Source organism: Pseudoalteromonas luteoviolacea H33-S (genome assembly GCF_001625695.1).
Lineage (GTDB): Bacteria > Pseudomonadota > Gammaproteobacteria > Enterobacterales > Alteromonadaceae > Pseudoalteromonas > Pseudoalteromonas luteoviolacea_B.
This window is the reverse complement of sequence record NZ_AUXY01000071.1, coordinates 57672-115342: the sequence shown is the minus strand read 5'-3', so window position 1 is coordinate 115342 and position 57671 is coordinate 57672. Positions and strand designations below refer to the sequence as shown.

The window sequence follows — 57671 nt, the reverse complement described above, 5'->3', positions numbered from 1 at the left end:
TGCAACGTTTTGCAGTGTCAAAGGCACGCAAGCAACCAAAGTAATTAGCGAGCAAAAAAACAATCACTTTAGTGCACAAAAACTCACCGAACTACGTAATAACAATCACGTGGTGTTGGTGAATATGACCGCAGATTGGTGCATTACTTGTAAAGTAAACGAGCAAGTGGCTTTGAACAATGCTGACCTACAAGCCTTATTTAAAGACAGCAAAGTCGACTATTTAGTGGGTGATTGGACCAACAAAAACCAAGCAATTTACGAGTATCTAGAACAATATCAACGCTCTGGTGTGCCTTTATACGTTGTGTATGCAGGTAACCACAGTAAGCAAGTTTTACCTCAGGTTTTGACACCTGACATTGTAATTAATGCTATTCAACAAGCAAAGAAGGAGATTAATCATGCAACGTCTAACTAAATGGCTCATGCTGTCTATGCTATTTGCACCATTGCTCAGTATCGCTGCAGCGAAAGTAGACACAAGCGCCCCTGATTTTAAGCTACAGGACTCATTTGGCAAAACCGTTAGCCTGTCTGACTTTAAGGGCAAGTATGTGGTACTTGAATGGACAAATCACCTGTGCCCATATGTCGTGAAACACTATGGTAGTAACAACATGCAATCTTTGCAGCGTCAATACACACAAAAGGACGTCGTGTGGCTTTCCATTATTTCCTCAGCAGAGGGAAAGCAAGGGCATGTTAGCGCACAAAAAGCCAATGAACTAACCCAAAAGCGCAGTGCAGCGCCGTCACACGTATTGTTTGATGAAGATGGACAAGTCGGGCGATTATATAAAGCAAAAACCACCCCACATATGTACATCATAAACCCACAAGGTAAGTTAAGTTACGCTGGTGCAATCGACAGTATTAAATCAGCCAACCCCGCTGATATCGCAAAAGCAACCAATTATGTCACAGCAGGCTTGAACAACTTGCTGGCGGGTAAGCCTGTTACACAAAAACTAACAAAACCTTATGGCTGCTCGATAAAATACAAAAGCTAACTCAATATAGAATGTCGAGTTGAGTGCCCAACGTATGCGCTAGCTCATTCGAAGCAATCACTCGACTTCTATCTCACCCAAGTTACAAATATACTCATCATCTCCCCACTCCATCACTTGATGCTCATCTAACCCCAATGCGCCTTGGTTTTGCAACGCAATGACTTTAGAGGCAACCAGTTCAAGTTCGTTCACGTCGCAGGGCGCAAACAATTCAGGATGTGCCTCAGCTATTTTTTTCGCATTTTTGGGACAAACCGTATGTAATGGGTGCTCAAATGGTACATAAGGGCCCAGCAACACTTCGACCACCATAGGCTCGTCTTCAGCACCCCAAAAGCAATGTGGCGTAGCATGAGGGAATAAAATCACATCTCCCGGACCTACTTCTTTTTTCGCCATTTTTCCTTTGCATGTTTTCACAATAGCAGTACCAAAACCTTCCAAAACAGATATCAACCGACTACTTAAAGGATGTACATGCACATCACCTTTGGCCGCTGATTTTGGCGGAAACATATCAAATCCAAATGACAAACCATCTGCTTTTTGCATGACAATTTTAGTCAACATGCAATCTATTTTTTCCCATGCAACTGACTCAAACTCATTGTGGTTAGGCAAAACATGTGTGGGCACACGCAAAAAGTGATTGCCCTGCTGCCACTGCGATAGAACAAACTTATCAAGCTCAGCTCTCGTTAAGTCACCTCTATTGGCAAGCAAATCGGTTAAGTTAGCAGGCATATTCATATTCCTTTTTGACACTGTTCAAATTCCAGTTATCCGATAGCTGTGTGGCTGTAGCTGACAACCAAGACAACCTATTTATGGATGGCACTGACCGTAAAAAACTCAAAACGTGTGCAAAGTACACATATTTTTCGCTTTCCGACTGTTCAAATACAATTTAAAGTTAAAAAAATGTAACCAAAACATATGTAATGGTCAAATAAATACCCACAAAAGATATTAAGATTAAATTATACGAGCCCCATATCGCGCCCTCAAAACTGCGTATCAGTTCATGTAAAAGCACTCAACTTGTTAATATTAATAACTTAAATAGCAGATTGGCTTCATCAGATAAGTCGATTCAAGGTGCACAGCTTCTTAGCGTTTATCAATTTTTTAGACACTTGATGACTGTGCTACTTGCACGACACGCAGGCCTCACACCATACTGTATATATAAACAGTATAGGTAACGTATGAAAGTAATCCCCATCAAAGCCCAAGCAGGTATCACTGGGTTTGAATCACCAGCGGCAGAATATAAAGAACTTGGTTTATCGTTAGATCAACTCTTAGTCAATCATCCCAACGCCACGTTTATCGGGCTCGCATCTGGCGACTCTATGCAAGGTGTTGGGATCTTTGATGGTGATTTGTTATTGGTTGATCGCGCTGTTTCTCCTCAGCAAAATGATGTCATTGTTGCAAATTTTAATAATGAATTTGTCTGCAAGCTGCTCGACTTACAAAATAGAGTGCTGCGATCAGCATCCACCCTTTATGCGCCAGTCAAGATCAGTGAATGTGATCAATTCCAACTAGAGGGCGTGGTCACAGGTTCAATACGTATGCATCGCACAAACCCGGGCTTGACCAGATGTATGCGCTAGTCGATGCCACCTCATTTTATGCCTCTGCGGAGAAAGTCTTTGATCCGAGTATTCGCAATAAGCCTGTTGTGGTGTTATCAAATAACGATGGCTGTATTGTGGCAGCTTCGCCTGAGGCTAAGCGTTTAAATATTCCCAAGTTTCAGCCCTACTTTAAACTGAAGTCGGTTTTGGCTGAGCACAATGTCATTATTCGCTCTTCCAATTATGAGCTGTATGCAGATCTGTCAGACAAGATGATGAAGGTGATTAATCAATTCAGTGATAATCATCATATCTATTCTATCGATGAGTCATTTTTAAAATTCGAGGGGTTTGGCGACCTTGTTGACTCTTGGGAACAATACGGACATGTTATCAGGCGCAGTGTGTGGCGCTCCACCAAGCTGCCGGTTGGCGTGGGGTTTGGCCCAACTCCAACACTTGCAAAAGCGGCAAATCACGCCGCTAAAAAATTTAAAAATGCGACGGGGGTTGCGGTAATAGATAATCAACAAAGCCGCAGGAAAATACTGGCGAATTTAAACGTGGAGGATGTCTGGGGCATTGGCAAACGCCTGACCAAACAGCTCAATCAACAAGGCATCTATAGCGCCTTAGACTTAGCCAATCAAAACCCGCGTTTGATGCGAAAACAGTTTAGTGTGGTTTTAGAACGCACAATATCTGAGCTCAATGGCGAAGCTTGCCTGTCTTGGCATGAGATCACACAAAGAAAAAAAGAGATATACAGCACGCGCAGCTTTGGCGAGCGCATCACAGATCCAAAAGCACTCAAAGCCGCACTAGCAACCCACTGTGCCATTGTCAGTAAAAAACTCAGAAAGCAAAATTCATTGGCAAAAAATATTGTGATTTTTGCACATAGCTCACCGTTTGAAGACAGCTATTACAAAAAGTCTTTTATCCAAAAACTCCCGGTCGCTTCGAGTGATGTTAGGGTATTTACCAATGCTGTTAGCGACATTTTTCATCAACTATTCAAATCTGGCGTCAAATATTACAAAGCAGGAGTTGGTGCGATTGAGCTTGAAGACGATACATTTTTACAAACTGACTTATTCAGTCAATCTCAAGATAGCCCAGCTCTGATGAAGTGCCTAGATGAAATCAATACCAGATTTGGCAATCACACAGCACGCACTGGTGCGCAATTGCAATCTAACGCATGGCACATGCGCCGCGCGTTTTTATCACCTTATTACACCACGCGCTGGTCTGATATTCCCTTGATAAAATGCCAATAACACCAATTTACGCACAGTGATCCAATTGAGTCACCTTCCTTTAGGAGAACTTAGCGAAAAAAACATCGCACCAAAACAGCATTTTCTATCCACAGTTTTTGTTAATAGGCTGTGGTTAACTTTTTTTGCTTCTCAAAATTAATCAAAATATATTACGGTGTAATGCAGTGTTCTATGCAACGCTAAGTAAATAAAACAATACCGCTTCCTAATATATAAAATCAATATAACTAAATGAAAAATATAAAGTTTAGCTTTATCACTCACAGACCTACTATCATTATTTATCACAGCCAAGCAATCAAAAATAAAAATAATGGTGAAAATATAGGCTGACACATCACATGTTCCTCCATATTTATGAGCTAAACTTGCATAGATATTAACTGATTGTTTTTTGTTCCAAATTAAATGAGAAAGTATCTTTTTTTAATATTGTTCAGTTGTTGGCATGTCTGTGCAGATAACAATATAAACATTGCGACTGGAGAATACCCACCATTTACTGGTAGCCAATTGGTTGATGATGGCTTCGTCAATCATATCATCCGTCTTGCCTTTGCAACGCAAGGAATGCAAGTGTCTTTCGTTTATTTGCCATGGAAACGTAGCTTTCATGCCGCAAAACTTGGCCAATTTGATATGGCGTCATACTGGGTATGCGAAAGTGAATATCAAACGCACTTTTACTGTAGTGACGAGATATATCAAGGTGAGCTAAAAATGTACTTTAGAAAAGAGACGCCTTTACCAAACTGGGAAACCCTCAAGGACCTACAACCCTACCGGATAGGCGCAACACTGGGTTATGAATATGTTCCTGAGTTCCACAAGGCCATTAAAAATGATGAGTTGGATGTACTCATGGTAAGTAACGATCAGCTCAACCTCAATATGCTCTTAAATAACAGAGTAGATTTAATTTTACTCAATGAAACAGTTATGGAGACACTGTTAAAAGAGCAGTTTTCGACCGAGTACCAGAAACTACTCAAAGCACATCCAAAGCCCTTCCTTAAATATCGTGCGCAAGTTTTATTTCCAAAAGTACTAGAGGGGAGCCCAAAACTGAGACAAACTTTTAATTTAGGGTTACAACAGCTCAAAGAGTCTGGAGAGCTTAGCAAGCAATGGCAACGCATGATCTGAGGTGATTTCTCCAACCTTAACAATAAAAAGAAACAAAAACCCACAAAACAGGGAATAAAATATTCACAAAGAAACGATTAAGTGATAAGTTTCAGTCTCAGCAAATTGGCTGACATTCATAAAGGAGTAATATGATGAAAAACATGAAATTGAAAAAGACCCAACTAAAATCTTTGTCACTTAAAAATAAAGCGCTTTCACACAAAAATACCCCAGCCGTGGGCGGTGGTGCATCAGGCACTATGTGTATTACGCTTTCAGTAGATGACTGCTGTACGATTCCCCCAACAAAAAATTTTTGTTAATAAGTAAGTGAAAATAAAAGAAGTGACAGAGATGTCACTTCTATTGAACAACATTATATAAGCAACAAATTTATCCCTTCAACAGCGGCTCCGTTGTAACTTACTTCTTACCTCATTGAGCTTCGCTTGAGTAAATTCATAAGCTTGCTGTGCTGTTTGATAGGCATCTGGATATTGATTGGGCGTATCCACTTCAGGCACCCAAAACTTACGTCGGGTCAAACGAAGACCCTGATCAAATGCACCCACCGCATTAAAAATCTCCACCGCAATGGGACCATCAAATCGCGACAAAATAGGCGTAAATATGCCTTCCCATGGTAACCAACAATGCACTAAATCCCCCCTATCTGGCGGTGACGCTTGTGCGTAGTGCAAACGGTTTTGATCAGCAAGGTAATTAATTTGCTGTGCAAACACCTCAGGCCCATCACCATCTAATGTCTCTTGTGCACTGTCGAGTACCACCCCCACAGTTGGATCTTCTATGCCATCTAAAAACGTGATCAACTGCGCCAGTTTATTCGGCCCAGGCGTCTCCCAATGGCTAATTGGCTCAATCGCCAGTTTAACGCCTTTAGAAGAGGCATAAGCGCCAAGTTCAACAAAACTTGGCTGTGCAGTTTGATACCGTAGCGCAAGTTCATCTTGTAACTTGTCACTCCATACGGCTTGACCATTTGGCGCATCAAATACAAAACCACCATAGGGGATCACCAAGGGTCCCATCATGATTTCACCACCTAATGCAGCGGTAATATCAATGCGAGATTTTAAGTAAGCAATCCCTGCATCGCGAACAGATTTAATCGCAGAGCTTGGGTCACACGATGTTGTTGCACCGACATTGGTCGCGACTTTGATATGCCCGAACCCCTCATCATCCATACGCTGACGAAATGCCTTATAGGCATTTAGTTCATCCTCGTAAGTGGCAAATGCATAGGCTGTGGTGTCCTCTCTACCGGGATGCAACTCAAAACCGGCGTAACCCATTTCAACCAAACGTCGAATGTGGGTCATCGCTTGGTCCAAAAATACATCATCCTCTATTGAGAAGTTTGACCCAAACATAAAAAAACTAAAATACATCTCCGTATTATGCTGCATGCGATAACTCCTTTATCACTTAAAGGCCTGTGACTTCTTGAAGATACTTACGCGCCATTTGCGCATACAGAAGTGGGGTTGCATTGGCAGGATTTTGTTCAGCCTCTACAATCAACCATCCGGCAAAATTTTTATCTGCCAGCGCCTGTAATATCTCTTTGAAATCTAAGCAGCCAGCAGGATCTCCCGGCACAGTAAACACCCCTTTTAAAATGGCCTCTTTAAATGACAAGTCATTGGCCAAACTGTAATCCATAATGTCTTTGCGGATATTTTTCAGATGAACATGTCTGATCCGCTCACCATAAAGTCGAATAAACTCTAAATTGTCGCCACCTGCAAAAAAGAGGTGCCCCGTGTCCAAACAAAAGTGCACGCAATCAGGATCAGTTAACTCCGCAAATCGCGCGATTTCGTCCATCGTCATCACACCTGTGCCCATATGATGGTGATAACACATTTTCACCCCGTGGCAATTGGCTTTATGGCCAAGCTCATTTAAGCCATCAGCCAGTCTACGAAACTGCTCATCTGTAAACTTAGGTGCATTAGGCACTAAGGCAATCGGTTGCTGATGAGATGAACCGCCAAGTTCAGCCAGTACTAAGTCCCCACTTTGCATCTCTTTCAAAAACTGGATTTCTTGCTCAAAACTTTGAAACGTTTGCTCTTTCATATCGTTTATAGTGAAGTAAGTACTAACCCACGGCTCAGAAATCACTAGCCCGCGCATATCTAACTCACGTTTTAATACCGCTGGATCAGATGGGTATTTATGCCCACGGCTACAGCCTTCAAAGCCAGCCAGAGCCATCTCACTGACAATTTGCTCAAATGGGATCCCGATATCAATATCTAAAAAGTCATCATTGACCCATCCAGTTGGGGTAATACCAAACTTTACAGCGCCTTGTGGAAACATTGTTTGTCTGCTCATGATAAACATCCTGTTGGTGACATAAGTGAAAGTAAATACTTACATTTATTTTGATTGAACACTTTGCTGCTTTACAAACTGCCAGCTATTGTCGAAATGAATTCTAGGTGGCTCGCTCCAAGAACCATAACCCGGACCTTTTGCGCCTGATGGGTTAGCATCAATCGCTTGCCAAAGTAAGCCCTCGGTATACGAAGCAGAACTTACAAAAAACGTTTTATCCTGCCCGCTCTTGCCATAAGCCTCTCGCCAAGTACGTGGTAATTGATACCAAGTGCCGGTGTACCAGAGCTTGATGATATTTCTGGCAACAGGCCCCAGCTTCACATCCCCCATGATCTGTTGTCGTATACCAGTTAAAAACATTTGCTCGTCACAGGCACATTCATATACGGTTTGAAACACGCAAAGTAACTGTTCAACCGTGTCACGGCCAACAATGTCACTAAGTGTTTTATAGTAATGTTCAACTTGGCCTGTACCATGTAGTGCAAACGCATTGAAATCCGTGAGTGCACCTGATAACTCAATAAATTGCTGCTGTTGATTTTGCTGAGTATTCATTACGCCCGCTCCTTATGTACACAAGTCTGCCCTACTTTATCGTTCAATGAATCACGGCTACTGGCGTCAATTTCGAATGTGGGGCCTGCGTGAATATTAGGCTCAATCGAAATTGGGTTACGGATCAGTTGGCTGGCGAACTCTTTCAACCGGAACATGTCGCACACAGCACCCAACAAAAGGTTTTGATGACCACTGAACGCATCATTGATGATGCCTAAAAACTCATGGTAACTATGGTTAAAATCTTTCGCGGCTTTTAATAAAGTTGGGTTTTCTGCAAAATCCGACAGCTTGGGGTTTGTCTTGATCGGATATACCTTACTAAAATCGACTTCGAACTTTGCGCCAGTGGGGTTACTTGGCCTATCACCTTTTTGATAATAACGGCCAAACTGTAACTGCTTGAATCGATAGTAATGAGAGAGCTCCCCCTCACTATCAAACTCTTGGTTCTCTGTATCTTCGCCCAGTTCAGCCTTCCCTTCACCTTGCTCTTTGATCAAATTCAACGCGGCAATGGCCGATTTTTCATCCGTTACTTCTATGACTTCGCCACCGCCGGAGTAATAGTACTTATTGGAAACCTGATATTTAAGATCGCCGATAAAAATGGTTTCTCCACACTCTCTGGCCTGTGCCTCTAAAAATTTAATGCCCTCTATAATGGCATCGTAAAAATCTCCAATACTGTAAAAACTATATGTTGGCGATTTTAGCGGTTTTATCGCATCCAAATGAAAGCGCGCATGATTTGCACGCGCTATACAGCCATTAGGACAAGTACTTGAAGTATTTTTTGGAGGCTTTGAAGGCCGCTCAATATTCAAAAATGTCTCAAGGGTCTCTGGTGTAAAAGCGGCGATCGAGACTTGGAAGTCTCTCTCACCATCCGGCAAATAAGTTGGAAATGAAGGCATAAAGCCTTCACTCAATACATTGGGATGTCGACCCAATGCATTGAGCACATTCGCAGACAACGTCATATGAAGCATCTCTTCAACCAAAACCGCTCTAATAACCGCCGTGGCCTCTAAATTGGTTTCAGGATGGATACTATATAATGCCGTTAAATACGGCGGAATTGTCGCATGCTCCAGCTGAATCGCGGCATCTAACATCTGATATAAATCATCAATGGTATTGATAATACGTTCGTTCATTAGCGCGCTCCTTTAGCCAGTTTAAAGGCATCATCAGCTACGACATTCACGGGATAACTGCTCAAATGTGCCAAAATATGCTCAGTGGTTTTAAAGCAAAGCGCTGCAAGTGTCAGAGTAGTATTAGACGTACCAATGCTTGGCATACTGCCAGAGCCAATCAGGTATAAATTACTGTGATCCCATGATTGCTGATATTCATTCACCACAGAGTTTTTGGCAGAGGTACCCATAACATGCGTGCCGGAAAAGTGATTGCCACCACGGAAGTAATAACTCTCACCTTGGTAATTGAACGAGCCATAATCAAGCAACGAATAACTTGAAAAGTCCTGTGCACCAAGGCGCTGAAAGAATACCTTTGACGTTTCACGTGCGTAAGCAATGCCCGCTTTGGAGTAATCAGACAAGTTATAATTGACGATTGGGCGCATGTTACCGAGCGCATCTGTATATTCGGGGTCAACCGTAATGCGGTTGCTCTCATCTGCTGGCTGCTCGACCATATAAGCAAACAGCAATTGATTTGATATTCTCTCAACGGTACTTTGGCGAAGTGCCTTACCAAATTTGTTTTCAGTGTCGACTAACTCTTCGATATCAGAAAAAGGCGAGCCCGTTGCCCAGCCCCAACCATCATTATGAATGTCTACACCGAAAGGCGCTTGCTTAGCTCTGCTTTGTCCATATCTAAAGTCCGCAATGCCAGAGGTGCATTTTGTCCCTCTCATTGTGCCTGCTGCTTCTGGCAACAAACCCCAAGCGAGCAAATAAGTATGGTCCATTAAATTTTTACCCATTAACCCGCTCGAGCTGGGTAAATCAGACGCGAGCATGAGTCGGGCGTTTTCTACCGCGTTGGTCGCCAAAATAAAGGTTTTTGCTGTGATATTGCCTGTCGTATGCTCAGGCGAAGAGGGCTTGGTATAGTGCTTAAATTCAATATGGCTGACTTGATCAGTACATCCATCGACAAAGACTTTGCTGGCAACAGTTTGTGGTAAAAAATCAAGATTGCCTGTTTGCGCTGCGCTGTATAAAGTTTTACGTGCGTCATATTTGGCTTGTACAGGACATATTGGCACACAGTTGTTATTACCTTGGCAGCGCCCGCCTTGCTCACTCTGCACTGCGCCCACAGCTCCGACAGGATTAAACCCCGCACCGTTTTGATAATCCGCATTAGGAATGCCATTTCGACCTTGTGGAAACGGGCGCACTTTTACCGTGTGTACTTCGCCTGCAAGCTCAAACTCTGCCCCGTCAATGCCTTTGCCCACCACTTGATCAAGATAAGAGGCCGGCAACCCATGCATTGGATATACGTAACCAGGTTCGTACTTAAGCCCGTAAAAGCCTTGCTCCTCAACATTAGCAGATACGCCAATTTCACGTTCAGCCATGCGGTAAAAGGGCATCAAGTCATCATAACTGATGGGCCAATCTAACCCAACGCCATAGTGGGTTTTGATTTTAAAATCATCTGGTAACATGCGCAGAATTTTGGCTTCCCAGTGCATCGTTGTGCCACCCGTTACCCGCGTGTAGGTGCTATCTAGTGCCAAAGGCCCATTTTGTACCATGTACCCTTGGGTATCCATTTGACCCAAGCATAGCTTGCGAACATCAGTCGACCTAGGCATAGGTGCATTAGGGTTATCAGGATATGGCGCGTTATTATCTTTTGACGCGTTGACATAATAATTAGATACATACTCCTTGAAGCCGTCATAACTTAAGCTTTTTGCGGGCGCAGCTTCAAGCACGAGTACTTGATACCCTCTAGAAGTGAGTTCTTTCGCGGCAATCGCACCGCTAATCCCTGAGCCAACGATCACTGCATCATATTTACCGTCATTCGAATTTTGAATTGCTTGCTCAGGTGTTACTTGCTCTATTGTTGAATTTGATTCACTCATTCAAGTGTCCCCATCTTATTCCATTAACAACAGCATTAACATTCAAGCTAAAAATCAGTGTAGCAGATATTACAAAATGGCAATTATAAAATAAGTACCCGAAAAAACTCCGGCATGGATATAACAGAATTAGGTTCCTAAATTCGATGTTTATGTAGACAAAATAAGAAAATAAGTATAAAAACTCAAAATCAACCATCTTGAAACTAGCCTTTCATAGCTACGTTTTAGTTTCCCCAACCAAATTAATGACTTGTTAAATAAATCGAAATATTTAAGCGTGTGGCTGTTTTTTGTGTATATACTTTCTGATGCACTCAGTGCGACTACAACGGATTGCTAATGTGAGACAGTTAGTGAATGAACTTGGTTGTATGTTTGATTTCTCACACCGACATTCCGAGACAATTGACACCTTTACTCTTGGAACACTTATGACAACTCAAACGAACACGGTACTCAAATCAGAGCAAGAATATCCAGCGGATATTGATGCACAACCACTTGAAAAGTGGGCAAAAGTGGCAAGGCAGCATGTGCTAGATAGAATGATTGCGAATATTTCACCCGACGATGGAGAGCGTGGAGCTGTACTTGCCTCTCCCTCACGAACCAACCCAAACTATTACTACCACTGGGTAAGAGATGCGGCACGAACAATGAGCGAAATTGCCAAGCTCAATGGCCTTGATCATAGAAATTTTAAAGATAACTACTACGACATGATGATTGACTATGTCGAGTTCACCAAAATAAACCAAACAACACCAACTGTCAGTAATAGCTTGGGCGAACCCAAGTTTTACGTCACAGGGCAAGCGTTCAACGGACCCTGGGGCAGACCACAAAATGACGGCCCAGCGCAACGTGCGCTCACCATCACTCGCTGGGCAAATACCTTGTTAAAGAATGGCGAAAAAGGCTATGTCACAGGCACTTTATACGACTCAAAAGAGCCTTCATTTAGCATCATCAAAGCGGATTTAGATTTTGTTGCGAACCACTGGCAGGACCCTTGCTTTGATCTGTGGGAAGAAGTCGATGGCACCCATTTTTATACTCGACTGCTACAACGCACGGCGCTGCGCGAAGGCGCTGATTTAGCGAATAAGCTTAATGACCCAGGTGCGGCTGATTACTATAACCAGCAGGCGGCTTTAATTGAAAGTTCAATAGATGATTTTTGGAGTGAGGAACAGGGCTATTTTCTAACTACACTAAACCGTGTTGGCGGGCTAGATTACAAGTCGTCAAATCTTGATGTTGCGACAACTTTAGGTATTTGCCAAGCACTGTCAGACACCCACCCTTTCCTAAACCCACATGAAGATAAAGTACTGGCAACCGCCTATGCACTCCACCAAGCTTTTGACCTACTTTATCTGATCAATGCCATAGAGCACACCACATCTGGCGACCCTGTCGCACCAGGGATAGGACGCTATCCAGAGGATAAATACGCAGGCAGTGGGCCACTTGGGCAAGGTAACCCTTGGTTCTTGTGTACCGCCTCTTTGAGCAGTATTTGCTACAAAGCAGCAGCCCTATTTGCTGAGCAAAAAAATATTGAAATCAACAAATATAACCTCGGCCAATTGAATTTGGCTGTGAAACTGGTCGACCCCAAATGCCAGCTTGAGGTGGGCGAATGCTTCAGTAACAGAACCAAAACATTCAAGTCCATTATCTCTGGCTTAAAAGCGCTTGGAGACGCGTATCTTCGCCGCATACAGATCCACGCAGGAGAGCATACGTCATTGTCGGAGCAATTTAGTCGCTACGACGGCTACATGACCAGTGCTGAGCACCTAACTTGGAGCTATGTATCCGTAGCCATCGCCATTGATTTACGCAATGCGTTAAAGATTTGAAATCACCGACGACCGCAAGCACTAAGGTTACGGTCGTTATTAGAGTTTATTAAACCGTACTTGGCCAAAAGCAAATAATAGTGCTTTTAGGATGTGGCACACAGTAACAGCGGATGTTGATATGGTAAAAACACAACAACCTTACCCACACTATGCGCAGCGAAAGTTGCGCATAGTATCTGTGTTTACTGTCACATCACCTTATAAACAAGCCTTTTTCAATCGTCTTACCTGCTATCTTTGGCCAGTCCTTCTACCGTCTCTTTATCTATTTAGCTGTTACAAAGCACGCCGTGCATGTGCTTTGTCTCCTTTATCTATCACAGCGAGTAAATGCTATGAATATACCTATTACCAACCCAATTAAAATTGTTGTTAAACACACAGGCAATGTGAAAATTCACACCTTCATCTCTTCATACGAAGGAGATAATATTGCCAATGCAACACACATTATTGAAAGTGAAAATGTCCTAGTACTGATTGATGGCCAGTTTTTAAGTCCCTATGCGAAAAAGTTTCGTGAATACGCCGACAGTTTAAAAAAGCCCATCGAGCGTTTGTATTTATCACATCGTCATCCTGACCATTGGTTTGGCCTTGGAGATGCATTTGCAGATATTGAAATATATACGCTGCCGGAAACCATCGATTTTTTAAAAGTACATGGTGAAGAGTCTCGTGAAGATCATATGGGTAAATTAGGTGATCTCGCGCCAGAAAAAGTCGTTATCCCACAACATGCGGTTAGCCCCGGTATTGAGGTCATCGATGGAGTCAAATACGTCATCGAGCGTATCGTCGATACGGAAATTGACTATGGGATCACCTTAAAACTTCCAGACCTTGGCATATTTATCGCCCAAGACTTGCTTTACAGCGGCACGCACCTTTATCTCACTAAATATCTCGATCATTGGATGGAACAACATGAAGATATGCTGACATCTGACTATGACTTGTTCTTACCCGGGCACGGCGCACCTGCAGATAAAAATGAAGTACTGGAAAACCTCAAGTATCTGATTGCTGCTAAGCAAGCCATTGCTGACGGCCTGAAAAATCAGGAATTTAAAGCGTTTATGCTCAACAAATTTCCGACTAGGCAATGTCCAGCCATTTTCGACATTTACCTACCCCGACTCTTTGACGGCGCTAGCGAATATTAATCAACACTAACCAAATTGATAGGTGGATCAGCATGGATACACAATACACAGTAGGACAGTACCTCACTCAAAGACTTGAAGAGCTTGGCCTAGGTCACTTATTTTCAATCGCAGGGGACTACACCATTGAATGGATCAACAAACATATTGAGCCAAGCAGTATCGAGCTAATTGAAGAGGTCAACGAACTTAACGCAGGTTATGCGGCCGATGGCTATGCCAGATTAAAAGGCATTGGCGCTATGTGCTTTACATATTCTGCCGGTACCCTCAGCGCGGTAAACGCAGTTGCGGCATCCTATGCAGAGCGAATCCCGGTGGTTGTGGTCAACGGTGCTCCGAGCATACAAAAGCGCCTCACTGCCCAGCAAACTGGCTTTACGTACCACCATATGATTGATGGCGAAACCGACTTAAATATCTACAAAAATATCACCGCAGCAGCAATCAAAATAGATAACCCTGAACTTGCGCCAAGATTGATAGACTATGCATTAACAGAGTGTATTTCACAAAAACGCCCCGCTTACATAGAACTACTGGAAGACATGGTAGAACAGCCTTGTGCAGCGCCACAAGGCAAGCTTACACCGCTTACGCCTATCCCCCTGCAAGACAATGTAGACCAAGCCATTGATAAAATTCGACAAGCTTTAACACAAGCTGAGCGCCCAATTGTTTGGTTAGGTGCTGAAGTTGACCGCATGGGCCTTCATGAGGAGGCCAATGCTTTAATCAGAAAACTAAACTTACCTTATGTGACTGAGCTCATTAGCAAAGCGGTATTTTCCGAAAACGACCCGCTCTTTGCAGGTGTTTTTGATGGTCAAGCCTCCTCTGAGGTCACCCAAAAATTAGTCAATGAGTCTGACTTTATTTTAGGCTTAGGTGTTTGGTTGTCAGATATCAACTCACTGGGCCAAGCGGTAAATTATGATAAAACCGCGCTTATTTCATGGGATACCGTGAAGCTAGGGACCTATTTTGTACCACAAGTACCACTGGCAAACTTTATCGATGAACTTAATCGAAAGCCACTCTCAAACTTGTCTACATGTGCAATCCCAAGCGAAGCACCAGACAGTAGCGAGCAATTTAGTGGAGATATCAGCTACCAAGGCTTTTATGACTTTATCCAGAGTAAAGAGTACATTAACGACAACGTACTTATCGGCAGTGACGCCAGCTTAAACTTTTTTGGCAGCCTACTGCTCAAAGTCGGCACACCAAGAGGGTTTGTCGCCCAACCGACTTACTCGTCCATTGGCTATATTGGTCCAGCGGCAACAGGCATGAGCCTTGCTAAACAAGACCACCAGCGTGTGTTTGTATTCTCTGGAGATGGTGGATTTCAAATGACACCACAGTGTTTATCCACACAAACCAGGTTTAAGCTCAACCCAATTATTTTTGTCATGGACAACGGTGTATATGGTGTAGAGCAGTGGCTATATGATGCGGAAATATTCTCAAGCGATCAGCCATTCTTTGAATCATGTATTTTACACCAGTGGGATTACTGTAAACTTGCCGATGTATTCGGCTGTAAAGGCTGGAAAGCCAATACCTATAAAGAGCTCAACGAGGCAATTTTAGGCGCGCTTGAAAACTTAGACAGCCCTTCACTGATACAGGTTCGTGTCCCACCTAAATCACTCCCCGACAATGCTAAGTGGAAGAAAAAGTGATTTGATAGCAGCTCCTTGCCATTTTTATATTAAACGAATATAAAAACAACAAAACAGGCGGCAACTGAAAGCATAGCCGCCTGTTCAGCATTAACTACTGATAGCTAAGGAAAGTTTCGTTTGCCTCTGTGCAAGCATCACTCTCAGCATAATGACATACCTTCAGACCATCACTTGAAGCTGCAAGTAGCTGGATATAATAGTATTCTCCTTGATAGCCATATTTAATACGGCCTGCTTCATCTATTTGCGTATCCCCCTCGCCATACGGAGTAAGTATCTTATATATCCCATTGGAATACCACGTCCTCCAATGGGATATATTTTCACCGGCTCTTTCATATAAAGAGAAATTAGACAACATAAACGGCTCAAATTGTGTGAAACTACCCTCACCACCGCGCGCTATAACCCTAAGCCTCGAAGATTCGGCTTGACCATCAATGGTTTTAATAGCTGAGAGTGCAAATAACGTTCGCTCCCCCTGAGCAAGTGGCGTGATACGCTGATATGCTTGTTCAACACATTCAGGTTGCTCAATAGTGCAATTGGTGTCTCTTTGATTTGTTTCAACATTCCAAAAATCTTGCAGATACAACTTATTATCATCAAAATAAGTGTGGCTATACCTGACTGCCGCCCCCATTCTCGCAACTCCATTTGTATATAGTTCCATCCCGTCCAAAACTTCTAGCTCTGGGCCATTTTTAAAACGCCAAACACTTACAGTATTTGCAATTTCTGGTGCGCGTATCTGATGTTTTACCATGACACCTGCACCGTTATTCAGTGTTGCAGAATAAGGTAAATTCTCAAAATCAGCATTAAACTGATAGCCGCCGTCGAGTTCACTCAATAAAGAAATATGAACGGTATTGTTGTAACCATCCTTTTCCACGATCTCAATATAGTTACCATGCCAAGACCAATTGATCGATGTGGTCTTTCCGTCATTTTGAATTTCACCTTCTCCATTTTCTTTGAGGACAAGTTGATAAGCTTCTGACCAAGAAAGAAATTCGTCTTTATCTTGATGCTTGGAAAAATAATAGTATTCTGCCTCACCATACCCAAGAGACCAAGCCCCTACGAAATGCGCCTCTGTCAGGCTAACATTGGTAAAATCTCTTATATCATCTAGCACATCAACCAAACTATCTGCGCGATGTACTTCACCATCTTTACTTAATTGGCGATGCCAAGTGACTTCTACACCCTCTGCGTGATTCTTAAGATCAAAGCCCGTAATCTCAACATCATAGTAAATATCGCTATTGTCAGTTAGCCTATCCACGGACACTTTGACTGGTTGTGTCAACTGCGCTGTTATTCCCCCATCTTCGGTAGCTTGCCAAGTAAAGTTAGAATATAAATTAACACGAGATACTCTCCCGTCTCCTGAAGGACGAACATCAATATCGAAATGCTCCGGCGCGTAAAAGCCCTTCCTCAATAAGCGCAATTGACCAATAAAGTCACTCTCTTTAATAAACTTAGCTTTAATATGACACGACATCGTTGGTGTGTAAGCTTCAAACCTCAAGCTATGCTTTTGAAAATAGCCATTACAGCCAGAGATGTCGCTCACGACGTAGCCATTGCCTGGCTCTACAGTCAATGACAATAATTTGCCAAGCCTTGGCTTATCAGTATGTGTAATTAACTCCCCTTGTCCCTCTATAGTCACTGAGAAGTCTAATTCTGGGCCCTCCGAGGAAAAAACAGCGGTATTTGATTCATCACATTGACCGCTAGTAAAGCGAATACAAACGGCGAATTCAGTTGACGATAGTGCTCGCATTGACAGTAAGAGCTGCTCACCTGCATCATTGGATAACACCAAATAGGAACCTTTATCTTCGACACGGTAAGCAATGTCTTTATACTCAATAACTAAATGACAAGGGCCATTAAAGCAATCCATCTCGAATTTCAGCGTGTCATTTTGACCATAAAGCATGCTAGTGAATCCATGTGGCATCAGGTTATTAAGCAACTGTTGACCATCTTCAGTATGAACTGTAAAAAACTTTAAATATGATTGAAACTCAGGTTCAGCGCCGTAATGATGAGTAGATTGGATATGCTTGACAGCAATATCATTACCAAAAACACCTACAAGCTCAAACACACCTGAGGATCTAAACTGACACGATTTTTGGGCTGTATCACAATGATTAACATTTTCTTCATTCCAGAAAAACGCGCCTAATTCCAGTTTTCCTTGCTCCAAAGTCCATACATTTGAATAGTTAATTTGTATTAGATAAGAGTTGTCTTCAAAAAAAAGCATTTGCTGACTGGCATTTTGTGAGTTAGTGCTCATCCAGCTTCCAATAAAGTCAAAGCTATCAAAACTGAGCGCTTGCTGCTTTACAAACATTGCACCATTTATAATTGAATCGGTTTCTTTCAAATGACCAACGACCATGGTATTAAAGCTGCCTGAGGCGTGATCTAAAACTTGATAGGTTAGTTTTTTATTACCACTTTCCAACACCAATTCCGTTTCTGTTAGTTGCCACTGCCAAGAAATGTTGCCTGAATCTTGATTTGCAGTACCATCTTCGAATAATTCAAGCTTTACAGCCTCCCCAAATGAGTGCCCAAGCATATGATGCTGAACATGCCAAACACCGACCATTGCTTCTTCGTCAAGAGGTGCACTGGAGGTCGTTTGAAGTAGATGTGCAAAAGCGTCTACATTAAACCTAATTGGATCAGGTAAAAACTCGATAATCAGGTCATATTCATATGAAACCTGACTGATAATGAGCCCGCTTCGCTCTTCTAATAAAGTGAGCGTTAAATTATTTAGAACTGTTTTAGCGCTAGGTCCATAATCAGATTGAATGCCTTGTGGAACGACTTCAACAGGCTCTGCAAAGGACAAAGTAATAACTTGACCGATTTTTTCCCAGTGGAAGTTTGAAGTTTCAACAGTAACAATTGTGCCAGTACCGTCTTCATTAAATGAGAGATTTGCTAACAAGCCATGCATGTTATTTGGAATCGTTAAGATGTAATCTCCCGTCAATTCTGATGCAAAACCAGGCAGCAGAGTCGTGTCCTTAAGCAGCTCTTCAGACGCTTTTGTAAGGAGTTCAGGGTGTGTCATTTCAAGAACTGAATATAATTGTTCAGCGCCCACACTGTCTCTTGCAAGCGATAGTGTCGAGCTAAATTGAGCTGGCATCAATTCGATATTGTTATCGACAAGCGCTTTGATTAACGTTGCCAACTTCATCTTTTCAGTCGTATCCACTAATAATAGCGTATCCTGAAACTGAGCTTGAGAATCAAATGCCCCTTCATGCTCAGATAACTGTACATATTCAGCCGTTGTTACATTGGTAATATTCACACCAAATAACTCAGTCGCGAGTAGTACTTTATCTTCGCCAGCTTTGCTAACAACTACATCCATACTTGGTAATTGTGAGACAAATTCCACGCGGGATTGAGCACCAGCTCCTTGAGCATGTAATTCTACCAGTGCAGCCTGACTTGATTCATCAACAACAATATCAAGGGTGTATTCTCCTTGCGCATTTGCCGTGGCCGTGAACTGCTCATCGCCAATTGTCGCTGTAACTGTCGCGTCAGGAATTGGCTGGTCCGTCACCAAGCCTTGTAACTGAACAACGATTTCATTGCGCTCAAAAGTAACTGAGTGCGTTGCTGTCTCTGTCGCACCGTGATTGTCAGTAACAGTCACAGTGAACGTAATGTCGGTGTCTTTTTGAATATCGGGGGTAATGATTTCTAACTTTTGGCTATCTACCCCAGTTAGGCTAATTGTTAACTCTGAATTGTGTTGCCATTGATAGCTGGCAATAGAGCCGTCAATATCAGATGCGTTGGCAACCAATACTAAGGTCTGACGCTCTTGCCCACTAGGCTCCCCTTCAATCCCAACTGTTGGTTTCTGATTATCTGGCACTATTGGCTGGGGCTCTGGTACGGTTGGCTGGGGCTCTGGTACGGTTGGCTGAGGAGTTACCATCGATGTTTCTGTCGAAGTAGATTGAGGCTTTGGCTCTTCACTACTCCCACCACAACCCATCAGAAGTGCTGTTAAAGAAAATAAACACCCTTTTGATATTCTCGAAAACAATTGCATTTCCCTAAAGTATATAGCTCAAATTACACACAGACTACATGCTTATAAAATCAGATACAAGGAGGGAAGATATACAATTCCAAACAATATTAAATAATAAATATATTGATTATTTAAATTGAGTTAAACAATTTAGCAGCACTTTCAATGATGGTTAAAAATCATAAAAGAGGGCTTTATATAAACCCCTTAAATCTTTATTTTTTTCTGCGCCTTGTGCGCTGGCCTAGAACGCGCTTTTTATCCCTTTGCTTTCTCGACTTCGCAGAGTTTTTACGATTGTCTTTGGGCTCTTTGGTTAAATCAGGCTCATACCCTGCCAACCACTGAGGTGTAAGTCGAGCATCAAGCAATACTTCTATTTCTTCCAATAACCACTGCTCATCAATACTCACTAAAGAAATCGATTGGCCGCTGTTTCCAGCACGGCCTGTACGCCCAATACGGTGAATATAATCTTCTGCGACATAAGGCAGCTCTGCATTAATGACATAACTTAATGCTTTAATATCAATACCGCGTGCTGCAACGTCCGTTGCCACAAGGACGCGTGTTTTACCTGATTTGAATTGCTCTAGTGCACGTTCTCGTGCGCCTTGAGACTTATCACCATGGATAGAAAGCGTCGCCAAACCATCTTTATTCAGCTCACTTGCATACTCATCTGCGCTCTTTTTAGTCCGAGTAAATACCAGCACCTGCTGCCAGTTATTTTTACCAATCAGGTGCGAGATCAGCTCACGTTTTCGGTCTTCATCCACCGCATAAAAAGTTTGCTCTACCTTATCCGCCGTGCTGTTTTGCTGCTCAACGCCAACGCGCTCAGGGGTATTCAGCCACATTTTTACCTGCGTCAGCACGCTCTCATCCATTGTTGCCGAGAACAACATTGTTTGACGATTTTCAGGCATTTTACGCATAATGCGCTTAATTTCGCCGATAAAGCCCATGTCCAACATACGATCAGCTTCATCGAACGCCAGGTGAGAGATAGCATTGAGAGACAAAGTCCCTTTGATCATATGATCCAATAACCGTCCAGGCGTGGCGATGACGATGTCGACCCCTTCTTTTAAGATCTTTTCTTGAGGACCAATATTGGCCCCGCCATACAAACAAGCCACCTTTAAGTGACTGAACTTGGCCAAGCGTTTGGTGTCTTTCGCAACCTGTTGCGCCAGCTCTCGAGTAGGTGCAAGTACTAAAGCGCGTACTGCGGGCGTATCAAATTCACTTTGCAATAGGGTATGTAAGATCGGCAGCATAAAAGCCGCAGTTTTACCTGTGCCTGTCTGGGCTGTGGCCAGTAAGTCTTTGCCCTCCAGAATGAATGGAATACTCAGCGCTTGAATTTGTGTTGGCTCAGTAAACTCTAACTGTGCTAGCGCTTGATTGAGTTCATCTGCAAGATTTAAAGATTGGAAAGACATAGGTGCCCATTAGTACTGCCAAAGATTCGCCCAGTATAACAAACCCAGAACACACTTGTGTACAGTGCAATAAAGTTAACTCTCCATAATTGTGCTGCAATTTCACAATACACTTTATACTTACACAGTAAAATGGAGCCCTTATGTCAGCGCATGAATTCGATTTAAAACCTGTCCCCACAGTAGCAAGACGAGCATCAATCGCCATGGTGATGTTAATGTTGGGCCTGACTTTTTTCTCAGCGAGTATGTGGACAGGTGGCAAACTCGGCGTTGGCTTATCACAAGCTGATTTCATAACAGCGGTTGTTGCGGGCAACCTAATTCTCGCCATATACACTGCATTTTTAGCCTATATCGGTGCAAAAACAGGGCTTTCGACTCATTTACTTGCGCGCTTTTCTTTTGGCTTAAAAGGCTCTTGGCTGCCATCCGCACTTCTTGCTGGCACACAGGTTGGCTGGTTTGGTGTTGGTATCGCCATGTTTGCGCTGCCTGTGAGCAAAATTACCGGCTTTGATATTAGCTGGCTCATTCTCATTGCAGGCATATTGATGACCGCCACTGCATATATTGGGATCTCCGCTCTCATGATCCTCTCAATGATAGCGGTACCAGCCATTGCCCTACTCGGCGGATTCTCAGTATGGTTAGCGATTGACGGAGCAGGCGGACTATCCGGTTTGGCAGCTCAACCTATCACTTCACCACTGAGCCAAACTCAAGCGATCACCTTGGTAGTCGGTTCGTTTATCTCTGCGGGCACACTGACAGCAGATTTTATGCGCTTTGGCAAAAATGCTAAAAAGGCAGTGCTGATCACAGTTATCGCATTTTTAATCGGTAACAGCTTAATGTTTGTATTTGGTGGTGCAGGCGCCGCAGCAACGGGGAAATCTGATATTTCTGAGGTGTTGATGCTGCAAGGCTTATTACTACCCGCAGTGATTGTGCTGGGTTTAAATATTTGGACCACCAATGATAATGCACTTTATGCGTCTGGACTTGGGTTTGCCAATATCACGGGGCTTTCAAGCAAATGCCTTAGTGTCATCAATGGCCTCATCGGCACACTTTGCGCATTGTGGCTCTACAATCATTTTGTTAGCTGGTTAACCTTTCTATCCGCAGCAATTCCCCCTATTGGTGGTGTGCTGATCACGCATTACTTAACCCATAAAACGCGCTATCAAAATATGCAAAATGCACAGTGCCAGACAATAAACTGGACTGCCATCATCAGCGTTTTTATCGGTATCGCTGCGGGCCATTGGCTACCAGGGATCACGCCAGTTAATGCTGTGATAGCCAGTGCCACCAGCTTTTACTTGATGAAAAAATTAAAATTATAACGAAGCACTAACAGAATAATGGCCTTTAGCTAGCAAAGGAAAGTCATCCGATATAGCATAAATTTCAACTTGGTATATACCACTTTGCCACTGTTGTTTAGATAGTGTCACATAATGAAGATCATCAGCGGACTTAATAGAGACATTTTTAAATGCCAACAACTGCTGAGTATCTGTATTAATCCATTTCACTAATACTTTGTGACCGTAATCTGCACCAGTTTCAAATGTAGCTGTGATCTTTTTAATCTCAGCGTTAAATTCGTTCTGATTAGCATACCCAGCGAAAGCCTGCTCACCATTACTAAAATACACACGTGAAGGGCCATGATTGAGCATTTCAACTTCATCACTGCCGTTTTTACCCGCCGCTATTTTACTCAAGCGATTTGCAGCTTGTTTTACATCTGTAATTTGACCAATACTGTCTCTGTCTAAAATTCCTTGCTGTAGAGCAAAATGAACAATGTCTTCCTCATCTGCAAATTTCAATGCAAAGTTAGACAATTCATAAAAAGACCCTTCTACACCCTCTTTTTTTGCATTAATCGGAATAATCACATCCTGTTTGATGTGACATTTGATTTCTTGTGGTATGAGCTCAACTCTTTGCGGCTCCACCTTAATCATCGGCATATTTTCTTGTTGTATTGGTGTATCAAAGAGTATGTTCAAGAAAATACCCGTGAACAGACCCATTATAAATATGGCTAAGTTTTTCATGCTCACGGGCAATACCTAATTGTTAAACGCGTTTTTCAGCCAAGTATCTCTTTCGCTAATGCAGCTTGCTTTCAGATCAAAGCTTTTCAAGTAATTAACTCTATTGTCTCCACACTGATAATCAAATTGTTTAACTGGACCATAACACGACGCTAGCGCTTTTTTACCATCATTGATATAACCGACACACAAATTGTACTGCTCTTGGGAGGTCTCTGGTACTGCGATGCCACCGCCCGTATTGCCAGTCGAATTAGTGCCACAGTTCATTTGACCTACGACTGTCAAAGCATAATTGGCTGCTTTTTTATAGACCTCATAGGTATCTTTATATGTAGTCACATTTCCTGTGTCAGGATCTGTACCAGTTTCACCACTGCGACAAGCTTTTACGGCTGCTGCGTAATATACATCAGCATTTGCGATTTGTGATGAAGCTTGTACACCGCATGCATTGGCCGCACTTCTATCTGCCTCAGAAATTAACTCTGCTAGATCACAGTTATTACCGCTGCTACTCAGATCTGCGGTTAAATCATCTTCCCCAGTTCCTTCAGTACAACCACCAAGTAGGGTCATACACGACAAGGCGACCAAAATTGTCTTTTTAGAGGTTTTCAACATTTTTTACTCTATCCCACTACATAAAAGCGCCGCATTTTATTGACTAAACAGCAACAAGACAAGCCAAAAAATCGTAGGAATCGGCACTTTATAACAACTGAGTAACCAACATTATGTTTTGTATATGTTTTAATTAATCCAGTATTAGACGAAATCCACAATTGATAAACGCTCTATTTACATCTTTCGTTAAACGACACACTTTCTACTCTGCTCTTCATTAAAATCAGCTTTTTTAATTAGTAACTTCATGTAAAGGTTACTGAAAGTTTTGTTAGTGCGACAATTTGTCACATCTCAAACAAGGTCAACTTCATTATACTCGCCGCAGTTTTTTTCAGAGTTTTCTTTATGTTTTCGTATTCAAAATTATCTCTTGCGCTGCTTGGCCTCGGCCTCTCTCATTTTGTTTCTGCGCAACAAACAACACACATTGAACGTGTTGAAGTAACGGGTTCTAAAATTCAAAGTATCGATTTAGAGTCAGCTAGTCCAGTAACCACATTAACCGCTGAAGATCTTGCAATAACCGGTATGTCTAACTTAGAAGAGGTATTGCAAAGCTTAAGTGCATCAGCAGGCCCAGCAGGAAATGCCACTAATGCCTACTGGACTAGCAATGGCTACGCCACAGCGCAAGTCAATCTGCGCGGTATGGGCATTAAACGCACTCTGGTTTTACTGAATGGCAAGCGCCTCGTAGCAGGGGGCACAGGTGCGAATGACAGCCCAGATCTTAATATGATCCCGATGGGACTCATTGAGCGCATTGATATTTTAAAAGATGGCGCTTCAGCGATATATGGCGCCGATGCTGTCGCGGGTGTGGTCAATATCATCACCAAGTCTAATTTTGAAGGCACGACACTTGTTGCAAAAGTAGGTCAAAGCAGCAAAAAAGATACTGAAAATGCAGAGCTAAACCTATCTTATGGCAATTCATTTGATAAAGGCCATGTCACCGTTAATATCAATTATGTCGACACCGGTAACGCCTTGCAATCAACCCGTAACCCCTGCCCATTAAGTGAAGTCGATGGCAAACTTGTGTGTATTTCATCTGGTTCAACTATTGGTGGGCGCGCACAGTTGGCTGATGGACAAGAAGTGCAATTTAGCCAAGTCTCAGGTCAAAATGGTGACCACTTTGAAGCCTATGATAATGACAAGCACGGCTACAATTGGTTTGAAGCGCTCAATGCATACAGCCCAATGCAGCGCCTGAATTTAGCGACTTTTGTCTCTTATGAGCTGTCCGACTCTATTGTGCTTGATACATCTGTGCTTTACGCTAATCGACAGTCAGATCAAGTCGTCACACCAAGAGGGTTTAACTCTGTCGACGTTTCTAGATTGTTTGCTTACAACCCTACTGGACAAGATCTCACGTTAAAGCGTCGTCGAAATATTGAAGTACCCAACCCTGAGTTCTATCAAGAAACCAACACCACGCAAACCACATTCGCGCTCTCTGGCACACTAGCAAATAACTGGTTGTGGCAAGCAGGCTATAACTGGGGCAGAAATACCGGAACCGATGGCTGGAGCTATGATTTTGATGACACCAAAGTTGCGCAAACACTCGATGCGAATGTATGTAGCACAGCAAGTAATGCCGCCATTCCCTGTGGAGATTATTTTGGTATCGGTGAATTAACCCCAGATGTCATCGACTATGTGACTTACCAACGCGAAGGAACGGGTGGCAACCAGCTCCAATCTCTTAGCTTTGATTTGACGGGCGATATCACTGAGCTTAAAGCAGGCAGCTTAGCCTTTGCAACGGGTATCACTCTACGTAAAGAAAAAGGCTGGCGTGACCCAGATCCGATTGCGATACAAAACGGCGAAGAGGATGCAATTTCTGGTGACTCCGAAGTCAAAGAAGCATTTTTGGAGCTTTCTATTCCACTTTTAAGTGACTTACCCTACGCGCAATCCGTTAAAACGGATATGGCACTTCGCTACTCTGATTATCAGCATTTTGATGCCGAAACCACCTATAAACTGGGATTAACTTGGCGAGTTAACGACCAATGGCTGTTACGAGGCGTCCGATCTAGTGCATTTAGAGCGCCAACCATTACCGAGCAATTTGGCGGCACCAACATCGAAAACCTCATCACTATGGACCCATGCGATGGCGCAACAGGCATGATTTTAAATAACTGTCTCGCAGCTGGCGTACCTAATGGCTTTGAACAAGATGGCTCAACAATTCGTACAGGTGTGGGCGGCAACACCGAAGTCGGCCCAGAAACTGCGAATACATTTACACTGGGCGTGGTATACCAAAACGGATTATTTTCAGCCACGCTAGACTATTTTGATATTGACGTTGATAACGCCATCAATAGTGTGTCTGGTTCTAACATGCTACGCCTTTGCTACAGCGATCCACTTGCCTACAAAGCTTATTGCGATAGCATTACCAGAGACACTATTACACACCAAGTCACCTTACTTGAAAAGCGCCCGATGAACGCCGCCAGTGAACAAGTCTCTGGAATAGATTTAAACATCAAATTTGCGTCTAATTATAAGCATCTCGACTACAAACTCAGTTGGGATACAACGCGCCTGCTCAAGCATGAAAACACCGCTTTTGACGGCGCAGAAACAGAAGTGTTACTTGGCAAAATCACCTCAGATAGGGGAAGCTTTGCGAAGTGGAAGTCTAATCTAACTGCCAATGTCGCTGCTGCAAAGTGGCAAGGCAGTTATAGCATTCAGTATATCGGTAAAGCCCAAGACGAAAACGAAGGCGGTCCAATTGGCAGCCAAGTACCCAGTATCCTTTATCATGATGTGCAATTGGGTTATGCGGTATCTGACTCACTTGTTGTGTCCTTGGGTATAGACAACTTATTTGATAAGCGACCGCCATTTTTGACTTCATGGAATGATGCCAATACAGATGTATTTACTTACGACACGGTTGGCAGACGCGGCTATCTCAAAGCCACTTATCAGTTTTAAGCTCCTTCGGGTGACAAGCATACGCTTGTCACCAAATCACTGCGTCATATAACCTTCACATCCTACCTGTTCATTTCGGTATGACGACATGTTAAATAACTTGTTAATATAAATATAATTTGGCCTAACAAGGATAACGACATGCCACCCGCTTTAATTGAAATAGGCTTACCCGTCGCGCTCATTTTTATCATGGCAGGCGTTGGATTAAGCTTAAAACTTGCTGATTTTCAGCGTGTATGCCTGCAACCAAAAAGCTTTTTCATCGGTGCTTTTTGTCAGCTACTCTTACTGCCTGTACTCGCTATTGCCGTGATTGCCTTAACAGGACTTACAGGGGAGCTTGCCATTGGCTTATTTATCTTAGCTCTGTGCCCGGGCGGTACAACCTCAAACTTGTACAGCTATTTAGCCAAAGGCGATGTCGGGCTCTCTGTGTCTTTGACTGCCGTTGTGGGCTTTATTACCCCATTTACTCTGCCCTTTTTAGCGGCATGGGCAATCGGTTATTACGGCAAAAATGACACCTTGATTGAGTTTCCAATTTTAAAAGCTTGGCTACAACTCATTGTTGTTGGTGTTGTGCCTGTCTTAATTGGTATGGCCATTAATACTAAGTGGCCCGAATTTGCAAAAAAAGCGAGCCCGTATATTAGTTGGTTTTCTGTTGCAGTATTGCTTTTAGTGATCGTCAGTATTTGCTTTAGACTAGGTGAAAAACTAATTGATTATCTAGTCATGGCAGGCCCTGCCGTCATCGCGCTAAATTTGCTATCTATGTTGGCTGGGTTGTTAGTCGCCCATTTTTTACTGCATAATGCCACGCAAACACGCACCATTACTTTAGAGGTTGGTTTACAAAACGGGACGTTAGCACTTCTGGTGACAACCGGCTTATTAAATAGTGAAGTCATGTCTATCGCACCAAGTATTTACGGCCTATTTATGTTCATCAGCGCGGGGCTTTATACCGCTTGGGCAATCAAAAAAGCATAAGACTCGCCATGTAATTGTAGAGAGTAGTGTTGTTTATTATCTAATACTATTCTCCCCTTCACGTATCAACAAAAAGCGCCCCTGAACACCATCTAAAATTCGCATTTTGCATTACTAGATTGCAAACATCCAACTACCACACACAGCTAAAAACCACCTAAAAATTATAAGCACCTAACATATATAAACATTTTCAAAACGTCCATCATGGCATGAGTTTCGCTCACCTCTACATACGCTAGATATATCGACATGGGTGCATCACAATGAAATTAGATAAGAGAGAGCTGTCTTTACAAACAATGTATTTAAAGCATGGATTGCTCCCTTTTCAAAACATATATACACAGCAAATAATTGATAAATGGAATGGGTTGTTAGATCCCATTTTTCATGACCGTCAATCGCCGGAAACGAGTTATGTGTACTCAGATGAGCTTGTTGAGCTCGGCATTCTCGATGATGTGTTAAACAACAAACTGCTCAGCGCCATTACCGTATTGGACCCTTGCCCGATACTTTTTCAATGCCACTGCTTTGAGATAGATTGGAGTCAAACGACTAACCAAACGCATTGTGACCTTTTAGAGGGGTGGCACAAAGACCACCGTGATCCAAATATCAAATCTGTTTATGGCTGTCGACCATTCTCAATCTATATCTATCTCAATAATGTAAAAGAAACTCATGAAGGTGCTTTTGAGATTATACCTGGGTATGCAACTGGCCCACTTGAAAGCAATCTAAACTACTGTAATTTAAAAGGACGAAAAGGTACCTGCTTTTTATGGAATCGAGATTTATACCACCGCCTACATGAAAAGAACGGTTCAACAAAGCAACGTATTTTAAAACTATCTGTGCAGACCAATGGCTGGGCACACTCAAAAGCACAACTACAAGAGTTTCATCAAGCTCGCGCCTTATTAAACAATGCAAACCCAGCGCTCTCATATTTATTTGGCAGCCACTGTAATAACAATCTAGCAATCCAAACGATCCCTTTTGCGCGAAAAGGTCAGCTACCTCAAATAAGGCCTATAGATTACTCTAGAAAAACACACATGCCTTGCAAAGCGTCAGTGATGTTTCGTCGCTTTAAAAGCAAAGTTGACCAAGCATTAGGATTTTAGCCTCGAAAAAAGGGCTGATACTCAATATTTCATCAACATGATGAAATTATAAACCTCACAACCGCACAACTAAGAGTAAATTCAGGTTGGGTGGGAAAATAGCGACTATCATTGCTAATGATAGCAGGATGTAACCAATCGATATGAAAAGACAGTCGATGGATCATGTGAGTATTTAGCTAAGCCATTTTTACACGTGCAGCTTTTCACTTGATTTTAGGCTAAGGAGACTCAATGACAGTGCATAAATCCCAGCAACGCCACACTCACGTCAAACAACTGCTTGGCAAGATGGACCCCGAAGTTGCCGCCAGCTTTACCTATAAGCAACGAAAAGCGCTGGACAAAGTCATCAATACGCGAGGTTGGAATAATCACCAAATAGACTTTAGGCCGACACTCGCCTTTCCATTTTTACCATGGAGTTTTTATATCGTATTTCTTGGCGGTGTGAATAAGCGCAGCCTAAACTCAACGGAACGCTTTACTGCTGCCATGGTGTTTGTAACTGCATTAACCATTGTTGGAATGATGGTCCTCGGGCTTGTTTTCGTTATCTTGTATTTACTTAAATCTTGGCTGGGCATTGATCTTTTCCCTAATGAATCTTTGGGCGTATGGGACCAATTTAAAGATTTATTTAAATAGCACTGCTTAATTTTCAACCTTAAACCCATTTTCAATCGTATAGCAGATGAAGCTAATAATGGAGCCCTAGCAATAAATATTAAATTACTCTCTTTTGGTTGCTGTTGTTTAGTACTCTCTCCAATCTGCAGCGCAAAACATGATTGGTTTGTCAGGCCTTACGTTGGGCTGAGTCAAATGTCAGATATGACGCTCGTCGCACAAAGTATAGAAAGTCAGACGGGTAATAGCGATGTACAACTTGATGGCGGGTTTCTATCTGGGCTTGGTGTCGGTTATGTCATACATAACAATTTGGCAATAGAACTGGCTTGGGAATATCGAAGCAATGAATCAAATACCACATTGCCGTCTAATAATTCCCCCTATGAAGGCAACATCGCTTCAAATCTATTTTTTCTAAACTCCTATTATGTATTCAATACACCTAGCTCATGGCAGCCTTATATTGGCGCAGGGGTAAGCTGGGCACAAGAAGTAGACATTGATTTAGAAGCGCAAGGGTCTGAGCGCTCCTATTCCAGTGATGGCGACACCGGATACCAAGTATTTGCAGGCATGTTGTTCAAAGTAGATGATACCTGGTCTTGGCAAGGCTAAGTCCGGTACGGGCAAATGAAAGATATAACACTCAATGCAGAAAGCGGCACAGGTGAATTCAATAACCTTGATTACGATACACTAACGCTCCAACTATCGGCTGTTTACCATTTTTGATTAGACTAAGCGCCTAAATAGCTCAGTAAGCAGCAATTTAGTCGCCGCTCACTGACTATAAATACAACTAGTCTCGCTCAAACACCAATGGCATTGCGTTGTCTTTCACTTCAATGACCGCGCCATCTTTGTAAACGCATTGGCCATTAACAAACGTATAGCGAATTTGATGAGAGAACTGATGCCCCACAAACGGTGACCACTGGCAATGATACAAAGTGTTGTCATGACCCACAGTGTCTCCCGCTTTCGCACTCACCACCGCTAAGTCGGCAAAGTACCCTTCTCTGATAAAACCTCGTTGCTGCACTTTGTAGCGTTTAGCAGGGTTATGCGCGGTTTTCTCAACTACTTGAGTCAAGCTCATGGTGCCTCGTTTTACTTGGTCAAATAAAGTCAGCAGCGCATGTTGTACTAAGGGAAGACCCGCAGGGGCTTGTGCGAATGCTTGTTTTTTTTCATCCCAAGTATGCGGTGCATGATCGGTCGCTATAATATCTAAACGGCCATCATTTAAAGCACTTATCAATGCAAGTCTGTCCGATTCCGCTTTAATAGCAGGATTACACTTGATCAAATTCCCCAACTTGCCGTAATCATCTTGATTAAACCATAAATGATGCACACAGGCTTCTGCGGTAATTTGCTTGTTATCAATTGGTCCTGGAGTAAATAAATCCAGTTCTTTGGCAGTCGTCAAATGAAGAACATGTAGTTGAGTGCCATATTTTTTAGCAAGACTCACCGCATAAGAAGACGACTCGTAACACGCATTGGCATCACGAATAACAGGATGGTCTTCGATGGTCAACTCTCTGCCATCCAGCTTTGCTAGATTATTGCTGATCACATCACCCTTTTCACAGTGCGTCGCAATCAGTACTGGGCATTCTCTAAAAATCGCTTCAAGGGCACTTGGGTGCTCAACCAGCAGGTCACCTGTGGATGCGCCCATAAATACTTTCACACCACATATAAAACTTGGATCACAGGCTTTAATTTCATCTAAGTTTTCTGGTGTCGCACCTAGATAAAACGAATAATTTGCAGCTGATGTTTCTGCAGCAATGTGATGCTTTTGAACCACAGCCAGTTTATCCGTCGTTGCAGGGCTCACATTGGGCATTTCCATAAAGCTTGTAATGCCACCAGCCACTGCTGCGCGAGATTCAGTGCCTATGGTGCCCTTCCAAGCAAGACCAGGCTCTCTAAAGTGCACTTGATCATCAATCATGCCCGGGATTAAAAAGTCTCCTTGCAAGTCGATAACTTGTTCCATATCCGTTGGTGTAATACTGCTGGCAATTTTATCAATTCTTTGTCCGATAATTCGTACATCACAGTGCTCAACTTGACCTTCATTAATCAGCTGGGCATTTTTTAATAGAATATTCGACATTTCTATTTCACCTTAAGACACGCGTTAACAATAAAATTTCTGTTGCCCTTATAAATAAAGACATTTTAGGCGTTCGAGACCGCCTCTTCTTCCAGTGCCTGACAATCTGTGCAAATACCTTGAAACTCAAACTGAGGTGAGTTTAATTGATAGCCATGCGATTGAATTTGCGCAGATAATTGCGCCATTAGCTCAGCAGGCATATGCACTTCTTCTACTTTTTGGCACAGGGAGCAAATTAAAAACTGAGTATGTGGATGGGGTTTATGACAATCGATATGTGTACAGCAGATGTATTTGTTTACGGTATCCAGCTTATGGACCAAATCAGCTGCAACTAACAGATCAAGGATGCGATAAATGGAGACAGCTGGCAAGGTAAGTCCAAGATTTTGCTTACAATACTGAACCAAATCATAGGGTGATAACGCTTTGCCCGCCATCTTTAAGCCCTTGAAAATAGCTATTCTTTTTTCAGTAGGCTTGATACCAGCGTAATTAAAAATTTCGACAAACTCACTTTCTTGGTTATTTTTATTATTTTTTTGACTCATAAGACCCTATTTACTTGCCACCCCTTAATTAATGTTACAGTATAACATATCACAAAATACCTAAATGAATCACTTATTTTCGTGCAATCCACCGTTATGCCACGAAAAAAACATAAAACATGAGTAAGATAATTACGTTAACGACTTTGGGAGTAGTAAGCATGGTCACACGTAGAGAATTCACTAAAGGGACAGTTGCACTTGCATTTGTCGGGTTAAACAGCAGCATGTTAGGTTGCGCGCAAAAACGCTCTATCACACCCACCCCAACAACCACAGGTTATGGCCCGCTCATCAAAGATCCCAAAGGCCTGTTGGACTTACCTGATGGGTTTAGTTACCAAATTATCTCTACTTTGCATGACAAAATGGATGATGGGCTCAGTGTGCCAGACAATGCTGATGGCATGGGATGTATTGAACTAGATGAAAAACGCGTCGCTTTAATCAGAAACCATGAACTCAGCCCAAAACATTTAAAAAATGCGGCACCAGATATTGCCGCGCATCGCACCGATAACGCTTATGACAGCTTAAATAAAGACATTGCACTGCCTGGGGGCACCACAACCATGGTGTATAACCTTGAGACTCAGCGTATTGAACAGCAGTATTATAGTCTTGTTGGCACTATTAGAAATTGTGCTGGCGGGACAACCCCTTGGGGAACTTGGTTAACCTGTGAAGAAACAGTACAACTGGCAGGAGACGGACTGGAAAAAGATCACGGTTACATTTTTGAAGTACCCGCAAATCAACAAGGGTTAACTCAACCGGTACCGCTTGTGGACATGGGCCGCTTTAACCATGAAGCTGCCGCGGTAGACCCAAGAACAGGAATTGTTTATCTGACCGAAGACCGAGGTGATGGTCTCTTCTATCGCTTTATTCCTAAGCAAAAAGGCAAATTGGCGTTCGGCGGTACTTTGCAAGCCCTCGTGCTTAGAAACACTCGACAGTTTGACACCCGTAACTGGACACAAGCTAACATGCCTTTATCAACTTGGTACGAGAGCGAGTGGATCACCTTGGATAACCCGCAAAGCCCTGAAGATGACCTACGGCTACGCGGATATGACTTAGGTGCAGCTTTATTTGCACGGGGCGAAGGCATTCATTTTGGCGACAATGAGCTTTATTTTTGTTGCACCAATGGCGGAGAAAAGCAACTAGGGCAAATCATGCGTTATCAACCTTCAGCCTATGAAGGCACCGCAAAAGAAACCAAGCATCCGGGGCAAATTCAATTGTTTTTAGAAAGCAGTGATAAATCACTGTATGACTTTGGCGATAATCTTACGGTAACACCGCAAGGACACCTGCTCGTTTGCGAAGATCAATATACTTTATTACCTGATAATCACTTGCGTGGAGTATCGCCCAAAGGCGAGGTATATCCATTTGCTAAGCTGCGCGCCAAAACTGAGCTTGCAGGCGCCTGCTTTTCTCCTGATGGGTCAACCTTATTTGTCAATATTTACTCACCCACCAAGACATTGGCAATTCGAGGAGATTGGTCAAGCTATCAAGCTTAATTTGAAGAAAATTGCAGCCAGTTTTTCTGAACTTGCTGGCTGCAAACGTGATTTTTAAATTCAATTAGATTATTAAAGTAAAAATCATGAGGCGACGCTTTGTCGTTTTCGGCGCTTTTTAAGATAAGGGAAAAAGAACAAAATCATACCTGTGATGGAAATAACTAAAGTCACAAAAGAAACAGGTAACATCAGCCATAAATTGGCGTTTTTTTCAAAGAAGGTACCATCATGTAAGCTTTCTATTAGCTCAGAATTACGTTTTGCAATGTGTAAAATTTCACCTGTCTGATTATCTATTTGAATCTCAATTTTATTATTACTACGGATTTTAGTGATCCCTTTTGCAGGGCGCACATCTAAACGATTCACATCATCCCAGCTTTTGATTTGAGCAGACTCCACAGACTTAGCAATGTCTAAAATTTGCGTAAACGTCACTTCAGGCATAGTGCCAATACCTTTTGCTGAAGGCGGCTGGATAAAACTAAACTCTTTTCTAACTAGCAATAAAATACCTGTTACGATAATCACAAGCAGGGGGATAGAAATAATAATACTCGCCCACTTGTGAATACTTCTATTATTTTTATTAAAATTCATTGCTTCCTTTAAAATTGTATACTTGTTGATAATTTAACGCTGCGCTCAGGCTGCAAAGCAGCATCTTCGTCTAAACTGCCATAATAGGTTTCGTCTGTGAGGTTATTAATCACAACGGACACAGTTTGTCTATCCGTTAATTGATGCTCAACTGACACATCCCACACAGTAAAAGCGTCCCGCTGTATTTCAGAACCACCCACTTCATCGGCACCAAAAGTATGTCGGTATGCGTTTGACAGCGACCAATTGTCGAAATGTACTAACATGGTCCAGCTCAGTTTACGTGGATGCAAATCATCTAGCCTTTGTTGATGATTATCCTCACCGGACTGTTGCTGGTAACTCACTATGTGCTCAAAATATTCACTGGCGTACCACCTGAACTCCGCTTCAAAGCCACTGATTTGAGCATGACTCAAGTTTTGATAAGTCAAATAACCTGACGCTGTCTCATAGCGATCAATGTAATTATCTAAGTCATAATGATAAACAGCACCATACACACTCACCTCGTCAGATACGTGCCAGTGCAAAGATAACTGACTGCCAACACTGGTTTCAGGGTCCAATGCTTGATTACCCACAATAAGTCCTCTTGGCGTTTGACCATAAAACAAACGCTCAGAGAGTGTTGGATATCGAAAGCCCGTGCCAATATCAAGCCCAAGATCGACAATATCTGAAAGTGGTAGCATAGCGGCAAAAGAGGTATTTAAGCGGCCGTCAGTGGCATCTTCGGATTGCTCACTTTGCTGCTTAAGCCAGTCATATCTCAGCCCTAAATCAAAATCAACGCGCCCCCATTGCCAATGAGTTTTACCATACAAAGCGAGATTGTCTTCATCGGCATTCATCTCATTACCAAGTGGGCTAAGTGCAAACTCATCCACCACTAAATAATCGCTGGTAATTTTCACACCTTTACGTGATAGCCAATCTATCCCCCAATGGCTCTCATTGCCCATCAAGTCAATATGCTGTAGCCATTGACCTCCCAGAGTATGTCCCTGGTATTGACTCAGCCCGCCATAACGCTCAAACCTCACTGTCCTGCTATCCCAGTTTTGATAGTGATGATAAAACTTCGCCATCCAGTTTTCGTCACCGTTTAACTGAACCTGCGCCAACGAATGTAGCTCCTCAGGATAGTCACTTAGCTGCTGAGTCGGATATTTGACATTACTTTTACCAATACTCTCGCCATAACTGGGTAGCCAAGAGTAAGTGGCTGTAAAGCCTTGGTGTTGAACTTTATACCTCACAAGAGCTGAGGCACGCTCAAATTGAGTACTTAACTCATCCCCACTGGGGGCAGAATCATTATTGGCATGCTGGTAGGCAAAGGCTGAGGTAAAATCATCCTTTTGATGTTTAAAGGAAAAGTTAACGCCTTGATTATGGCTTTGCACTGAACCTGCAACTTGCGTCTTATCTGACATCTCAGAGCTTAGACTGACCACACCACCCATTGCTTGTGAGCCATAGAGTGCAGAGCTAGGACCTTTAATCACGTGGCCCAAGTTAAGCAAAGACGGGGCAATAAATGATGCTGAGTTACCAGCTCGCCTGTCTGTAATAATGGGTATGCCATCAATTTCAGTCCGTATTCTGCCACGGCTAAAGCCACGAATAGCATAGCTTTGAAATTGACCGCCTTGACCATTCAAGCTAACACCTGATAAAGAGGTCAATTGATCAGCAATGGTTCGGTTCAAAGAAAAGGTAAAGCGCTCATCTAAATAAGCTGAGGTATGATTCGCGGATGCAATTGTCAGTGATTCTTTTGGTGCAAGCACCTCAATCACTTCAAACTGTTCACCATGTGCGCTCACCACGAACGGGGCGCAGGCACACAAAAAAGAAAATATCGTTTTCATCGTTAATAAACTACTCAATTAACTTGTTATGTGGTCTTGTCGTTATCTCATCAGGACATCTTCGTTGTTAACTGTTAAAAAAGCTAAGAGTGGTCGTCCGAGAAATTCACGCATCGAATGTCGCCAACGTGAAGCTTAGCATTTGCATTCAAAATGGCGCCGCTAAGACATGCGACGCCATAATTTGAATAACGCTACTTTGTCACAACAGCAGCGCCACGAGTCCAAGGCCCACCCGCATCAATCACTGATTGCTGCAGACTCGGAATCGTTTTTTCCTGTAAGGTAGAAACGCGTCTAATCACATCTTCTAGACCTTGCTGCGCATAGCCAAACTGCTGACGATGCTGCTTTGTAGGACCATAAGAAGACCACAGCGCAGACATTGCATAACCTAGGCGGCTAGAGATATTTGCTGGCTTTGCACCTTTACGGTCACGTGATTTCAATCCTGTTAGTTCAAAATTGATAGCATTGATATCAGCCTGAGCTTGTGCGTATGCCGACTCAAGTGAACTGATATTGCCAGGTGTGCGATCTATCGCTGTACGCAATGATTGCAGTGTCTTAGTGGCTTCATTTAGCGCAGCCGCTGTTGACGAGTAACGTCTTTGCACGCTTTTTAGTTGCTCGCTAAACTCAGCAATGGCTTCTGCTGTAGGTCCTGAAACAGCACCTTCGGATATCGCTTGCAATTCAAATTCGACAGGAGTTGCCAGCTGAGATACTTCACCTTTTACACGCTTGTACAGAATAGCTGTATAAGTACCAGGCATAACCATACGCGCCATGGCAAACGGGTCCCATCTAGACGCTTTTTCGCCAGTGATAGCCTGATTAGCCGCATACTCCATATCCCAAGTTACACGGTGTATACCTTTGGTTGTTTTACCAGCGACACGGTCCACAAAGTTGCCCTCTGCATCACGAATTTCAAGATAAACAGCAGGCTTTGGTTCTTGGTTTTCTTTCTCAATCGCTTCCCAAGTCGGGTATTTGGGATACTTCTCATCTTTGACTAGCTTCTTCTCAGCTTGCTGACGTTGCTCTTTGGCTGTTAACAAACTGTCTTTTAGGAAGTAAGTTAATGTCGCACCATGCTCAGGGTTATCCGCAACATAGCGATCATCCCCGTCCGTACGGCTGTGATTTGTATCTTCTTGATACCACTTAACTGGACGACCAGGGCCCATCAAGATAGCGTCTTGCTCCATGGCTTTTTCAGTCAATGTACGTAGCGGTGTATAATCATCAAGGATATAAATACCGCGGCCGAAAGTACCCGCAACTAAGTCATTTTCACGGCGCTGTATTTTAACATCGCGTGTGGAAATCGTCGGAATACCGCCGTTGAGTTCAATCCATTTTTTACCACCATCCACAGTGAAGAAAATACCAAACTCAGTGCCAATAAACAGCAGGTCTTTGTTCACATGGTCTTGGACAATACGCCAAACTAAGTGATTCTCTGGTAAGTCCTTTGCAAGTGATTTCCACGTTTTACCTAGGTTCGTTGACTTGATCAGATATGGCTTAAAATCACCATACTTGTGATTATCTAGTGCGACGTACACGGTATTCGGATCAAATAAGTCCGCGCGAATATCATTCACATACGCGGTAGCTGGCACGCCTTTAACACGCTTGAGGTCAATTTTTTTCCAATTCTTGCCGCCATCGCTGGTGACTTGAATTAGACCATCGTCAGTACCTGCCCATAAGATATTGTCATCGACCGGACTTTCGGAGAAGTTCGCAATCGTATGGTACTCAGACATTGCATAGAGATCCCAACCGGCTTCAACAGACCAAGTGCGGCCCATCATCGGTGTATGCATACGGTTACCATTTTTAGTCAAATCACCGGAAATAGGCATCCAACTATCACCTCGGTCATCAGATCGCCACACACGCTGTGATGCAAAGTACACACGCTTAGGATCGTGAGTAGAAACATTTACCGGTGCATCCCAATTGAAACGCTCAGCAGGATCGCCCGGCAAAGGTTGAGGTTTAATATAAACATTCTCACGCGTTTTGAAATCATGACGAGTCAAGTTACCCTGCTGCCATTGAGAATACATAATATCTGGGTTGCCCGGCTCAACTGCAGGCTGATGACCGTCTCCACCCAAGGTTAAGAACCAATCTTTATTTTTGATCCCCTCTGAACGCATAGTTCTAGATGGGCCGCCTTGCGTTGAGTTATCCTGTGTACCACCGTAAACCTTATAGAATGGTTTGGAATCATCCGGCGCGACTTTATAGAATTGAGTTAATGGCAAGTTTGCCATGAAACGCCAGTTTGCCATACGGTCATGTGACATATAAATACCGCCATCAGAACCAATCAGTACAAAATCAGGATCGGTTGGATGGAATGCCATAGCATGGTCATCTACGTGCTTGCGCTTGGTATTGATTGGCGTCCAAGTTTTACCGCCATCGTCAGAGACTTTACTGTAGTTACTGGCAATGTATATACGGTCAAATTGATGCTTATCTGCAAAGATTTCTTGATAATAGTGGGGACCGGTACCGCCACCTACTTCATCAGACATCTTAGTCCAGCTCTGACCACGGTTGGCAGAACGATAAAGACCACCTTTACGATTATCAATTTCAACCGCGGCATAAACAACATCAGGATTGATAGGAGAAATGGCTAAACCTATTTTACCCATATTGCCTTTTGGCAAGCCAGTTTTAAGCTCTGTCCAAGTCTCGCCGCCATCATCAGAGGTATGAATACCAGAGCCTGGGCCCGTACCAACGTAAGCCTCAATTTTTCTTTGTCGAGACCAAGTTGCTGCATATAATTTATTTGGGTTTCTTGGGTCAATCAGCAGCGATGTCACACCAGTCCACTCATCTTCTGGCTTTAATACCAATTTCCAAGTTTCACCGCCATCCGTGGTTTTATATAGGCCGCGCTCGCCGCCATCTGTCCAAAGCGGACCCTGTGCTGAAACCCAAACTGTGTTTGAGTCTGTTGGATGAATGATGATGTCAGAAATACGTTCAGACTTTTTCAAGCCCATGTTTTTCCATGTTTTACCGCCATCCATTGACTTATAAACACCGTCACCAAAGCTGATATGGCGACCGCCATTGTTTTCGCCAGTACCTACCCAAATGATATCCGAATTGCTCGGATCTATGGTCACATCTCCTGTCGAATAAACGGCCTGTTTATCAAAAATAGGTGTCCAAGTTGTTCCCGCATTAACCGTTTTCCAGATACCACCAGAACCCACTGCTGTGTACCAAGTGGACGGATTGTTTTGGTCCACTTCAATATCCGCAATACGTCCTGACATATATGCAGGGCCAATATTTCGCAGTTTCATTGCCTCGAAGGTTTTACTGCTAAAGATGGCTTTTTCTTCATCAGATTTAGCGGCCAGCGTATTTGAACTGGCACATGCTAAAGATACAGCAACTGCTGCTTTTAATAGTGCATTCATTTTCCCACCGATGTTGGTTTTTGTTTTTTTCAACATCAACACTAACTTAAAAGATGCTATTAGTATGTAAATAAACGCTGAGATTACAGAAAATAGAGTCTAAAGTTATATTGTAACATTTTGTGTAAAAGTGAAACGCACCTTCACCCTTAAGTACGAAGTAAAATGGAATGGAAGCGTTTGTTCGCTAGCGAGAAAAAAGCAGAAAAACTTATTATTTATACAGAGTTAAACCTGTAACAAATAATAGTTGTGGCTAGTCAATGTGTAATGAGCAGTAATTCGGGTAGGATAGTAAGGTATTAAAAAGCAATTCAGATATTGAGCCCAAACAAGTTGTAATCTACTTTCTCGGGCTCACTTTCAATTAACAATTATAAGTTACTTGTTTGGATACGAGACAACATTTTAATACCAAACTTTTCTGCAACCACGCTTAAGCCAAGGCCAAAACGCTCAGCAAGCGCCTTTTTGGTCTTATACTTTACTTTGTAAAGTTGATGCGATTCATTTAACTCTAATAACAGGTCATCACTGGTTTTGATTTCATCAACAAGATCAAACTCTTTCGCATGCATTGCAAACCAATGCTCACCTGTCGCCACTTTATCAATGTCCATATGAGGTCGATGCTCAGCGACAAACTGTTTAAACAAAGTATGTGTATGTTCGACTTCGCCTTTAAACTTGTTACGGCCTTGCTCAGTATTTTCACCAAACATGGTTAACGTACGCTTGTATTCTCCGGCAGTGATTTGCTCAAATTCAACATCATTTTTCTTCAAAATTTTATTGAAGTTAGGGATTTGAGCAAGTACTCCAATGGAGCCGACGATAGCAAAAGGTGCCGCGACAATTTTATCCGCCACACACGCCATCATATAGCCGCCACTCGCAGCGACTTTGTCTACGCTAATGGTGAGCGGTAAACCAGCCTGTTTAATACGATTTAATTGAGACGCCGCTAAGCCGTAGCCATGAACAACACCACCACCGCTTTCTACATTGACCAACACCTGATCTTTTTCTTTGTTCGCAATGGTTAGAATTGCTGTCACTTCTTCGCGTAAGCTTGCCACTTCGTTCGCATCAATACTGCCCAAAAAATCAACAACAAACGTCTTTTTTTCCGGCTTCTCTTCAGACTCTTTTTTACTGGCTTTAAGGTGTGCTTTCAGCGCTTTTTTATCTAGTGTTTGATGTAGAAACTCTTCTTTGGTTTCTGCTAATTGAGCAGATAAATCTTTAACCTCAATTTCACCTGATTTACTTTTTGGTTTTTGGCTTGCACCAACAACTAATACAATAATGGCACCTACAGCAATTACGATTGTCACTGCTTTAGCCAAAAATAAGCCATATTCAAACAAAAATGCCAATGCTATCTCCCAAACCCTTGTCTATTGTGTGTTTAATTCAAATTATCTGACGTTAATCTTGTCTTAAAAAGTGCGACATTGCAATGAAACCTTGATAACTAGTCTCATTTAGAACAAATGAAAGGCATAAAAAAAGCCGCTATCCAGCGGCTTTTTGATGTTCATATGCATTACTTAGCAATAACGGTCGTATCTGTAATTGGTAAGATCAAACCTTTAGAGGCCAAATAAGTCGCTACTTGTCTCTGCATCTCTGCTGTTGCCTGTGCATGACCCTGAGCGGTTCCGCCAGTGCGTGCATCAAACGATGGCGTTAACATTGAGCTATGGTGGCCCTGTGAGAAGTTCACAACGTAACGACCTGCTGTACCATCTGTTGACTGTTTAGACTCTGTCGCAGTCTCTAACCCCATCAGCACAGCAAGTGGTGTACTACCACCTAGCGGGTTACGCGGCAGCGTTGTCGCTGGGATCACTTGATCACCCTTGTTTTCGCCTTCACCGCCAACGACAACACTCATGTACATAGGTGTATTTACCGCACGTACAAGTGGTGCATAGTTAAGTGGATCTGCGGTATCCAACACGGTTTGTGATGCATAAGCAAACTGATCAACGGTGCCATTGATGGCCGCAATTGATGCTAAATCACCTTCAGCTTCTAGGTTTGCAACAAACGTGTTATACGCACATGCCGCAAATGCACTTGCGCTGCCAGCAAACGTACCACAATCAGCAACTGCTCCTTCTTGAAGGTAACTTACAAACTTTTTAGACACAGCAAGATCAGATGCGCCTTGCACAACAGCTGTTTTTACAACAGGTCCAAACGATGCAGATTCAACTAAGAAGTTTGCAATACCAGCACCACCGCTAGAAAGTGCCGCTGGCCCTACTTTAAACAGAGGCTCTGCTGCTTTTAGCAACTCATTTTCAATTGGTAAGTTTGCATGCGCAATAAAGCTTGGCGCTACGACTGAACCCAACGACTGACCAACAAAGCTAACATCATTGGTATTAAAGTTTAGAGGCACTTGAGAGAAGGCATTAATTGCATTTAGACCAAATCTTAATGCAAGTAAATCCGCCGTTGATTGACGAAGGTTATCACGAGCAACTAGCAGTGACTGAAGGTTCATGTAATGTAACACGCTCTTAGTCGTCGCATTAAACTCGTCTACACCATCACCGTCTACGTCAATACCGCGCTCACCGTGCATTGGGTGGTCTATCGCCACAGTTGCAAAACCAGCCTGAGACAGTGCTAACGTCAAGCTAAGCATGTCTTCTTTTTTGCTGGTGATACCATGTTGCATGATGACAACAGGGTAGCCTGTTTCTGGCGCTTGTGACAGCGGGAACGTGATTTGTACAGGCACATTAGCAACCCACTGCTCTTTAGGGATTACATTGTATTTAGATACAAATTTTTGTGCATCAATACCTAGGTCTCGTAATTGACCACCTGAGAGTGCATTACACTGCGCATCAACTGTGCCTGCTTCTGGTTCAGGTAACTGACCACCAGCTTGTGCTTTCGCCGCTGCAACGGCAACGCCGTTGTCACACAAGGCCTGCCAATATGTATCAGCCAGCGCGGCATCTTCGCCATTTTTAGGACGGCTTAAATATTGCGGTAATTGGATATTACCTGTCAAATAACGAATACCGCCAGCTGCTTGCAGTAATTCAGGTGGTAGTGCACCAGCTAAACCTAACTCAGTAAATTTATCAGCAACTGACATAAAGTCTTGATCAGGTACTGCTACAACCGGCTGTTTAGCAGTGCCAAATGTTGACGCAAGCAACTGCTTGATTGTGCCTACAACAGGACCTGTCGCTTGCGTCGTCATTGCAGCTGTATAGACGATTTCATCCGCGCTAATGGATTCACTTGAGACAAGTGCTTGCTCATAGCTACGAATAACTGCTTGCAGAGATTTTTGCGCATCTGTTACTAGCGGCGCTTCTTGACGAAGCAGAGTATATGTTGATGAAGGCGTTAAACTTCTGCCGCCATCAATGGTGTCTTTGATGTTGCTTGTTAGTACCGTGATATAGGTCGTATTCGACTTAAACGGTTTAACAGGAATAACATTGATGTTTTGGCCATCTTCACTCAGCTGTGAAACAAAATCGCCAGTTGGACCAAATGTCAACTCACTCACTACGCGGCAAGCTAACGCAGGGCTCAAGTTTTGACATGCCTCAGTTTGCGCATCATCACCCATAACGACTTCGAATATACGAACTGCGCCTGGCGCTGCCACTGTCGCCGCATCAATTGTCACACCCGTCGGTGTATTCAAACCAATTTGATAAGGCATTTGTGTAGACCAACCGTCTAAACCACCAAGTGCTAGAGAAGGATCAGCATAACCCGAACGAGATAACAGTGGCTTAGAGTCGCCATCTAACTCACCAGGAATATTGAGCGTACCATCTTGTGTACCACTAAAGAGAATATCATTAGGTACGGAAATAACACCATTTGAGGGGTCAAATTTAACCGATGCAACTGGCGTTACAGGTTTGGTGTCTTGCTTTACATCTTCTAGCGTTTCACCGCCACCACAGCCTGCTAATGCAGCTGAAACAGCGAGTGGTAGTAACAGTTTCTTCATTGTATTGGCTCCGACATAATTTTATTATTATTGTTACCTCGGCCAGTGCCCACCCTTGCCTCAAGAATGTAAGCATAAATAAGCTGCCGAGAATAATTCGTTAAAACTATGTAATTTTGCTTTTAATAAGACATTAGACCAGTTTAACTTAACGCAAAGTGTAGCCTTTCGCCACTCATATTTGCAATAAATTCGATAACTTGCGTCATGACTATGATAAAATATAGCAAATGTATTTGTTCGAGGTCCAATATGCAAACATATAATGCAGCTAGTAATGCACTAGAAAATAAAGTGATTTTGGTCACAGGTGCGGGTGATGGTATCGGTCGTATTGCCGCTATCAACTATGCCAAGCATGGCGCCACTGTGATTTTGTTAGGGAAAACTACCAGCAAACTAGAAGCGGTTTATGATGAAATCATCAATGCCGGTTATCCACAGCCAGCTATTGTGCCATTGGACCTTAAAGGCGCAACTAAACAACACTACCGAGATCTAGCTTCTACGATTGAACAACAATTTGGTAAGTTAGACGGCCTACTTAATAATGCAGCGATTTTAGGCACTATGGGACCGCTAGAGCATTTCTGCGTATCGACCTTTGAAAACGTCATGAAAGTCAATGTAACTGCACAGGCGATGATCACACGCTTCTTGTTCCCTGTTATGCGCAAAGCTCCCAGTGCCTCTATTATTTTTACTTCTTCAGGTGTGGGACGCCAAGGGCGCGAGTTTTGGGGAGCCTACGCAATCTCAAAATTTGCCACTGAAGGCATGATGCAAACATGGGCTTGTGAAGTGGGTAAAACCAATATTCGCGTCAACTGTATCAATCCAGGTGCAACCCGTACAAGCATGCGCGAAGCCGCTTTCCCTGGTGAAGACAGAGACAAGCTAAAAACAGCGGAAGATTTGATGCCAACTTATTTATACTTGATGTCAGATGACTCATTAGAAGTGAACGGCCAATCGATTGATGCACAGCCTAAATAAGTATTTATAGTTGCGCTAAAACTAAAAAAGGGCCAATCGGCCCTTTTTTAATACACTTACCATTATCGACGCTTAGTTTGCTTCAAACGTTGATTATGCTTGTGTACAGCCTTTCTGATACGATTCACCTTAGCACGCTTATCTTTGCGCTTTTCAGGCATCACAGATAACTTAGTTTGTGTCTCAGGTCTCAGGCTCACTGACTTTCTCAAGTAGTTCACGTCTTCTAGCGCCAATTCTTCCCAGCCGCCTTGTGGTAAACGTTTATTCAGTTCTAACTTACCGTAACGCACACGGATCAAGCGTGATACTTCAACCTCTTGTGATTGCCATAAACGACGTACTTCGCGGTTACGACCTTCTGTTAGCGTTACATTAAACCACTTATTGATCCCTTCACCACCACGCGGCTTAATTGATAGGAACTTAGCAGGACCATCTTCTAACTCAACACCTTGTGAAAGTGTTTTCAAGGTTTGATTCGTAACCTCACCAAATACGCGTACAGAATACTCTCGTTCTACTTCGTATTTAGGGTGCATTAAACGGTTAGCCAACTCACCATCATTGGTAAATAATAATAAACCTGATGTATTGATATCTAATCGACCGATTGCAATCCAACGATCGCCTTCCAAACGCGGTAATCTGTCAAATACTGTTCGGCGGCCTTCAGGATCTTTGCGCGTACACAGCTCGCCTTCAGGCTTGTGATACATTAATACGCGGCAAATACGCTCTTCTTTTTGCTCAATCTTAACCACATGGCCATCCACTCGGATCACCGCATTTTCTTCGACTCTATCGCCTAACTTAGCAACTTTACCGTCAACACTGACACGGTTTGAGTCAATGTATTTTTCCATTTCACGGCGCGAGCCAACGCCCGCACGCGCTAATACTTTTTGTAGCTTTTCACTCATTCTGATGGTTCTCTCACAGAAGGATCATTTAACATCTGATCTAGCTTCTCAGTTTGCAGCTCTGGTAGTTTTGGTAACCCATCCAGACCGTTCAATGAGAAGTAATCTAAAAATAACTTGGTCGTCGCATACAGTGCAGGCTTACCCGGCACTTCTTTGTGTCCAACAACCTTTATCCATTGTCGCTCTAACAAGCTTTTCATAATGTTAGAACTGACAGTCACCCCACGAACTTGTTCGATTTCCCCTCGAGTAATTGGCTGACGATACGCGATAAGCGCTAACGTTTCCAAAGTTGCCCGAGAATACTTAGGAGCTTTTTCTTGCCAAAGCATATTAAGCCAAGGGCTTAAACTTGGACATGCTTGAAAGCGATATCCGGTTCCAACTTCAACAAGTCTTACACCACGTGTTTGGTAGTGCTCAAAAATCGTTTCTATCGCTTGCCCTATACGCTGATCAGAAACATGAATATCTTGCAGCACAGTCTCTTTCATATGCTTTTTCGATAATGGTTTATCTGCTACAAAAATCGCAGCTTCAACCAACTCGACAAGTTGTTCATCACTGACTCGGCGTTTCATGTCACTATTTCTTCATAAGGCTAGTAGAAGGCGCGGTATTATGACAGAGCTGGCACTACTCTTGTAGCTTTAATGACAAATAAATTGCACGCTCGAGCTTGATTTGAACAATCGAGATTAATTGCTCTTTAAGCAGCTCAAGCATAGCGATGAATGTCACCACGACACCGCTTCTACCTTCTTGAACACTAAATAGCCGACTGAACTCAACAGGCTCTGTATGCTCACTCAAGTATTGTAAGATCATCGACATTCGTTCGCGGGTTGAGAGGGCTTCTGCACTCACCTGATGATGCTCAAATTGCTTAGCTCTGGCCATCACTTCACTCATCGCCAGTAATAGCTCTTTTAAATCCACATCAGGTAATGAATCGTCATCTTGCTCATTGTCTTCAATGAGTGCACGTGCAATGAATATATCCCGCTCAACACGGGGGATTTTATCCAAGTTTTCCGCAGCCACTTTAAACTGCTCATACTCTTGTAAGCGTCTTACCAGCTCTGCACGAGGGTCTTCCTCTTCTTCGAGTTCTTCATGCTTAGGGAGTAACAAACGAGACTTAATCTGTGCCAATAAAGCAGCCATCACCAAGTACTCACCAGCAAGCTCCAATTGCAGTTCTTGCATCATCTCAACATATTGCACGTATTGCTGAGTAATGCTCAGTATTGGGAGCTCCAAGATGTCTAACTTGTGACGCTTTATCAGATATAACAATAAATCCAGTGGCCCTTCAAAGCTTTCTAGGATCACCTGTAAGGCATCTGGTGGAATATATAGATCTTCTGGCTTTTCTAATACGGCTTCCCCGTTTAAAAAAGCCAGAGGGGGTGTTTTACTAGAAACTTCTGTCATGAATTATTCAAATGGCGTGGGATCGCCACATCCATGACGTAAAATTTCGACATTATCTTCAGACATATCAATCACTGTGGTTGCTTGTTCAATTAAATAACCACCATGGACAATAAGGTCAACATGCTTTTCAAGTTGCATGCGAATATCGTCCGGATCAGACTCTGTAAACTGCTCGCCAGGTAAAATAAGCGAGCAAGACATTAACGGTTCATTGAGCTCTTCTAAAATCGCGCAGGTGATTGGATGCTCAGTGACGCGAATACCTATGGTTTTTTTCTTGTCGTTTATCAATCTTTTAGGGACCTCTTTGGTGCCCTTTAAAATGAAGGTATACGGTCCCGGCGTATTATTTTTTATCAAACGAAACATTTGATTATCAACACGCGCATAAGTCGATAATTCGGATAGATCGCGACACATTAGTGTGAAGTTGTGATGCTTTTCGATCCCACGAATACGCTCAATGCGCTCTTTTGCCTGCTTGTTTCCTAAACTACACCCGATCGCATACCCCGAGTCAGTTGGATACACAACCACTCCGCCTTTTTGGATGATTTCGACCGCTTGACGGATCAATCTGGCTTGCGGATTATCTGGGTGAATATGAAAAAATTGACTCATGCTAACATTCCTCTGTGGCTCCCCAAAACTGCCATACACCTTGGCAATCTTTTGGTAAGTATAGATTTCTTCCTAAATCTAACCAGCTCATAGGGTAATGAAAATCAGAACCTTGGCTGGCTAATAAATTATATTCTTGCGATAGCTGACCAAGAAATTGTCTTTCACTTGGCGCTTGTTGCGGCTGAGCAACCTCCATCGCTTTACCACCAGCACCGGTGAATTCATCCAGTAATTTTCGCAGCCATTTATTGGACATCTGATAACGCCCAGGGTGAGCCAATACCGCAACGCCGCCCGCCCCTTGTATGGCTTCTATGGCTTCTTGCATAGAGCACCAAACACTGGGCACATAGCCGGTCTTATTGCGCGCTAAAAACTTTTTAAATACACCCTGAATATTTTTTGCCACACCGCGCTCCACCAGCGCCTTAGCAAAATGAGCACGGGTTATCTCTGCACCTTGTGCCAACTCTAAGGCCTGTGCATAAATACCTTCGTAGCCTCTTTTTTCAAGGCGAGCACCAATTTCTTTGGCTCGTTCACGGCGTTTTTGCTGCTGCTGTTTCAATAATGCCTGCAGATTCGCATCATTGATGTCAATATTTAAACCAACGATATGAATTTCAAAACTTTCCCACTTAGTAGAAATCTCAACGCCTGAAATCAATTCTAATGCTAAGTTTTTTTCTGCAATATAGTCACGCGCAACGGATACACCCGCCACCGTGTCATGGTCAGTTAATGCCAGTACATCAACGCCTTTTTCTGTTGCCCGCTCAATAAGCTCAGGTACTGCTAAACGCCCATCAGAAAAAGTGCTATGACTGTGTAAGTCATATTTAATCAAAATTTTCCCCTTAAAAACTAAATGAGCGCAGTATACCATGCCCGTCAGTACGAGTGCGCTTTTATTTCCTCTCTCAAAACAGTGGGAATTTAGCCATTTTTACTAGGCCAAAAATCGTATTATTGAAATGAATAACGGACGATTGTTTATTTTTTGATATTAGTGCTTGACAGTTTACACCTGAGTAGGGTTTACTGTAGGCACTTAAATTGACATAACGAAAACTTTACAAATGAATCTAACACAAAAAACAAAAATCGTTTGGTGGTGGCGCTCGTAATTGCGGGTGTGATTCGTTGTGTCTAACAACTTTTAAACCCGCGCTGAGTCCGCGGGTTTTTTTATGGATTTTTTATAGTGATTAACAATTTTTGCAACAATTCATCTACAAAATCTTGGTGGTGGTGCCTGAATTAGCGGGAAGGCATTGTTGTAACTAATTACACACCCCCCGCAAGTAAAAATACTTCGGGGGGTTTTTTGTACTAAAGAGGAATGAGGTTTGATTTTTAGTCATATAACTACAACACCGGGTGAGGTGACGAGTATAAGGCAGCGGCGCGATTATATCGAAAGCCCTTTGTCATTATACGCGGCCCTCAATAAACCCAACACACTGTTGTTAGAGTCTGCGGAAATAGACTCAAAAGACAATGTAAAGAGCATCATTTTAGCGGACGCTGCACTACGTATAGAGTGCAACGGCCTTGAAGTGAAAGTACGTGCCCTTTCAAATAATGGCGAGCAATTACTTAATTACTTAGCAGAGCAAGTAAGTAACTGCACAGTTGTTAAAGAATATGCTGTACTGACGCTAACATATGATGCTCAAGACTTATCACTGGATGAATACAGTAAACTAAAAGCGGACAACGCATTTAGCGCACTACGCACCTGTATTAATTCAATTAAAAGTAACTCAGATACGCCATTTTCCGTCTTTTTAGGCGGAGTATTTGCCTATGATATGGTCGCCAATTTTGAAACATTGCCTGACGTACCAGATGGTAAAAATGATTGTCCTGACTATGTTTTCTATTTAGCAGAAACCTTAGTTATGATCGATCACCAAGCTAAAACCACTGAGCTAATTGGCAATGTATTCAATGGTCCAGATGTCCATGCTAATTGCTTTGAGGTTGGTAAACAGCTTGAAGAGCTCAATCGTCAATGCGATGGGTATGAAACATATAAAGAGCAGCCAGAGCAAGCGACACATGATGTGAGTATTGATATCAGTGATGATGTCTTTAAAGATCAGGTCGTACAACTGAAGAAAAACATCGTTGATGGCGATATTTTCCAAGTTGTACCATCTCGCACATTTTCGCTACCTTGTGCAAAGCCACTTGCCGCTTATAAGCATTTGAAAAAGCAAAACCCTAGTCCATATATGTTTTATATGCGAGACGAGAAGTTTGTGCTATTTGGTGCCTCTCCTGAGTCAGCCTTAAAGTACTGCCAAGACAGTAATCAAGTCGAAGTATACCCAATTGCAGGCACGCGTCCTCGCGGAAAATTTGCAGACGGCTCCATTAATCCTGATTTAGATAGTCGCATCGAACTAGAGTTACGTGACGATAAAAAAGAACGTGCAGAGCATTTAATGCTCGTCGACTTAGCACGTAACGATGTTGCACGGATAAGTGTACCTGGAACTCGTCATGCTAAAGAATTGCTTAAAGTAGACCGCTACTCACAAGTCATGCACTTGGTCTCTCGAGTCGTTGGTCAGCTAAAACCTGACCTTGATGCTTTGCATGCTTATCAAGCATGTATGAATATGGGTACACTTGTGGGCGCACCCAAAGTAAAAGCAGCACAGCTTGTCAGAGACATTGAAAAGCAGCGTCGCGGCAGCTACGGTGGTGCGGTTGGTTATTTGACAGGTGATGGCGCAATGGATACATGTATTGTCATTCGCTCAGCATTCGTAAAAAATGACACAGCCTATGTTCAAGCAGGCGCTGGCGTTGTTTACGACTCAGATCCTCAAGCCGAAGCCGATGAAACAAAAGCCAAAGCCAGTGCAGTGATCAAAGCCATTCAATCTAGCTATCAAGGAGTGGGTCATGACGCCTAAAGTATACTTTTTAGATAACTTTGATTCATTCAGCTACAACCTTGTTGATGAACTGTCACAGCTTGGCAGTGAGTTAGTGGTTTATCGTAACCATATCGATGCAAGCACTATCTACGACAAAATGTGTAATGAAACCGTACCAGTAGTATTGGTATTATCTCCTGGTCCTGGGAAACCTAGCGAAGCGGGCTGCCTACTCGATTTGATTGAGCTCTGTAAAGGCAAATTTCCTATGTTAGGCATTTGTCTTGGTCAACAGGCATTAACACAAAGCTATGGTGGTACCATCGGCCATGCTGGCGAGACGGTCCATGGTAAATCATCACGTATTGATGTGGAAGAGCACCCTGTTTTTGCAGGTCTTGGTAAACAGTTTCCTGTCGCAAGATATCACTCATTAATGGCGACAAGCGTACCTGAGTGTTTAAAAATCATCGCTAAATATCAAGATATTCCAATGGCGGTTTACCATACCACTGACAAAGTGATTGGTTATCAATTCCACCCTGAATCAATTTTAACGCCAGACGGTGCCAAGCTGCTTAAGCAAAGCATCGATTATTTAACCTGTTAGGAGGCAACATGGAAAGTTTAAATCAGCTGATTGATCAGCAATCTCTAAGCTTTGAGCAAGCAACAGAGTTGTTTGGACTAGTTATGAAAGGCGAGTTATCTGAAATAGAGCTCACCGCAGCATTGGTGGCACTCAAGATAAAAGGTGAAACCGCAGCAGAGATTGCAGGTGCCGCAAAAGCCATGCGTGACCATGCCGTCGCTTTTGATAACCGCGGTTTAAACTGCGCTGATAGTTGCGGCACAGGTGGTGATGGTACTAATACCATTAACGTCAGTACAACTGCAGCCATTGTCGCAGCAGCGTGCGGTATTCCAATGGTAAAACATGGTAACCGCAGTGTTTCTAGCAAATCTGGTTCTGCAGATTTACTGCGTACTTTGGGCATCAATCTTGAGATGAGCCCTGAGCAAGGTGCAAATTGCTTAGAGAAAACCAACTTTGCATTTTTATTTGCCCCGCTCTATCACAGTGGTGTTAAACACGCGATGCCAGTGCGCACACAACTAAAAACGCGTACCTTGTTTAATATTTTAGGCCCGCTTGCAAACCCTGCAAAACCGCAGCTACAACTGCTTGGTGTATATGATCCAGCACTTTGCCGCCCAATGGCAGAAACATTAAAAATGCTGGGAACAGAGCGTGCGATGGTTGTCCATGGTGCAGGATGTGATGAAATCGCATTGCATGGCACAACCCAAGTCACCGAACTTAAAAATGGTGAAATTACTGAATACACGCTGACGCCAGCTGACTTTGGTTTAGATAATTACGCGCTTGAAGATATTGCCGGTGATACCCCTGAATATAATGCTCAAGCAACCCGTGATATCTTAGCTGGCAAAGGCAAGCCAGCACACAATGCCGCAATTGCAGCCAATGTCAGTGCGTTACTTGTGATGTCAGGCAGAGCAGACACGCTAAAAGCAGGTACACAACAAGTACTAGATGTGCTGGCGTCTGGCAAATGTGTTGAAACGCTTCAAGCCATTTCGGAGGTCAGTCATGGCTAATGTGTTAGAAAAAATTGTTGATGACAAAAAAGTTGAATTAGTCGAGCGTAAAAAAGCTTTCCCTTTGAGTGAGTTTCAATCTTTAGTTCAACCCAGCGAACGAGACTTTTATGGTGAGATGTCAAAACCCGGCATTCAGTTTATTTTAGAGTGTAAAAAAGCATCGCCTTCAAAGGGTCTGATCAGAGATAACTTTGACTTAGATGAAATAACCTCGGTATACGCTAAGTACGCAACCTGTATCAGTGTTTTAACGGATGCTAAGTACTTCCAAGGCAGTTTTGATTACCTAAGCTACGTGCGCAGCAAGGTTGAGCAGCCGCTGATCTGTAAAGACTTTTTCATTGATGAATACCAAGTATACCTCGCGCGCTTAAAAGGTGGCGATGCTATCTTATTGATGCTGTCGGTGTTGGATGATGAAACATATGAAAAGCTAGCAACACTTGCCCACTCGCTCAATATGGCGGTGCTGACTGAGGTCAGCAATGAAGAAGAAGTGCACCGAGCGCTTAAGCTTGACGCCAAACTGATTGGGATCAACAACCGTAACTTGAGAGATCTCAGCACTGATCTAGCGACAACGGAACAATTAAGAAAACTGATCCCAAGTGACAAAACCGTTATCTCTGAATCAGGAATTTATACACATAGCGACGTTAAACGCTTAACCGCACAGTGTAACGGCTTCTTAGTTGGTAGTTCTTTGATGGCTGAAGATGACCTAGAAGGCGCCTGTCGTAAGCTGATTTTAGGTGAAAACAAGGTGTGTGGATTAACCCGTGTTGACGATGCCCTTGCCGCTTACCAAGCTGGCGCCGTTTATGGTGGCTTAATTTTCTATCCAAAATCACCACGTTTTGTCGACTTTGATTGCGCTCGTGCAGTCGTAGACAGTGCACCTTTAAAATATGTTGGTGTTTTTGTAGATGCGCCTCTTGAGCAAATTGTGGAATATGCGCAAAGCCTGAGACTAAGCGTGGTACAACTTCATGGTCATGAGTCACAAGACTTCATCAGTAGCCTGCGTAAACAGCTACCTGTCAATTGCCAAATTTGGAAAGCACAAGGCATTGTAGATGAATTTCCTGTGCCTTTTGATGAAGTAGACAAACACCTATATGACACAAAAACAGCTTCAGCATTTGGCGGAACTGGAAAAGTTTTCAACTGGCAACTACTTAAAAGTGCAAAAAAACCATTTATGCTTGCAGGCGGTCTTAACGCAGACAATGTAAAAGACGCTTCCTATTTAGGTGCGGCAGGCTTTGATCTTAATTCAGGGGTGGAGACGAGCCCCGGTAAAAAGTGTCCGGAAAAATTACGCGATGCTTTTAACAATATTCGAAAATACTGAGGTGGATAGAATGAATACAGGATATTTTGGTGATTTTGGTGGCATGTACGTCCCAGAATTACTCGTACCAGCACTAAAACAACTTGAACATGAATTTGAAAAAGCACAGCAAGATGAAAGCTTCAAATCTGAGTTCTATGCACTACTAAACGAATACGCGGGCCGTCCAACACCGTTGACGCTTTCTCGCAACCTAGTTAAAAACCCAAAAGTTAAACTGTACTTAAAGCGTGAAGACTTACTACACGGCGGTGCACACAAAACCAACCAAGTATTAGGTCAAGCACTACTTACTAAGCGCATGGGTAAAAAAGAAGTCATCGCTGAAACAGGTGCTGGACAACATGGCGTAGCAACAGCGCTAGCTTGTGCACTACTGGGCTTGAAATGTCGAGTTTATATGGGTGCAAAAGATGTTGAACGTCAGCAGCCTAATGTGTTCAGAATGCGCTTAATGGGTGCTGAAGTTATTCCTGTTACAGCAGGTTCTGGTACGCTAAAAGACGCCGTCAATGAAGCAATGCGTGATTGGTCTGCAAACTATAAGACAGCACACTACCTATTAGGCACAGCCGCAGGCCCTCACCCGTTCCCGACCATTGTTCGTGACTTCCAACGTATGATCGGTGAAGAAGCTAAGCAGCAAGTGCTTGAAGCTGAAGGCCGCCTACCCGATGTTGTGATGGCGTGTGTTGGCGGTGGCTCTAATGCAATTGGTATGTTTGCAGATTTCATCGATGAAAAAGAAGTCAAACTCGTAGGGATTGAGCCAGCTGGTAAAGGCCTTGATACTGACGAGCACGGTGCAGCACTGTGTAAAGGTAGCACAGGTATTTTACACGGTGCTTATACCTACATAATGCAAGACAGTGATGGACAAATTGAAGAGTCATATTCTGTTTCTGCTGGTCTTGATTACCCTGCTGTTGGTCCTCAGCACGCCTACTTACATAAAACAGGTCGTGCTCAATACGTTGGGATCACCGATACCGAAGCACTTGACGCCTTCCAAGCACTGGCAAAACATGAAGGGATTATTCCTGCCCTTGAGTCAAGCCATGCGATTGCGTATGCATTAAAGTACGCAGAGCAACAAACTGAAGAAACCGTTATTGTCGTAAACCTAAGTGGCCGTGGTGACAAAGATCTTGCCCATGTACACAACGTATTGAACGAGCGAGGTGCACTATGAGCCGTTACAGCAACTTATTTACACGCCTAAACGACGCAAGAGAAGGTGCATTTGTGCCATTTGTTACTTTAGGTGATCCGACAAAAGAGATCAGTATTGATATCGTGAAAAGCTTGATCGACGGTGGTGCTGACGCACTAGAGCTTGGGATCCCATTCTCAGACCCAATTGCTGATGGCCCTGTCATTCAAGCAGCGAATATCCGTGCACTTGAAAGTAAAATCAATACACAAGATTGTTTTGATATCATTCGCGAGATCAGAGAATACAATGCAGACATTCCTATTGGTCTGTTACTGTATTCAAACTTAATCTTTGCACAAGGTCTGGAAAACTTTTATCAGCAGGCAAAAGATGCGGGAGTTGACTCTATCTTAGTGGCTGACGTGCCTCTACATGAGTCAAAAATGTTCAGACAGGCTGCACAGCAAGCTGAGGTTGAGCCGATCTTCATCGCAACACCCAATGCCAGCGATGATACGCTTCGTCAATGTGCAAGCTATGGCCGAGGATACACTTACCTATTATCACGTTCAGGGGTTACAGGCACAGAAACTAAAGCGGAAATGCCTGCAGATACCATGATCAATAAGCTACATGAGTACAATGCAGCGCCTACTTTACTAGGCTTTGGTATCTCGGCACCGGAGCATGTGCAAGCTGCCATAAAGTCAGGCGCAGCGGGTGCAATCTCAGGTTCAGCGGTCGTGAAAATTATTGAAGATAATTTGAGTGAGCCGGCACTGATGTGCGAGCGTTTACGTGAGTTTGTTGCAACCATGAAGGCTGCAACAGCGAAGTAAGCCTACTTAATCAGCTAGGGCATCTTTAAATGCCTTAGCTGGTTTAAATAACACTTTATTTTGACCTTCTATGATAATTTCTTCCCCTGTTTTAGGGTTTCTCCCAGGCTTAGCGGGATGGTAGCTTAGCGTCAACGAGCCAAAACCAGACAAAGCAACAGGGTCGCCCTCAGACAATCGTTTTGTAATGGCATTTAAAATGCTGTCTAAAGCGGCTTTTGAATCCTTTTTAGTCAGTTCGTTGCGCTCAGACATCGCTGAAACTAATTCACTCTTATTCATTGAGTTCTCAAATTATTTTTAAGGTGTGCGGAGGCTAGAAGTTTAGCAGCTAAAAGTCAATCTTGAACTTATTGTCATAACTTGGTAAAACGCAATAGAGGTATGGTAACGCGAGGTTTTAAATGGCATTTATCGTTGAGTATTTACCCCTGATCCTATTTTTTCTCGTCTATAAATTTATGGATATTTTTTGGGCTACGGGCGTATTAATTGTCGCATCTTTAATACAGATGGCATGGCAATATTTTAAGGAGGGCGCGATCTCTCAAAGGCATTGGATTTTCTTTGCCATTGCTTTATTACTCGGCGGATTGACAATACTATTCCAAGACGAACAGTTTATCATGTGGAAAGCCACTATAATATACGCTGCTCTGGGCAGCACACTTTTAGTATCACACCACATGTTAGGGAAAAACCTGACTAAAAAAGCCTTGCTCGGCACCCTCAATAGCGCAATGAAACAAATGCAGCATGCAGAGCAAAGCGACAATAAAGTACCAAAACGACAAAAAGCCGAAGAGCTCCCTATCCCTGAAACGCTCTTTGCACAACTTAACCTCGCATGGTCAGCACTCTTTTTTGTTATCGCGATTTTAAACTTAATTGTGGCTTATACTTTTTCACTCGATTTTTGGGTTAATTTTAAGGTCTTTGGTTTAATGGCAATCACTTTTATCGCCGTTATGTTAACCATTGCCAAGGTATCTAAATACCTCCCAGAAGACGAATAAATTCAACATTGATACCATTACGAAAACAAGCTTTACAGGTAAGAAAATAACTCTGTAAAAGTTCCAGCCAAAATGATGATGCTTGCTATATTTTATGCAGGGCAGATTTTCAGTATGGTGGTCTTTTGAACGCGCATCAATATAGATGGTTTGAGCTATTCTCTGTTTTTATTTTTCTTCCTTGTATCGCTTATCTATTTCGTGCAGAGCTTGCTAATTGGCTCTTCCCTGCATTGATCACTTTAATGGTAGTGTGCACTTACCTACTCATTTCTGATCCGCATTTTAAACGATTCAGACTCACCAGCCTTGGGCAATTCTCAGCCATAAAAAAACGGTTATTTTCGATGTTTTTTATCGGCGCTCTATTCTCTGGCATGCTGTATGGGCTGATAAGTCAGGAAAGTTGGTTTGCACTGCCCATTAACTCAACGTTTGACTGGTTAGTGCTGTTAATTGCTTACCCTATTTTATCAGTCCTGCCGCAAGAACTTATTTTTAGAAGCTACTTTTTCCACCGCTACAAACGAATTTTACCAAGTAAAACCGTAAGGGTTGTGCTCAGTGCCAGTGTGTTTGCACTCGCACACTGTGTATACGATAACTGGATGGCCATCATTTTATCATTTATGGGCGGATTGTTATTTGCGTATACCTATGCACACAGCCGTTCTTTAGCCGTGTGTGTGCTAGAACATAGTTTGTGGGGATTATGGATATTTACAATTGGCGCAGGAAAGTATCTAGATGCAGGTGTGACATTTACATAAATTGTGGGGCAAGCGCCCCACAACTTATGTATCAATTAGAAACCAAATAAGCTGACTGCAAAGTACTTGGTAGCAACCGTATTGACGAATATCACGAGTAATAT

General features: G+C 43.0%; 48 protein-coding genes (2 of these 48 cut by a window edge). 24 read left to right on the top strand and 24 right to left on the bottom strand.

Going from position 1 to position 57671, the window contains the following annotated elements; translation table 11 throughout:
• Together N477_RS12105 and N477_RS12100 are read left to right on the top strand one after the other, a co-directional pair.
• Positions 1–421 carry the 3' portion of a protein-disulfide reductase DsbD family protein gene (locus tag N477_RS12105; protein WP_063362142.1) on the top strand. 1583 nt of this gene lie to the left of the window's left edge, so only the last 421 of its 2004 coding nucleotides appear in the window; its start codon lies beyond the left edge, outside the window; its stop codon occupies positions 419–421.
• Positions 405–1013, top strand: coding sequence for a thioredoxin family protein (locus N477_RS12100; protein ID WP_063362143.1), 609 nt, complete (start codon positions 405–407; stop codon positions 1011–1013). Before N477_RS12105 ends, N477_RS12100 begins: the two co-directional genes overlap by 17 nt.
• Positions 1014–1070: 57 nt before the next feature.
• Here N477_RS12100 and N477_RS12095 read toward each other — a convergent pair whose 3' ends face one another.
• Positions 1071–1760, bottom strand: a complete 690-nt coding sequence (locus tag N477_RS12095) for a cupin domain-containing protein (protein ID WP_063362144.1) — start codon at positions 1758–1760, stop codon at positions 1071–1073.
• A gap of 464 nt (positions 1761–2224) precedes the next feature.
• On the opposite strand from N477_RS12095, the gene N477_RS12090 reads away from it, so the two are divergent.
• From N477_RS12090 to N477_RS12080, 3 genes are all read left to right on the top strand, one after another.
• Positions 2225–2638 (top strand): LexA family protein, encoded by a 414-nt coding sequence (locus tag N477_RS12090; protein ID WP_063362145.1) that lies wholly within the window; start codon positions 2225–2227, stop codon positions 2636–2638.
• Positions 2626–3885 (top strand): Y-family DNA polymerase, encoded by a 1260-nt coding sequence (locus N477_RS12085; protein ID WP_063362146.1) that lies wholly within the window; start codon positions 2626–2628, stop codon positions 3883–3885. The genes N477_RS12090 and N477_RS12085 overlap by 13 nt, the downstream gene beginning before the upstream one ends.
• 411 nt (positions 3886–4296) lie before the next feature.
• Entirely contained in the window at positions 4297–5034 is a 738-nt protein-coding gene (locus tag N477_RS12080) for a substrate-binding periplasmic protein (protein WP_081216477.1), read from the top strand.
• Between the two features lie 383 nt (positions 5035–5417).
• On the opposite strand, the gene N477_RS12075 is transcribed toward N477_RS12080, so the two are convergent.
• Genes N477_RS12075 through N477_RS12055 form a run of 5 tightly spaced genes read right to left on the bottom strand, consistent with a single transcriptional unit; the run spans position 5418 to position 11032 of the window.
• Positions 5418–6449, bottom strand: a complete 1032-nt coding sequence (locus N477_RS12075; RefSeq protein ID WP_063362148.1) for a sugar phosphate isomerase/epimerase family protein — start codon at positions 6447–6449, stop codon at positions 5418–5420.
• Positions 6450–6468: 19 nt separating this feature from the next.
• On the bottom strand, positions 6469–7386 hold the full coding sequence (iolE, locus tag N477_RS12070) for a myo-inosose-2 dehydratase (RefSeq protein WP_039607906.1): 918 nt from the start codon (positions 7384–7386) through the stop codon (positions 6469–6471).
• A 45-nt stretch (positions 7387–7431) separates the two neighbouring features.
• Entirely contained in the window at positions 7432–7950 is a 519-nt protein-coding gene (locus tag N477_RS12065) for a hypothetical protein (protein WP_063362149.1), read from the bottom strand.
• Positions 7950–9113 (bottom strand): ferritin-like domain-containing protein, encoded by a 1164-nt coding sequence (locus tag N477_RS12060; RefSeq protein WP_063362150.1) that lies wholly within the window; start codon positions 9111–9113, stop codon positions 7950–7952. Before N477_RS12060 ends, N477_RS12065 begins: the two co-directional genes overlap by 1 nt.
• Positions 9113–11032 carry a GMC family oxidoreductase gene (locus tag N477_RS12055; protein ID WP_063362151.1) on the bottom strand — a complete coding sequence of 640 codons (1920 nt, stop codon included), beginning with the start codon at positions 11030–11032 and terminating at the stop codon, positions 9113–9115. The genes N477_RS12060 and N477_RS12055 overlap by 1 nt, the downstream gene beginning before the upstream one ends.
• Positions 11033–11466: 434 nt before the next feature.
• Here N477_RS12055 and N477_RS12050 point away from each other — a divergent pair, with 434 nt between their 5' ends.
• The 3 genes from N477_RS12050 (at position 11467) to N477_RS12040 (ending at position 15760) form a co-directional block, all read left to right on the top strand.
• The gene (locus N477_RS12050; RefSeq protein ID WP_063362152.1) at positions 11467–12903 is read left to right on the top strand and encodes a glycoside hydrolase family 15 protein; all 1437 of its coding nucleotides are present in this window, start codon (positions 11467–11469) and stop codon (positions 12901–12903) included.
• Between the two features lie 338 nt (positions 12904–13241).
• Complete coding sequence (locus tag N477_RS12045) at positions 13242–14072, top strand: hypothetical protein (protein WP_063362153.1); 831 nt, start codon at positions 13242–13244, stop codon at positions 14070–14072.
• A 32-nt stretch (positions 14073–14104) separates the two neighbouring features.
• Positions 14105–15760 carry an alpha-keto acid decarboxylase family protein gene (locus tag N477_RS12040; RefSeq protein WP_063362154.1) on the top strand — a complete coding sequence of 552 codons (1656 nt, stop codon included), beginning with the start codon at positions 14105–14107 and terminating at the stop codon, positions 15758–15760.
• A 94-nt stretch (positions 15761–15854) separates the two neighbouring features.
• Here the strand turns inward: N477_RS12040 and N477_RS12035 are convergent, their stop codons facing one another.
• Positions 15855–19877: a carboxypeptidase-like regulatory domain-containing protein gene (locus N477_RS12035; RefSeq protein ID WP_155731876.1), complete on the bottom strand. Its 4023-nt coding sequence runs from the start codon at positions 19875–19877 to the stop codon at positions 15855–15857.
• 203 nt (positions 19878–20080) lie between these two features.
• Positions 20081–21313 carry a DEAD/DEAH box helicase gene (locus N477_RS12030; RefSeq protein ID WP_063362156.1) on the bottom strand — a complete coding sequence of 411 codons (1233 nt, stop codon included), beginning with the start codon at positions 21311–21313 and terminating at the stop codon, positions 20081–20083.
• Between the two features lie 143 nt (positions 21314–21456).
• On the opposite strand from N477_RS12030, the gene codB reads away from it, so the two are divergent.
• The gene (codB, locus tag N477_RS12025) at positions 21457–22665 is read left to right on the top strand and encodes a cytosine permease (protein ID WP_063362157.1); all 1209 of its coding nucleotides are present in this window, start codon (positions 21457–21459) and stop codon (positions 22663–22665) included.
• Here codB and N477_RS12020 read toward each other — a convergent pair.
• Positions 22660–23394, bottom strand: coding sequence for a hypothetical protein (locus tag N477_RS12020; protein ID WP_155731875.1), 735 nt, complete (start codon positions 23392–23394; stop codon positions 22660–22662). The two genes, codB and N477_RS12020, sit on opposite strands and share 6 nt — an antisense overlap.
• Before the next feature lie 9 nt (positions 23395–23403).
• Positions 23404–24012 carry a hypothetical protein gene (locus N477_RS12015; RefSeq protein ID WP_063362159.1) on the bottom strand — a complete coding sequence of 203 codons (609 nt, stop codon included), beginning with the start codon at positions 24010–24012 and terminating at the stop codon, positions 23404–23406.
• 351 nt (positions 24013–24363) lie between these two features.
• Between N477_RS12015 and N477_RS12010 the strand changes: the two genes are divergently transcribed.
• From N477_RS12010 to N477_RS11990, 5 genes are all read left to right on the top strand, one after another.
• Complete coding sequence (locus N477_RS12010; RefSeq protein ID WP_063362160.1) at positions 24364–26991, top strand: TonB-dependent receptor domain-containing protein; 2628 nt, start codon at positions 24364–24366, stop codon at positions 26989–26991.
• 141 nt (positions 26992–27132) lie between these two features.
• Positions 27133–27987 (top strand): bile acid:sodium symporter family protein, encoded by an 855-nt coding sequence (locus tag N477_RS12005; protein WP_063362161.1) that lies wholly within the window; start codon positions 27133–27135, stop codon positions 27985–27987.
• Between the two features lie 266 nt (positions 27988–28253).
• Positions 28254–29120 (top strand): hypothetical protein, encoded by an 867-nt coding sequence (locus tag N477_RS12000; RefSeq protein ID WP_063362162.1) that lies wholly within the window; start codon positions 28254–28256, stop codon positions 29118–29120.
• Positions 29121–29354: 234 nt separating this feature from the next.
• Entirely contained in the window at positions 29355–29768 is a 414-nt protein-coding gene (locus tag N477_RS11995) for a hypothetical protein (protein WP_039607893.1), read from the top strand.
• A gap of 9 nt (positions 29769–29777) precedes the next feature.
• Positions 29778–30368 carry an outer membrane protein gene (locus N477_RS11990; protein ID WP_081216479.1) on the top strand — a complete coding sequence of 197 codons (591 nt, stop codon included), beginning with the start codon at positions 29778–29780 and terminating at the stop codon, positions 30366–30368.
• A gap of 184 nt (positions 30369–30552) precedes the next feature.
• Here the strand turns inward: N477_RS11990 and N477_RS11985 are convergent, their stop codons facing one another.
• Positions 30553–31884 (bottom strand): dihydroorotase, encoded by a 1332-nt coding sequence (locus tag N477_RS11985; RefSeq protein ID WP_063362164.1) that lies wholly within the window; start codon positions 31882–31884, stop codon positions 30553–30555.
• 65 nt (positions 31885–31949) lie between these two features.
• Positions 31950–32438 (bottom strand): Fur family transcriptional regulator, encoded by a 489-nt coding sequence (locus N477_RS11980; RefSeq protein ID WP_063362165.1) that lies wholly within the window; start codon positions 32436–32438, stop codon positions 31950–31952.
• A 161-nt stretch (positions 32439–32599) separates the two neighbouring features.
• On the opposite strand from N477_RS11980, the gene N477_RS11975 reads away from it, so the two are divergent.
• Positions 32600–33973, top strand: a complete 1374-nt coding sequence (locus N477_RS11975; RefSeq protein WP_063362166.1) for an alkaline phosphatase PhoX — start codon at positions 32600–32602, stop codon at positions 33971–33973.
• A gap of 84 nt (positions 33974–34057) precedes the next feature.
• On the opposite strand, the gene N477_RS11970 is transcribed toward N477_RS11975, so the two are convergent.
• The 5 genes from N477_RS11970 to N477_RS11950 all read right to left on the bottom strand — a co-directional run bounded on the left by N477_RS11970 (position 34058) and on the right by N477_RS11950 (position 43926).
• The gene (locus N477_RS11970; protein ID WP_063362167.1) at positions 34058–34576 is read right to left on the bottom strand and encodes a PepSY-associated TM helix domain-containing protein; all 519 of its coding nucleotides are present in this window, start codon (positions 34574–34576) and stop codon (positions 34058–34060) included.
• A gap of 8 nt (positions 34577–34584) precedes the next feature.
• Positions 34585–36456 (bottom strand): TonB-dependent receptor plug domain-containing protein, encoded by a 1872-nt coding sequence (locus N477_RS11965; RefSeq protein WP_063362168.1) that lies wholly within the window; start codon positions 36454–36456, stop codon positions 34585–34587.
• Between the two features lie 194 nt (positions 36457–36650).
• Positions 36651–39923 carry a WD40/YVTN/BNR-like repeat-containing protein gene (locus N477_RS11960; protein ID WP_063362235.1) on the bottom strand — a complete coding sequence of 1091 codons (3273 nt, stop codon included), beginning with the start codon at positions 39921–39923 and terminating at the stop codon, positions 36651–36653.
• 374 nt (positions 39924–40297) lie between these two features.
• Positions 40298–41302 (bottom strand): protease SohB, encoded by a 1005-nt coding sequence (gene sohB / locus N477_RS11955; protein ID WP_063362169.1) that lies wholly within the window; start codon positions 41300–41302, stop codon positions 40298–40300.
• 170 nt (positions 41303–41472) lie between these two features.
• Positions 41473–43926, bottom strand: coding sequence for a VolA/Pla-1 family phospholipase (locus N477_RS11950; protein WP_063362170.1), 2454 nt, complete (start codon positions 43924–43926; stop codon positions 41473–41475).
• 252 nt (positions 43927–44178) lie between these two features.
• Here N477_RS11950 and N477_RS11945 point away from each other — a divergent pair, with 252 nt between their 5' ends.
• Entirely contained in the window at positions 44179–44922 is a 744-nt protein-coding gene (locus N477_RS11945; protein WP_063362171.1) for a YciK family oxidoreductase, read from the top strand.
• A 62-nt stretch (positions 44923–44984) separates the two neighbouring features.
• Here N477_RS11945 and rluB read toward each other — a convergent pair whose 3' ends face one another.
• The 5 genes from rluB to rnm are packed head-to-tail and all read right to left on the bottom strand — an operon-like array spanning position 44985 to position 48759.
• Positions 44985–45845 carry a 23S rRNA pseudouridine(2605) synthase RluB gene (gene rluB / locus N477_RS11940; RefSeq protein ID WP_039607882.1) on the bottom strand — a complete coding sequence of 287 codons (861 nt, stop codon included), beginning with the start codon at positions 45843–45845 and terminating at the stop codon, positions 44985–44987.
• Positions 45842–46429 carry an SMC-Scp complex subunit ScpB gene (gene scpB, locus N477_RS11935; protein WP_063362172.1) on the bottom strand — a complete coding sequence of 196 codons (588 nt, stop codon included), beginning with the start codon at positions 46427–46429 and terminating at the stop codon, positions 45842–45844. The genes rluB and scpB overlap by 4 nt, the downstream gene beginning before the upstream one ends.
• 55 nt (positions 46430–46484) lie before the next feature.
• A complete protein-coding gene (locus tag N477_RS11930) occupies positions 46485–47285 on the bottom strand; it encodes a segregation and condensation protein A (protein ID WP_063362173.1) in 801 nt (266 codons plus the stop codon).
• 3 nt (positions 47286–47288) lie between these two features.
• Positions 47289–47909, bottom strand: a complete 621-nt coding sequence (locus tag N477_RS11925) for an L-threonylcarbamoyladenylate synthase (RefSeq protein WP_063362174.1) — start codon at positions 47907–47909, stop codon at positions 47289–47291.
• Position 47910: 1 nt separating this feature from the next.
• The gene (rnm, locus tag N477_RS11920) at positions 47911–48759 is read right to left on the bottom strand and encodes an RNase RNM (protein WP_063362175.1); all 849 of its coding nucleotides are present in this window, start codon (positions 48757–48759) and stop codon (positions 47911–47913) included.
• A 502-nt stretch (positions 48760–49261) separates the two neighbouring features.
• Here rnm and N477_RS11915 point away from each other — a divergent pair.
• The 6 genes from N477_RS11915 to trpA are packed head-to-tail and all read left to right on the top strand — an operon-like array spanning position 49262 to position 55781.
• Positions 49262–50842 (top strand): anthranilate synthase component 1, encoded by a 1581-nt coding sequence (locus N477_RS11915; protein ID WP_063362176.1) that lies wholly within the window; start codon positions 49262–49264, stop codon positions 50840–50842.
• Positions 50832–51416: an aminodeoxychorismate/anthranilate synthase component II gene (locus N477_RS11910; RefSeq protein ID WP_063362177.1), complete on the top strand. Its 585-nt coding sequence runs from the start codon at positions 50832–50834 to the stop codon at positions 51414–51416. The genes N477_RS11915 and N477_RS11910 overlap by 11 nt, the downstream gene beginning before the upstream one ends.
• Before the next feature lie 8 nt (positions 51417–51424).
• Positions 51425–52429 (top strand): anthranilate phosphoribosyltransferase, encoded by a 1005-nt coding sequence (trpD, locus tag N477_RS11905; protein WP_063362178.1) that lies wholly within the window; start codon positions 51425–51427, stop codon positions 52427–52429.
• Complete coding sequence (gene trpCF, locus N477_RS11900; RefSeq protein ID WP_063362179.1) at positions 52422–53786, top strand: bifunctional indole-3-glycerol-phosphate synthase TrpC/phosphoribosylanthranilate isomerase TrpF; 1365 nt, start codon at positions 52422–52424, stop codon at positions 53784–53786. The genes trpD and trpCF overlap by 8 nt, the downstream gene beginning before the upstream one ends.
• Positions 53787–53796: 10 nt before the next feature.
• Positions 53797–54978: a tryptophan synthase subunit beta gene (gene trpB, locus N477_RS11895; protein ID WP_063362180.1), complete on the top strand. Its 1182-nt coding sequence runs from the start codon at positions 53797–53799 to the stop codon at positions 54976–54978.
• Complete coding sequence (gene trpA, locus N477_RS11890) at positions 54975–55781, top strand: tryptophan synthase subunit alpha (protein WP_063362181.1); 807 nt, start codon at positions 54975–54977, stop codon at positions 55779–55781. Before trpB ends, trpA begins: the two co-directional genes overlap by 4 nt.
• Before the next feature lie 6 nt (positions 55782–55787).
• Here the strand turns inward: trpA and N477_RS11885 are convergent, their stop codons facing one another.
• Positions 55788–56063: an HU family DNA-binding protein gene (locus tag N477_RS11885; protein WP_039607871.1), complete on the bottom strand. Its 276-nt coding sequence runs from the start codon at positions 56061–56063 to the stop codon at positions 55788–55790.
• Between the two features lie 122 nt (positions 56064–56185).
• Here N477_RS11885 and N477_RS11880 point away from each other — a divergent pair, with 122 nt between their 5' ends.
• Complete coding sequence (locus N477_RS11880; protein ID WP_063362182.1) at positions 56186–56797, top strand: inner membrane-spanning protein YciB; 612 nt, start codon at positions 56186–56188, stop codon at positions 56795–56797.
• A 125-nt stretch (positions 56798–56922) separates the two neighbouring features.
• Complete coding sequence (locus tag N477_RS11875; RefSeq protein ID WP_063362183.1) at positions 56923–57567, top strand: CPBP family intramembrane glutamic endopeptidase; 645 nt, start codon at positions 56923–56925, stop codon at positions 57565–57567.
• 35 nt (positions 57568–57602) lie between these two features.
• Here the strand turns inward: N477_RS11875 and N477_RS11870 are convergent, their stop codons facing one another.
• Positions 57603–57671 carry the 3' portion of a sodium-dependent transporter gene (locus N477_RS11870; RefSeq protein WP_063362236.1) on the bottom strand. Its footprint extends 1356 nt past the window's final position, so the window shows 69 of its 1425 coding nt (coding positions 1357–1425); its start codon lies beyond the right edge, outside the window — the gene reads right to left on this strand; its stop codon occupies positions 57603–57605.

Coding starts and splice junctions, on each gene's coding strand:
- N477_RS12060 (WP_063362150.1), bottom strand. CDS start 9,113: ATGAACGAACGTATTATCAATACCATTGATGATTTATATCAGATGTTA.
- N477_RS12015 (WP_063362159.1), bottom strand. CDS start 24,012: ATGTTGAAAACCTCTAAAAAGACAATTTTGGTCGCCTTGTCGTGTATG.
- N477_RS11965 (WP_063362168.1), bottom strand. CDS start 36,456: ATGAAAACGATATTTTCTTTTTTGTGTGCCTGCGCCCCGTTCGTGGTG.
- N477_RS12030 (WP_063362156.1), bottom strand. CDS start 21,313: ATGTCTTTCCAATCTTTAAATCTTGCAGATGAACTCAATCAAGCGCTA.
- N477_RS11925 (WP_063362174.1), bottom strand. CDS start 47,909: ATGAGTCAATTTTTTCATATTCACCCAGATAATCCGCAAGCCAGATTG.
- N477_RS11975 (WP_063362166.1), top strand. CDS start 32,600: ATGGTCACACGTAGAGAATTCACTAAAGGGACAGTTGCACTTGCATTT.
- N477_RS11910 (WP_063362177.1), top strand. CDS start 50,832: ATGACGCCTAAAGTATACTTTTTAGATAACTTTGATTCATTCAGCTAC.
- N477_RS12055 (WP_063362151.1), bottom strand. CDS start 11,032: ATGAGTGAATCAAATTCAACAATAGAGCAAGTAACACCTGAGCAAGCA.
- N477_RS12080 (WP_081216477.1), top strand. CDS start 4,297: ATGAGAAAGTATCTTTTTTTAATATTGTTCAGTTGTTGGCATGTCTGT.
- N477_RS12100 (WP_063362143.1), top strand. CDS start 405: ATGCAACGTCTAACTAAATGGCTCATGCTGTCTATGCTATTTGCACCA.
- N477_RS11985 (WP_063362164.1), bottom strand. CDS start 31,884: ATGTCGAATATTCTATTAAAAAATGCCCAGCTGATTAATGAAGGTCAA.
- N477_RS11950 (WP_063362170.1), bottom strand. CDS start 43,926: ATGAAGAAACTGTTACTACCACTCGCTGTTTCAGCTGCATTAGCAGGC.
- N477_RS11930 (WP_063362173.1), bottom strand. CDS start 47,285: ATGACAGAAGTTTCTAGTAAAACACCCCCTCTGGCTTTTTTAAACGGG.
- N477_RS11970 (WP_063362167.1), bottom strand. CDS start 34,576: ATGAATTTTAATAAAAATAATAGAAGTATTCACAAGTGGGCGAGTATT.
- trpCF (WP_063362179.1), top strand. CDS start 52,422: ATGGCTAATGTGTTAGAAAAAATTGTTGATGACAAAAAAGTTGAATTA.
- N477_RS11960 (WP_063362235.1), bottom strand. CDS start 39,923: ATGAATGCACTATTAAAAGCAGCAGTTGCTGTATCTTTAGCATGTGCC.
- N477_RS11995 (WP_039607893.1), top strand. CDS start 29,355: ATGACAGTGCATAAATCCCAGCAACGCCACACTCACGTCAAACAACTG.
- N477_RS12050 (WP_063362152.1), top strand. CDS start 11,467: ATGACAACTCAAACGAACACGGTACTCAAATCAGAGCAAGAATATCCA.
- N477_RS12005 (WP_063362161.1), top strand. CDS start 27,133: ATGCCACCCGCTTTAATTGAAATAGGCTTACCCGTCGCGCTCATTTTT.
- codB (WP_063362157.1), top strand. CDS start 21,457: ATGTCAGCGCATGAATTCGATTTAAAACCTGTCCCCACAGTAGCAAGA.
- N477_RS11880 (WP_063362182.1), top strand. CDS start 56,186: ATGGCATTTATCGTTGAGTATTTACCCCTGATCCTATTTTTTCTCGTC.
- N477_RS11945 (WP_063362171.1), top strand. CDS start 44,179: ATGCAAACATATAATGCAGCTAGTAATGCACTAGAAAATAAAGTGATT.
- rluB (WP_039607882.1), bottom strand. CDS start 45,845: ATGAGTGAAAAGCTACAAAAAGTATTAGCGCGTGCGGGCGTTGGCTCG.
- trpA (WP_063362181.1), top strand. CDS start 54,975: ATGAGCCGTTACAGCAACTTATTTACACGCCTAAACGACGCAAGAGAA.
- N477_RS11885 (WP_039607871.1), bottom strand. CDS start 56,063: ATGAATAAGAGTGAATTAGTTTCAGCGATGTCTGAGCGCAACGAACTG.
- trpD (WP_063362178.1), top strand. CDS start 51,425: ATGGAAAGTTTAAATCAGCTGATTGATCAGCAATCTCTAAGCTTTGAG.
- iolE (WP_039607906.1), bottom strand. CDS start 7,386: ATGAGCAGACAAACAATGTTTCCACAAGGCGCTGTAAAGTTTGGTATT.
- N477_RS12095 (WP_063362144.1), bottom strand. CDS start 1,760: ATGCCTGCTAACTTAACCGATTTGCTTGCCAATAGAGGTGACTTAACG.
- N477_RS12010 (WP_063362160.1), top strand. CDS start 24,364: ATGTTTTCGTATTCAAAATTATCTCTTGCGCTGCTTGGCCTCGGCCTC.
- N477_RS12090 (WP_063362145.1), top strand. CDS start 2,225: ATGAAAGTAATCCCCATCAAAGCCCAAGCAGGTATCACTGGGTTTGAA.
- N477_RS12065 (WP_063362149.1), bottom strand. CDS start 7,950: ATGAATACTCAGCAAAATCAACAGCAGCAATTTATTGAGTTATCAGGT.
- N477_RS12045 (WP_063362153.1), top strand. CDS start 13,242: ATGAATATACCTATTACCAACCCAATTAAAATTGTTGTTAAACACACA.
- N477_RS12075 (WP_063362148.1), bottom strand. CDS start 6,449: ATGCAGCATAATACGGAGATGTATTTTAGTTTTTTTATGTTTGGGTCA.
- trpB (WP_063362180.1), top strand. CDS start 53,797: ATGAATACAGGATATTTTGGTGATTTTGGTGGCATGTACGTCCCAGAA.
- scpB (WP_063362172.1), bottom strand. CDS start 46,429: ATGAAACGCCGAGTCAGTGATGAACAACTTGTCGAGTTGGTTGAAGCT.
- N477_RS12000 (WP_063362162.1), top strand. CDS start 28,254: ATGAAATTAGATAAGAGAGAGCTGTCTTTACAAACAATGTATTTAAAG.
- N477_RS11980 (WP_063362165.1), bottom strand. CDS start 32,438: ATGAGTCAAAAAAATAATAAAAATAACCAAGAAAGTGAGTTTGTCGAA.
- N477_RS12085 (WP_063362146.1), top strand. CDS start 2,626: ATGTATGCGCTAGTCGATGCCACCTCATTTTATGCCTCTGCGGAGAAA.
- N477_RS12040 (WP_063362154.1), top strand. CDS start 14,105: ATGGATACACAATACACAGTAGGACAGTACCTCACTCAAAGACTTGAA.